At 65.7% G+C, this 40,918-nt stretch carries 43 protein-coding genes (1 of these 43 cut by a window edge); 9 read left to right on the forward strand and 34 right to left on the reverse strand.

Going from position 1 to position 40,918, the window contains the following annotated elements; translation table 11 throughout:
• Together AC27VE_RS05105 and AC27VE_RS05110 are read right to left on the reverse strand one after the other, a co-directional pair.
• Positions 1-191, reverse strand: the 5' end (the start) of a protein-coding gene (locus AC27VE_RS05105) for a glutathione peroxidase (RefSeq protein ID WP_488703202.1). It extends 538 nt beyond the left edge of the window; only the first 191 of its 729 coding nucleotides appear in the window; its start codon is at positions 189-191; its stop codon lies beyond the left edge, outside the window.
• A 171-nt stretch (positions 192-362) separates the two neighbouring features.
• Positions 363-563, reverse strand: a complete 201-nt coding sequence (locus AC27VE_RS05110; protein ID WP_006222281.1) for a heavy-metal-associated domain-containing protein — start codon at positions 561-563, stop codon at positions 363-365.
• Between the two features lie 203 nt (positions 564-766).
• Between AC27VE_RS05110 and cueR the strand changes: the two genes are divergently transcribed.
• Complete coding sequence (cueR, locus tag AC27VE_RS05115; RefSeq protein ID WP_006222282.1) at positions 767-1,159, forward strand: Cu(I)-responsive transcriptional regulator; 393 nt, start codon at positions 767-769, stop codon at positions 1,157-1,159.
• A 53-nt stretch (positions 1,160-1,212) separates the two neighbouring features.
• Here cueR and rlmD read toward each other — a convergent pair whose 3' ends face one another.
• The 5 genes from rlmD to AC27VE_RS05140 form a co-directional block, all read right to left on the reverse strand.
• Positions 1,213-2,730 carry a 23S rRNA (uracil(1939)-C(5))-methyltransferase RlmD gene (rlmD, locus tag AC27VE_RS05120; RefSeq protein WP_488703203.1) on the reverse strand — a complete coding sequence of 506 codons (1,518 nt, stop codon included), beginning with the start codon at positions 2,728-2,730 and terminating at the stop codon, positions 1,213-1,215.
• A gap of 106 nt (positions 2,731-2,836) precedes the next feature.
• A complete protein-coding gene (locus AC27VE_RS05125; protein WP_488703204.1) occupies positions 2,837-4,018 on the reverse strand; it encodes an MFS transporter in 1,182 nt (393 codons plus the stop codon).
• A 95-nt stretch (positions 4,019-4,113) separates the two neighbouring features.
• Complete coding sequence (locus AC27VE_RS05130) at positions 4,114-5,022, reverse strand: LysR substrate-binding domain-containing protein (protein WP_006222285.1); 909 nt, start codon at positions 5,020-5,022, stop codon at positions 4,114-4,116.
• A gap of 25 nt (positions 5,023-5,047) precedes the next feature.
• Positions 5,048-5,395, reverse strand: coding sequence for an Imm51 family immunity protein (locus tag AC27VE_RS05135; RefSeq protein WP_035212214.1), 348 nt, complete (start codon positions 5,393-5,395; stop codon positions 5,048-5,050).
• Between the two features lie 105 nt (positions 5,396-5,500).
• Complete coding sequence (locus tag AC27VE_RS05140; RefSeq protein WP_488703205.1) at positions 5,501-7,054, reverse strand: MFS transporter; 1,554 nt, start codon at positions 7,052-7,054, stop codon at positions 5,501-5,503.
• A 97-nt stretch (positions 7,055-7,151) separates the two neighbouring features.
• Here AC27VE_RS05140 and AC27VE_RS05145 point away from each other — a divergent pair, with 97 nt between their 5' ends.
• A complete protein-coding gene (locus tag AC27VE_RS05145; protein ID WP_088587277.1) occupies positions 7,152-8,027 on the forward strand; it encodes a LysR family transcriptional regulator in 876 nt (291 codons plus the stop codon).
• A gap of 106 nt (positions 8,028-8,133) precedes the next feature.
• Positions 8,134-8,784, forward strand: coding sequence for an imm11 family protein (locus AC27VE_RS05150; RefSeq protein WP_488703206.1), 651 nt, complete (start codon positions 8,134-8,136; stop codon positions 8,782-8,784).
• Positions 8,785-8,878: 94 nt separating this feature from the next.
• Here the strand turns inward: AC27VE_RS05150 and AC27VE_RS05155 are convergent, their stop codons facing one another.
• From AC27VE_RS05155 to surE, 6 genes are all read right to left on the reverse strand, one after another.
• Positions 8,879-9,631 carry a TorF family putative porin gene (locus tag AC27VE_RS05155; protein ID WP_006222290.1) on the reverse strand — a complete coding sequence of 251 codons (753 nt, stop codon included), beginning with the start codon at positions 9,629-9,631 and terminating at the stop codon, positions 8,879-8,881.
• 346 nt (positions 9,632-9,977) lie between these two features.
• Entirely contained in the window at positions 9,978-10,607 is a 630-nt protein-coding gene (locus tag AC27VE_RS05160; RefSeq protein ID WP_006222291.1) for a hypothetical protein, read from the reverse strand.
• Between the two features lie 166 nt (positions 10,608-10,773).
• Positions 10,774-11,553 (reverse strand): 3'-5' exonuclease, encoded by a 780-nt coding sequence (locus tag AC27VE_RS05165; protein ID WP_315131908.1) that lies wholly within the window; start codon positions 11,551-11,553, stop codon positions 10,774-10,776.
• On the reverse strand, positions 11,550-12,410 hold the full coding sequence (locus AC27VE_RS05170; RefSeq protein ID WP_488703207.1) for a peptidoglycan DD-metalloendopeptidase family protein: 861 nt from the start codon (positions 12,408-12,410) through the stop codon (positions 11,550-11,552). The genes AC27VE_RS05165 and AC27VE_RS05170 overlap by 4 nt, the downstream gene beginning before the upstream one ends.
• A 17-nt stretch (positions 12,411-12,427) precedes the next feature.
• On the reverse strand, positions 12,428-13,252 hold the full coding sequence (locus AC27VE_RS05175; protein ID WP_315131902.1) for a protein-L-isoaspartate(D-aspartate) O-methyltransferase: 825 nt from the start codon (positions 13,250-13,252) through the stop codon (positions 12,428-12,430).
• Positions 13,237-13,995 carry a 5'/3'-nucleotidase SurE gene (surE, locus tag AC27VE_RS05180; RefSeq protein WP_006222295.1) on the reverse strand — a complete coding sequence of 253 codons (759 nt, stop codon included), beginning with the start codon at positions 13,993-13,995 and terminating at the stop codon, positions 13,237-13,239. Before surE ends, AC27VE_RS05175 begins: the two co-directional genes overlap by 16 nt.
• Positions 13,996-14,185: 190 nt before the next feature.
• On the opposite strand from surE, the gene plsY reads away from it, so the two are divergent.
• The gene (gene plsY / locus AC27VE_RS05185; RefSeq protein ID WP_088587274.1) at positions 14,186-14,824 is read left to right on the forward strand and encodes a glycerol-3-phosphate 1-O-acyltransferase PlsY; all 639 of its coding nucleotides are present in this window, start codon (positions 14,186-14,188) and stop codon (positions 14,822-14,824) included.
• A gap of 59 nt (positions 14,825-14,883) precedes the next feature.
• Here plsY and tsaD read toward each other — a convergent pair whose 3' ends face one another.
• On the reverse strand, positions 14,884-15,915 hold the full coding sequence (gene tsaD, locus AC27VE_RS05190) for a tRNA (adenosine(37)-N6)-threonylcarbamoyltransferase complex transferase subunit TsaD (RefSeq protein ID WP_488703208.1): 1,032 nt from the start codon (positions 15,913-15,915) through the stop codon (positions 14,884-14,886).
• 111 nt (positions 15,916-16,026) lie between these two features.
• On the opposite strand from tsaD, the gene AC27VE_RS05195 reads away from it, so the two are divergent.
• From AC27VE_RS05195 to AC27VE_RS05205, 3 genes are all read left to right on the forward strand, one after another.
• Positions 16,027-17,319 carry an NCS2 family permease gene (locus tag AC27VE_RS05195; protein WP_006222298.1) on the forward strand — a complete coding sequence of 431 codons (1,293 nt, stop codon included), beginning with the start codon at positions 16,027-16,029 and terminating at the stop codon, positions 17,317-17,319.
• A gap of 309 nt (positions 17,320-17,628) precedes the next feature.
• Positions 17,629-18,627 carry an LLM class flavin-dependent oxidoreductase gene (locus tag AC27VE_RS05200; RefSeq protein WP_006222299.1) on the forward strand — a complete coding sequence of 333 codons (999 nt, stop codon included), beginning with the start codon at positions 17,629-17,631 and terminating at the stop codon, positions 18,625-18,627.
• Positions 18,628-18,827: 200 nt separating this feature from the next.
• On the forward strand, positions 18,828-19,202 hold the full coding sequence (locus AC27VE_RS05205) for a thioredoxin family protein (RefSeq protein WP_006222300.1): 375 nt from the start codon (positions 18,828-18,830) through the stop codon (positions 19,200-19,202).
• A 60-nt stretch (positions 19,203-19,262) separates the two neighbouring features.
• Here the strand turns inward: AC27VE_RS05205 and AC27VE_RS05210 are convergent, their stop codons facing one another.
• The 17 genes from AC27VE_RS05210 to AC27VE_RS05290 form a co-directional block, all read right to left on the reverse strand.
• Positions 19,263-19,850, reverse strand: a complete 588-nt coding sequence (locus AC27VE_RS05210; RefSeq protein ID WP_488703209.1) for an IMPACT family protein — start codon at positions 19,848-19,850, stop codon at positions 19,263-19,265.
• Positions 19,851-19,883: 33 nt separating this feature from the next.
• Positions 19,884-20,690, reverse strand: a complete 807-nt coding sequence (locus tag AC27VE_RS05215) for a transporter substrate-binding domain-containing protein (RefSeq protein ID WP_488703210.1) — start codon at positions 20,688-20,690, stop codon at positions 19,884-19,886.
• Between the two features lie 15 nt (positions 20,691-20,705).
• Positions 20,706-21,479 carry an ABC transporter permease gene (locus AC27VE_RS05220; protein WP_006222303.1) on the reverse strand — a complete coding sequence of 258 codons (774 nt, stop codon included), beginning with the start codon at positions 21,477-21,479 and terminating at the stop codon, positions 20,706-20,708.
• Positions 21,476-22,474, reverse strand: a complete 999-nt coding sequence (locus AC27VE_RS05225; RefSeq protein WP_006222304.1) for an ABC transporter substrate-binding protein — start codon at positions 22,472-22,474, stop codon at positions 21,476-21,478. The genes AC27VE_RS05220 and AC27VE_RS05225 overlap by 4 nt, the downstream gene beginning before the upstream one ends.
• Positions 22,475-22,541: 67 nt before the next feature.
• Complete coding sequence (locus AC27VE_RS05230; protein WP_088587271.1) at positions 22,542-23,312, reverse strand: ABC transporter ATP-binding protein; 771 nt, start codon at positions 23,310-23,312, stop codon at positions 22,542-22,544.
• A 124-nt stretch (positions 23,313-23,436) separates the two neighbouring features.
• A complete protein-coding gene (locus AC27VE_RS05235; protein WP_088587270.1) occupies positions 23,437-24,654 on the reverse strand; it encodes an MFS transporter in 1,218 nt (405 codons plus the stop codon).
• A gap of 186 nt (positions 24,655-24,840) precedes the next feature.
• Positions 24,841-26,445: an ABC-F family ATPase gene (locus tag AC27VE_RS05240; RefSeq protein WP_427959839.1), complete on the reverse strand. Its 1,605-nt coding sequence runs from the start codon at positions 26,443-26,445 to the stop codon at positions 24,841-24,843.
• A 205-nt stretch (positions 26,446-26,650) separates the two neighbouring features.
• Positions 26,651-27,772, reverse strand: coding sequence for an LD-carboxypeptidase (locus AC27VE_RS05245; protein ID WP_488703211.1), 1,122 nt, complete (start codon positions 27,770-27,772; stop codon positions 26,651-26,653).
• Positions 27,769-28,269, reverse strand: coding sequence for a tRNA adenosine(34) deaminase TadA (tadA, locus tag AC27VE_RS05250; RefSeq protein ID WP_088587586.1), 501 nt, complete (start codon positions 28,267-28,269; stop codon positions 27,769-27,771). Before tadA ends, AC27VE_RS05245 begins: the two co-directional genes overlap by 4 nt.
• Before the next feature lie 10 nt (positions 28,270-28,279).
• Complete coding sequence (locus AC27VE_RS05255) at positions 28,280-29,128, reverse strand: HAD family hydrolase (protein ID WP_006222310.1); 849 nt, start codon at positions 29,126-29,128, stop codon at positions 28,280-28,282.
• Between the two features lie 104 nt (positions 29,129-29,232).
• Positions 29,233-29,745 (reverse strand): hypothetical protein, encoded by a 513-nt coding sequence (locus AC27VE_RS05260; RefSeq protein ID WP_234704727.1) that lies wholly within the window; start codon positions 29,743-29,745, stop codon positions 29,233-29,235.
• 262 nt (positions 29,746-30,007) lie between these two features.
• The gene (mnhG, locus tag AC27VE_RS05265) at positions 30,008-30,349 is read right to left on the reverse strand and encodes a monovalent cation/H(+) antiporter subunit G (RefSeq protein WP_006222312.1); all 342 of its coding nucleotides are present in this window, start codon (positions 30,347-30,349) and stop codon (positions 30,008-30,010) included.
• Positions 30,346-30,627: a K+/H+ antiporter subunit F gene (locus AC27VE_RS05270; protein ID WP_006222313.1), complete on the reverse strand. Its 282-nt coding sequence runs from the start codon at positions 30,625-30,627 to the stop codon at positions 30,346-30,348. The genes mnhG and AC27VE_RS05270 overlap by 4 nt, the downstream gene beginning before the upstream one ends.
• A 2-nt stretch (positions 30,628-30,629) precedes the next feature.
• A complete protein-coding gene (locus AC27VE_RS05275; protein ID WP_006222314.1) occupies positions 30,630-31,112 on the reverse strand; it encodes a Na+/H+ antiporter subunit E in 483 nt (160 codons plus the stop codon).
• Positions 31,112-32,743: a monovalent cation/H+ antiporter subunit D gene (locus AC27VE_RS05280; RefSeq protein ID WP_088587267.1), complete on the reverse strand. Its 1,632-nt coding sequence runs from the start codon at positions 32,741-32,743 to the stop codon at positions 31,112-31,114. Before AC27VE_RS05280 ends, AC27VE_RS05275 begins: the two co-directional genes overlap by 1 nt.
• Positions 32,740-33,084, reverse strand: a complete 345-nt coding sequence (locus AC27VE_RS05285; protein ID WP_006227452.1) for a Na+/H+ antiporter subunit C — start codon at positions 33,082-33,084, stop codon at positions 32,740-32,742. Before AC27VE_RS05285 ends, AC27VE_RS05280 begins: the two co-directional genes overlap by 4 nt.
• The gene (locus AC27VE_RS05290) at positions 33,084-35,999 is read right to left on the reverse strand and encodes a monovalent cation/H+ antiporter subunit A (RefSeq protein ID WP_488703212.1); all 2,916 of its coding nucleotides are present in this window, start codon (positions 35,997-35,999) and stop codon (positions 33,084-33,086) included. The genes AC27VE_RS05285 and AC27VE_RS05290 overlap by 1 nt, the downstream gene beginning before the upstream one ends.
• A gap of 559 nt (positions 36,000-36,558) precedes the next feature.
• Here AC27VE_RS05290 and AC27VE_RS05295 point away from each other — a divergent pair.
• Together AC27VE_RS05295 and AC27VE_RS05300 are read left to right on the forward strand one after the other, a co-directional pair.
• Positions 36,559-37,545 (forward strand): Bug family tripartite tricarboxylate transporter substrate binding protein, encoded by a 987-nt coding sequence (locus tag AC27VE_RS05295; protein ID WP_006227450.1) that lies wholly within the window; start codon positions 36,559-36,561, stop codon positions 37,543-37,545.
• Positions 37,546-37,945: 400 nt separating this feature from the next.
• Positions 37,946-38,887, forward strand: coding sequence for a hypothetical protein (locus AC27VE_RS05300; protein WP_488703213.1), 942 nt, complete (start codon positions 37,946-37,948; stop codon positions 38,885-38,887).
• Here AC27VE_RS05300 and AC27VE_RS05305 read toward each other — a convergent pair.
• The 3 genes from AC27VE_RS05305 to AC27VE_RS05315 all read right to left on the reverse strand — a co-directional run.
• On the reverse strand, positions 38,841-39,746 hold the full coding sequence (locus AC27VE_RS05305) for a DMT family transporter (protein ID WP_488703214.1): 906 nt from the start codon (positions 39,744-39,746) through the stop codon (positions 38,841-38,843). The genes AC27VE_RS05300 and AC27VE_RS05305 overlap by 47 nt on opposite strands.
• 161 nt (positions 39,747-39,907) lie before the next feature.
• Positions 39,908-40,141 (reverse strand): hypothetical protein, encoded by a 234-nt coding sequence (locus AC27VE_RS05310; protein WP_006227447.1) that lies wholly within the window; start codon positions 40,139-40,141, stop codon positions 39,908-39,910.
• Between the two features lie 41 nt (positions 40,142-40,182).
• The coding region (locus AC27VE_RS05315; protein WP_488703215.1) for an ATP-binding protein at positions 40,183-40,918 on the reverse strand (736 nt) is incomplete at its 5' end.

Genomic DNA, 40,918 nt, shown 5'->3' on the forward strand with positions numbered 1-40,918 from the left:
GCGGGGGCCAGTTCGTTGTAGCGCGGCAGGTGGGTCGACGAGCAGGTCGGCGTGAAAGCGCCGGGAAGCGAGAAGACGACAACCGTCTTGTTCTTGAACAGATCGTCGGTCGTGACCTTCTTCCACGTGTTGTCCTCACGGACGGGGAACGTTACGTTCGGAACACGTTGGCCTTCGCGGTTTTGCAGCATTCAATCTCTCCTTGGGTAGCGGGGTTTGTTTAACCACCATGGAAAGAATGATAAATCCTGGCTATCAATTAATCAAATTTAATAAACTAACTTGATCGATAGTTTTTAGCAATTAAGAAATAACTGCCGAAAAGCCAGGCCTATCATACCCTGGCTGTCCGGCGGGCGGCATTACAGGCGCGTCGGTTCGTAGCCCGCGTCGCGGATGGCGGCTTCGAGCTTGTCGGCCTGGTCCGTGCCCGTGATGGTGACGCGGTGCGTCGGCAGATCCACCGCCACGGTCGCGCCCGGCGCCGCCTGGCTCACCGCACCGGTGATGGTCTTCACACAATGGCCGCAGGTCATGTCGGGCACTTGGAATTCGATGCTCATGGTTTTTCTCCGGAAATTTCAAGGCGGTGGGCAACCCTTTGCACACCATGGACCACAGCTTAAACATTCCCACAATGGCAAGGTCAAGCGTAGAATGGGCCTTGACCTTCCCATTATGGGAAGGTCAACACTGGACATTCCACTTCGGAACCAGCCTGGCCCGCCCTACGCGCGCCGGGCAAGCCTGACCCAAGGAGCCTGACATGAATATCGGAGAAGCTGCAAAGAGCTCGGGCATTTCCGCCAAGATGATCCGCTATTACGAGAGCATCGGCCTGATCGGCCCGGCAGTGCGCACGGACTCCGGCTACCGCGTCTATGGCGACCACGACCTGCACACGCTGCGCTTCGTGCGTCGCGCCCGTGACCTGGGATTTTCAGTGGAGCAGATGAACGAGTTGCTGGCCCTGTGGAAAGACCGCAGCCGCGCCAGCGCCGACGTCAAACGCATTGCGCTGGGGCATGTCGAGGAACTGGAGCGCAAGGCCGAGGCGCTGCGCGACATGGCCGCCACCTTGAAGCACCTGGCGCACAACTGCCATGGGGACGACCGGCCCGACTGCCCGATTCTGGAAAACCTGGGGCGCTCACACTAAGGCCGGCCGCGCAAGAACGACGGGCCGGGACTGTCCCGACCCGTTGCGCAGCATCAGCCCTGAGGCTGGCTGGCGTCTTCGGAAGCCTGTTCGGCCTCGGCGGCAACGCGGGCGTGGTACGCATCCGTCGCCGCCTGCTTGGCAGCCGCCTTCTCTGCGGCGGCGGCAGCCTTGGCCTCTTCCGCTGCCACCGCATCCGCCGCCGCCTGGATGGCGCGCTGGCGCGCGCGTTCCTTCACTTCCAGCACGCCTGCGGCGTCCAGCGATTCAAACACCGCAATCGATTCCACATGGCCCGTGTGCGGGAACATGTTGATGACGCCGGCGCTCTTCAACACGTAGCCGCCTTCATGCACCAGGATGGCGGCGTCGCGCGCCAGCGTGGCCGGATTACAGGACACGTAGACGATGCGGCGCGGACGCTCTTCGGCAGACAGTTCCGACAAGGCTTGCGACACCGCATGCGCACCTTCGCGCGGCGGATCGATCAGCATGCGGTCGAAGTAGCCCAGGCTGCGCAGCCAGTGCGCATCCACCTCGAACAGGTTCAGCGTGGCGAAGCTGGTGCGGTCGCCCAAGCCGTGGCGCGACGCGGCGTCGAACGCGCGGTCGGTCAGCGTCTTGCTGCCTTCCACGCCCACCGCTTCGCGGCCTTGCGTGGCCAACGGCAAGGTGAAGTTGCCCAGGCCGCAGAACAGGTCGGCCACGCGGTCGGTGGGCTGCACGTCCAGCAGTTTCAGCGCGCGCGACACCATCGCGCGGTTGATGGCGTGGTTGACCTGCGTGAAATCGGTCGGCCGGTACGGCATGCGCAGGCCGAATTCCGGCATCGTGTAGGCCAGCGTGTCACCATGCTCGCGTTCCATGGGGTGCACGGTCTCGGGGCCCTTGGACTGCAGCCACCATTGCACGTTGTGCTCGGCGGCGAAAGCACGCAGGATGGCGATGTCGCCATCGGTCAGCGGCAGCAGATGGCGCAGCACCAGCGCCGTCACGCCTTCGCCCAGCGACACTTCGATCTGGGGCATGCGGTCCGGCGCGGACATCGATGCGATCATCGCGCGCAGCGGCATCAGCAGGTCGCTGACGTGGCGCGGCAGCACGTGGCATTCGCGCATGTCGGCCACGTAGCTGCTCTTGCGTTCATGAAAACCGACCAGCACGCCGCCCTTTTTCGGCACGACGCGCACCGACAGGCGCGCGCGGTAGCGGTAGCCCCAGGTCGGGCCTTGCAGCGGCGGCAGGATCAGCGCGGGGCGCAGCTTGCCTACGTGCCAAAAGGTGTCTTCCAGCGACCGCTGCTTGATGGCCACTTGCGTGCTGGGCTCCAGGTGCTGCATGGCACAGCCGCCACAGACCCCGAAGTGCGGGCAGCGCGGCACGACCCGCTGCGACGAGGGGCGCATCACCTGATCCACGCGGGCGATTTCGTAAGACGGCTTGCGGCGCAGCGTCACGGTGGTGACCCGTTCACCCGGCAGGGCCCCTTCCACGAACACCACTTTCCCGTCGCGACGGGCGATCCCCCTGGCTTCCAGGTCCAGGGACTCGATACTCAAAACGTCTGACATCTCACGCAGTCCAGAATTACACGCAACCCAATATTGTAGAAGGACTCTGGCCATTCGCGAAAACGGTCTTTCACGGGGCCGGACCGCCCCGCCGGACGGACGTGTTTCAGGCGGGCTGGCGCCCTGGTGACCGCGCCGACTGCAGCCACAACGCCCCCATGGCCGCGACCGCCGCCGCTGCGCCGGCCAACGGCAGCGCCGGCAAGCCAGCCCAAGCGATCGTCAGGCTGCCCAGCCCGCCCCCTACCGCCGTTCCCAGATTGAACGACGCGATGTTCAGCCCCGCCGCCACGGCCGTGGACTCAGGCACATGGCGTTGGGCCAGCTTCAGCAGCCGCAGCGTCAGCACGGTCACGATGCAGAAGAACACCAGCCCCAGCGCGCCGGCCAAAGCCACGACCGCCCAACCGGACTGCCGGAACCCGTACAGGCCGAGCAACGTCGCGGTCAGCCCGGCCAGCGCCAGCAACGCCGCGCGGTCCGCATCCATCTTGTCGACCAGATAGCCGCCCAGCAGGTTGCCGGCAATGGAGAACACGCCGAACAGCAGCATGGCCGCGCTCAACCGCTGCACGTCCGCCCCCGTCACCTGCAGCAGATACGGCGAAACAAAGGTGAAAAAGCAGAACGTTGCCACGCTGACCAACGCGCCCACGCCGGCGGTCATCAGCATCCTGGGGTGCGTGATGGCCCGCAAGCCCGCGCCCACACTGGGCCGGTTCGCCGCGGGTGCAGGAGACACGCCCTTGCCGGGCATGCACCACAGCAGTCCGCCCAAGCCGATCAGCGCCAGCACGCCGATCGCCGCGAAAACGGCCCGCCACGACCAGATGCTGCCCAGAAAGGTGCCCAGCGGCACCCCGAGCGCCAGCGCCAGCGTCAGGCCGATCCACACCACGGCGACAGCGCGCCCGGCGCGCGCCTCATCCACGAGCCGGGTCGCGGCGTCCGACGCCACCGCCATGAAGACCCCATGGGCCAGTCCCACCACGAAGCGCACGCCCAGCAGGATCGGCAAGGTGCCCGACAGGCTCATCAAGCCACTGCCCACGGCCAGGACGGCCATGGACCACGCCAGGGTGCGGCGGTCGCGCCAATGGGCCACCAGCGCAGGGATCAACGGCGCGCCGATCGCGGCGCCGAAGGCGTAGGCGGCAATGGAGGTCCCGACCGCCTCGATCTTGGCGTGCAGGCCATCGGCCATCGCCGACACCAGGCCGGCCACCACGAATTCAGACAGGCCGAATGCAAAGGTGCAGACGGAAAAAACATAGACAGCAACAGGCATGGCACGCTCAAACTCGACAAAGACGTGCCGAGCTTAGAGGGCTGCCTACGCGCCGTAAAATATATTATTTATTGCTGAACAAGACGCTGTACGTCTTAATGGCCACGCCCGAGTGATTGCAGCAACGCGTCGACCAAGCGGTCGCGCACCGGGGATGCCCGTTCGAAATTCCACCCGATCAAGAGATCCAGATGCCGCAAAGGCGCCGGCGCGTCGGCTGCGATCGGCCGGAAGACGACATCCACGCCCGCGGTCTGGGCCAACGATGCGGGCAGCAGCGCCACGCCAAAGCCCGCAGCCACCAGCGCCACCACCGTTTGCAACTGCCGCGCTTCCTGCGCCACCCGGGGCACGAAGCCGGCCGACTGGCACAACTGGATCAACTGGTCGTGAAAACCTTGCCCCAAGCGCCGCGGCGATGCGACGAAGGGCTCGTCTTTCAGGGCGGACAGCGCCACCACGGCATTGCCCGCCAAGGGGTGCGCCGCCGGCAAGGCCACATGAATCGGTTCGCGCAGCAAGGTCTCGAACCGCAGACTCGGCGTCGTAGCGCCCGGCGTGCGCATGAATCCGATGTCCGCGCGGCCCGCTTCCAGGGCCTGCACCTGCTCATGCGTCGTGGCCTCCTGGAGCGTGAACGCGACAGCCGGATGCGTGCTGCGGAAATCGCGCAGCGCGCGCAGCAGCGAGGCATACGGCGCGATGTTGATGAAGGTGAGCGTCAGGTGCCCATCCATCCCCTGGGCCACGCGGCGCGTATGCGCCACGCCTTCTTCCAGCGCATCCAGGATGCGCCGGGCAGACTCCAGGAATGCGGCGCCCGCCGGCGTCAATGCCACACTGCGGTTGGTGCGTTCAAACAGCGTCGCGCCGATCTCGCCTTCCAGCCGGCGGATCGCCTGGCTGAGCGGCGGCTGCGCCATATGCAGGCGCTCTGCCGCTCGATTGAAGTGCAGCGTTTCCGCGACGGCGACAAACTGCCGCAACAAGCGGGTTTCGATCATTGAGACGCCCACCGTCGGTCAGGGGTCAGTCCAACTCGGCCCGGGAGAACAGGTCCTGGATCTGCCTCCAGTCTTCACATGCGGCCTTGAAGCCGACGATGAAGGCCTTCAGCGCTTCGCTGTCGGAAGAATAGGCGCAGAACGTGTCCGCTTCGGGATCAAAATCAATCTGTTCAGAGAGCTCGGGCATTTTTTCATTCAGAAAGACCAGCGCCAATGACGCCCAGTCGTAGCCCGAACCCACAAAACCCTCTTGCCTGCGGCGGCGGAAGACCTCTTCCTTGTACTCCCCAACGGTGAGGATGACTGAAAAGCTGCCTTCGTATTCCATCCAGGAAAAAGGCTTGATTGATTCTTCGAAATCGATGGTCACTGCGCTCAAAGCTCCTTGAATAGCCTGCCGCCCCGGTGGCGGCATGGGTCAACACCGCGCAAATATACCTTTGCGCGATGCCGATGGCGCGACCATTAAAGGCAATTATCGAGTTTCCCGCAACGTGAGCGCGGAATCGGGCAACAAGCGGGCCTTCCATGGCGAGAACGCCAGCAGGCTGATTACGGCAAAAACGAACGCGCTGCCGGCGCCATATGCCATCACCCATCCGAAGCCGGACAAGAGCGCGGCCTGCAACGCGCCAGCCCCTTGGCTCAGGTGCGAGAACAGCGCCTCGTGCTCCAGCACGGCCAGGTCGCCGGCGGCAATCTTCTCTGCAAAGAGGCGCAGCCCCGGCCCGTCGGACACCGCCAACGCTTGCGTCAAGTACGCCATGACACCCTCGACCAGGACCAAGCCCATCAAGGCAATGCTGAAGGCCAGGGACGTCATCCGTGCGCTCATGTCGGCGCCCGACGCCATCCCGGCCCGCTCGCGCGAGACCGCGGCCGTGATCGTGTTGGCCACCGGCGTGTTCGTCAGCCCCAGGCCCATGCCGGCGACGACGCAGCCCGGCAGGATCCACCAGCCGGGTTGCGCAGAATGGCTGCCGAACGCCATCAGAAGGAAACCTGAACCGATGAGGCTCAAGCCAGCGGGAATCACGAATCCCGGGTGATACCGCAAGGACAGTTTTTCCCCGACCGGCGGCATGAAGAGCGTGGGCAAGGTGTAGGCCAGCAGCGCCAAGCCGGTCTGCACGCTGTCGTAGCCCAGCCCGCCGTGGAAATAGATCGGCAGGTAGATGATGAATGGCCAGAAGCTGAGGTTCATCCCTACCGAACCCGCGAGCGCGCCGGAGAAGTTGCGGTTGCGGAACACGGCGAAATCGATCATGGGATGGCGGCTGCGTTTCTCGGCGGCGATGAATCCGATGAAGCTGGCGACCGACAGGCCGATGATGCCCAATGCCACCGGGCTTCCGAAGCCCAGCACCGGACCTTGCGTGACGAACAACACCAGGCAGAACACCGCGACGGAAAGCGTCAGGATGCCCGCGATATCCAGGGGCCGCACTTGCGGATCGCGCGATTCCTCTACCGCGGCGTAGGCCAGGACCAAGGTGATCACCGCCAAACCGCCATGCACCAGGAAAACCCATTCCCAGCTCGCCAGCGCTAGGATGGCGCCGCCCACGATCGGCCCGAAGCCCAGGCCCACGCCGAAGACGATGCCCCACCATGAGAACGCGGCGCCCCGTTCCCGGCCGTCGCGGAACTGGCTGGACAGGATCGCCACCTGGCAGATCAGCATCATCGCGGCGCTCAGCCCCTGAAGAAAGCGCGCCACAATCAGGACCTGGATATCTTCCGTCAGCCCGCACACCAGCGAGGTCACGCCGAAGGCAATGATGCCGACCATGAATAGCCGCTTGCGCCCGTAGCGATCGGCCAGCGTGCCCGTGGCCATCAGGATGGTCGTCATCGCGATGGTGTAGGCGGCCATCACCCACTGGAGCTGCCTGAAGCTGGCTCCCATGGCGTGTTCGATCGTCGACAGGACTGGCGGCACGCTGGATATTTCCAGGCCCAGCATCAGTGCAGAAAGGCAGATGGAGGCCAGGGCGAGCTTGCCCCGGCGCGAAGAGACGGCGGTCATGAGTGAGCATCCAGACTAAGGTGCACGCATGGTAGGCGTCCGCCATCCATTCCACAATGCTATGCTTGGATATATCAGCAACAACAATTTCGGATAGATGATGACCAAGCCTACGCTGGATGTGGACGCCGTCCAGGCCTTCGTGAGCATCGCGGAATTTCGAAGCTTCACGAAAGCGGCGGACGCCCTGGGCACGACCCAAGGCGCGATCAGCGTCAGGCTCAAACGCCTGGAAGACCGCTTGGGCCAGAAGCTGATCGAACGGACGCCGCGGCACGTGCGGCTTTCCGCGCAGGGCGCAACCTTCGTGAACGGGGCGCGTGAATTCCTGGCCGCGCACGACCGCGCGCTGGCGTTGCTGGACGCCGAACGGCGGCATTTCCGGCTGGGCATCGCCTCCCACATCGCGGGCCCGGAAACCCCGACCTTGCTGGCCCGGCTGCACGAACGCGATCCGGCGCTGAGCATCGAGGTCCGGCTGGACAATTCACACACGCTCCTGGACGCGTTCGACAATGGCGACCTGGAAGCCGTGATCGTCGGCCAAGAGGATGACCGCCGCGACGGCGAAGACCTCGGGCCCGAACATTTCGGCTGGTTCGCCGCCCCGAGCTTTGAATGGCGCACCGGCGAACCGCTCAGGCTGGCTGCCTTGATGCCCTGCTGCCAGGTCCGCAACACCGCAATCCAGGCCCTGGATCGGAACGAGATCGCGTGGAACGAGGTCTTCGTAGGCGGCGGCTACGCCGTCATGGCAGCGGTCTCGGCCGGCTTGGCGATCGGCGCCCTGGCTTGCCGCCTGGCGCCGGCCGACACCATCGAAGTCGGCGCACGCTTTTCGTTGCCCGCCCTGCCCGCCTCCCGCATCACGCTGCACTCGACGCTGACGGACTCGCGGTCGCGCGACGCGTTGCGCACGATCGCAGCTGCCTACCGCGAACACGGCAGCGTCAGGCCTAGCGGCATTCGGTGAGCACCCCAACTGTCTCAGTTCGGGCCATCCTTGCCCCTCGCCAGCCCGCGGCTACGATAAGCTCACCCATGGGAACCTTTTCACCCCCTCTCCATTTTAGAAACCTATGAACGAGCAGACCGCCATTCCCGTTTCAGTTGATACCGAGTCCTGCAAAGGCAGGTTCTTTCTCATTGATCCAAGCCTCGGAGGTAATGGTCAGGTTTCGGGGCTGGAGTTTGCGAACGAAGACGCACTGATCCACCCCAGCATGAATATTGTCGAGCGACCGACTGGCGAACCCGATCAGTATCCCGAGCGGCCACATCTGATGCTCGTGCCGGAGAAAGGGGGGCTACCGCGCGACTTTGAAGTGCTGGCAGGCATCTGGGTTGTCTCCGAGGCACTCAGACAGGTATTCCTGCGTGTAGACCCCGAAGCATTCGCATTCGTCCCATGCGACTTCACCCTTGCCGACGGCTCTCCCGGTCCGCAGTACTACCTCTGCAATGTGCTGCGCACACTGAATGCACTGGACGAAGCCCGATCGCGGGTGAAGATCAAGCTTGAGTACGACCCCCAGACTGGCCAGGACGTAAAGCTGTACAGCGTGGTGGGTGGAGCGAGTCTGGTCTTCAAAGCAGACGCCGTGGCAAATGCCCACATCTTTCGCCAAGAGCGCTTGGGTGCTTCTCCTATCTGCGACCGGGTGATGTCTGATGCCCTGGTTGCGGCGAAGTTGAACGGTGTCCGGCTGCGAGACGTAGCGGAGCTCTAAAAAAAGGGGAATTGATGGGGACTGCCCATCAGGCAGTCTCCATCAATCCCCCAAAAGGCCGACGCGTTTTCAAGGCGCCGCCACGGATTGCAATTCAGAACGCGCGCGATACCGAGAAGACCGCGCCCAGACGGCCCGACGGGTGGCCGTATTTGGTGGGCAGCCAGTTGTCCTTGGTGGCCCCGACCGCGGCCAGGCCCAGCACCCAGCCCTTCAAATCCTTCGTCACACCGACCTTGTAGTCGACGTAGTGGCCAATCGAATCGCCGTCCATGTTCGATTGGTTCTTCAGCTTCTGATAGCCCAAGTGGCCAAGCAGGCCCCAGCCATCGCCCAGATCGAACGTAGCCGTGCCGTCCAGGTACCAGGTGCCTTTGCTGTCCGGCGTGCTGAAGAAGTCGCTGGGCGTGTACGAATACTTCAGCGAGTAGTTGCCGTAGGACGCGCCCACGTACAAGTCGGTATTGTTGTAGTTGCCGCCCTTGGGCGAACTGGAGCCCGGGTAGTAGTAGTGCAGCACGCCGGCGTCAAGCGTGAAGCCGCCGCCCACGTCGCCCTTCCAGCCACCGTAGAAATCCATTTCCAGGTTGCCGTCGGTGAACACGAAGTTCGAGACGTTGGAGTTCCAGTTGCCCAGGTAGAAGCCGGAGCTGTGGGTCAGGTCGATACCCAGTTGCACTGCGGGGCGGAAGTCGGTCTGCGAGTAACCGCGGAACCGGTAGTCGCTGGCAATGGTGGCGTTGCCGCTAAGAGAAAAACCGCCCCCCAGATCGGTGGGTTCAGCCTGGGCCGTCGAGGCGAAACAAGCGGCAAGCGCAAAGGGCAAGGCTAGCAACGTCTTCTTCATGGTGCGGAGTCCTGATCGGATTTAACGAGGAGGAGGACGGCCTTGCGGCGCATCCCTCTGACCGGCTTTGCAGCGGTGAGTTACCGGCTCACTTTCCAATAAGCAATGTCCGTGCCAGGTTTCAAGCGGGTGACAATCGGCTGTCGGACCGTTGAATCCCGCTTGCCATGCACCAGAAGCGTGCAGGTGCTCCGCCTCCATTTGCGGCCCGTGCGTCAAAACGGGGAATCTGCGCCAAAGTGGAGCGCCGTAACCTCGCCCACAGCAAAAAAACCCCGGTCCGCGCAATGCGCGTCCGGGGTTTTGCGTCAGGCCGCGGCGCCTTCCGGCGCCACGTACGGCAGGCTTAGCTGGCCGACTGCGGGGGCGGCGGCGGGGGAACGTCGCCGGCAGCCGGCGGAGCAGGCGGCGCACCGCGGCCCTTGCCGCCATGGCGCCCTTCCATCTTGGCGTGGCGCTCCTGCATCTTGGCTTCGCGGTCCTTCACCAGCTTTGTCACTTGGCCGCGCTGCGTGTCATTCAGGCTGTCCCAGACGGCGAGCCACTGGTCACGCACCTGTTGGCCCTGCGCACGGAACTGGTCACGCGTCTGGTCCGATTGCGCCATCAGGGCGCGCGGATCCAGCTTGCCGCTGTCCAGCTGCGACTTCAAGAGGTCGTGGCGCTTCCCGCCGGAAGCGCGCATGGCTTCGTGCAGGCTGCGCTGGCCGTCCTGCGCGGTCTTGAACAGCGCTTGCTGCTTGTCATCCAGCTTCAGTTGATCGACCTGCGCCTTGGAGACGGGGCCGATGCCGGGGATGAACAGGCCGTCGCGCATGCCCTTGTGGAATTCGCCACGTGGGCCGTGGTGCATGGCGGCCGGGCCACCATCAGCGGGAGGAGGCGGCGCAGCCATGACGGAACCGGCCACCAGACCGCCCGTCGCGGCGACAAATGCAAGAGCGGCCAAATTGGAGCGAATAGCGAATCGGGACATGTTGTGTCTCCTGAAAGTGAAGAAAGCGAGACCATTGTGCGATCCGCCCGGTTTCAACCGGGTTTCGTCCCCGCCATCCATGTTTCAGTCGATTGCGCATCCACCAGACGTGAAGACGGGGCCTTGCCGGCCCCGTGCTTCGTCCCCGCGAGCCCTGCGCAACGCGTCAGGGCGCGTCCCAGGCCGCCATGTATTCCTTCCAGTGCGGCGCGTCGCTGGCGGACAGCGTGTCGCGCACCAACGCGATTTCCGCGTCGTAGGCGGTGCGGTCCAGTTCGCCGCGCAAGAAGCGGAAGCGGCAGTACACCAGCCACGTGTTGACGACGTCGGTCTCGCAATAGGCGCGGACTTCGTCGGCACGGCCCGTGCTCCAGGCCTCCCAGACCTTGCTGCCGTCCATCCCGAGCTTGCCGGGAAAGCCGCACAGCTTGGCCAGGTCATCCAGCGGCGCGTTGGCGCGGCCGTTGTACTTGGCCAGCACGTCCATCAAGTCCAGATGGCGCGTGTGGTAGCGGGCGATGTAGTTGTTGAACTTGAAGTCGCGGTCTTCTTCGCCCATGTCCCAGTAGCGCGGCGCGGGCACGCCCAGGATCAGGCTGCGGTAATGCAGGACCGGCAGGTCGAAACCCGATCCGTTCCAGCTCACCAGCTTGGGCGTGTAGCGCTCGATGGTCTTGAAGAAGCCCGCCAGCAAGGCGGCTTCGGGATCATCGGGCTGGCCCAGCGTCTTGACGCGAAACCCCTGGTCGTCGCGGAACACGCAGCCCACCACCGCCACCTTGTGCAGGTGCAGCGGCAGGAAATCGTGGCCGACGGCTTCGCGGCGGGCGGTCAGCGCGCGTTCGACCACTTCCTGGTCAGGTACCTCGGCGCCCCAGCCGTTGAGCTTGCGCAGCCCATCGGCGTCGGGGATCGTTTCAAGGTCAAATACCAGGGTTGGCGTCATTTGGCGGGCAGGTACTGCATCGGGTCGACCGGCGTGCCTTGGCGACGGATTTCGAAATGCAGGCGCGGCGACGTGGTGTCGCTTTGGCCAAGTTCGGCGATCTTGGCGCCGCGCTTGACGTTCTGGCCCGTCTTCACCAGCAAGGCGCGGTTATGCGCGTAAGCGGTGATGAAACCGTTCTGGTGTTCGACGATGATCAGGTTGCCCAGGCCACGCACGCCGTTGCCGCTGTACTTGACCAGGCCATCCGCCGCGGCGGTGATCGGGTCGCCCAGCGCGCCGGAAATGTCGATGCCCTTGCTGCTGGCGTTGAAGGTCTGCACGATCGCGCCGTTGGCGGGCCATGCCCAGTTGATGACGCTGGCATCCGCTGCGCGCGGCGAGGGCTTGACCTCGACCGGGGCAGGCGCCGGCGTAGCCGACGAATCAGGCGGAGGCAGAGATGCGACCGGCGCTTCGGGTTGATCCAGCGGCCGCGGTTGCGGCTTGGTGCTGGCGATGGGCGCGGATTGCGCGCCGCCGCCCGACCCGCCGGACATCTTCAGGACCTGGCCGACCGAGATCTGGTTGGGGTCGCTGAGGTTGTTCCAGCGCTTGACGCTTTCGATGTCCACATTGTTGGCACGGGCGATCTTGTAGAGCGTGTCGCCCGGCTTGACCACATAGCTGCCGCCCGGCTGAGCCGCCGGTGCGGGTTGCCCGCCGGTCATGTCGACCACCGGTGCACGAGTTCCTTTCGATGCGCAGCCGGCCAAAATGGCCAGGCTGAGCGCCCCCGCGATAAAGAGCGGGCGGCGCAGGCGCGTCATGGACGCGCCCATAGTCATATCGGTCAGTTGCAACTGCCCGTTGAGCATACGTTTCTCCTGTTTGCTCAAGATTGTATTCCGGCGCGTAGCGGCACAAAGCGCACGGCCTCTAATTCAGTTCGTTTCCAGCTGGCCGCGCCAGTGCGTTCGATCAGCACCAGGCGCTGGTTCGAGCCCCCTTCGGGGGCGATGAGGCGTCCACCCGGCGCAAGCTGCGTGAGCAGCGCTTGCGGAATGGCCAGGCCAGCGGCAGCCACAACGATAGCATCGAACGGGGCCACGCCGGGCAGGCCCAAGGTGCCGTCGCCATAGATCAGTCGAATCCGAGTGGTCAGCCGCAAGGCGCGCAGATGCTCGCGCGCGAGCTCGTAGAGTCCGCGGATGCGTTCAATCGAATGGACCTCGCGCACGAACTGCGCAAGCACCGCCGCCTGATAGCCGCAACCCGCGCCCACTTCGAGCACACGGGTTGGCGTGCGGTCTTCACACACGGCGGCGATCATGCGCGCCACGACCCAGGGCTGCGAGATGGTCTGCGAATGGCCGATGGGCAAGGCGGCGTCTTCATACGCGCGGCTGGCCAGCGCTTCATCGACGAACAGATGGCGCGGCACGGCGGACATGGCGTTCAGCACGCGCTCGTCGGTGACGCCCTGGCTGCGCAGACGCTGCACCATCGCCTGGCGCAGGCGGTCGGAGTTCAGGCCCAGGTTGCCGCCGGCAGCCGCCACGGGCGCCTGGGGCTGGCGCGGCAAGGTCGCCGCGGAAATGCGGGTATTGCTATTGGCGGGCGTGACGCCGGGGCTGAGCCGGCCGGAGTCATAGCGGACCGGGCTGGGCCGGCCCGGCACCGCCTGGGACACATCGGGTTGGCTTATGCGTTTGCGCATAGCGGCTCTGCCCAAGTGCGGATTTCATCCAGTTGGCTGTGCTGGGTCAGGTCCAGGCGCAGGGGCGTGACCGACACCGTGCCCTGCTCCACCGCGTGGAAATCCGTGCCCGGGGTGGCATCGGCGGCCAGGCCGACCGGGCCGATCCAGTAGACCGTGTCGCCGTAGGGCGTCGTGGTGCGCACCACAGGCTGCGACGGGTGCCGCTTGCCCAGGCGTGTGACCGCGAAACCGTGCATGTCCTCGAAACGCCGGTTGGGGATGTTGACGTTGAGCAGAACCGGCGCCGCCAGGGGCTTTGCCAGGTGCCGTTCGACGACCAGCCGGGCGGCGCGCGCCGCGGAATCGATGTGCTCCCAGCCTTTTTCGGCCAGCGAGAACGCGATGGCGGGAATGCCGAACAGATAGCCTTCGCTGGCGGCGGCGACCGTGCCGGAATACAGCGTGTCGTCGCCCATGTTGGCGCCGTTGTTGATGCCGGACACGACCAAGTCCGGACGCGTGTCCATCAGCCCCGTCAGCGCCACGTGGACGCAATCCGACGGCGTGCCGTTCACGGCGATGAAGCCGTTGGACGCGGTGCGCACCGACAGGGGCCGGTTCAGCGTCAGGGAGTTGGAGGCGCCGCTGTGGTTGGTCTCGGGCGCGACGACGGTTAAATCGCCCAAGCCTTGCAGCGCCGCTACCAGCGCTTCGAGCCCAGGGGCCGAGTAACCATCATCGTTCGAAACCAGAATTCGCATTGTGCATCCGAAAGAAAATAAAACGCGGGTGGACGTGTCGGATTGTACCGTCCGCAGCCCTACCCTGTATGTCCGTCTTGCCACCGCCTGTCGGCCGAGGCGCCGGCGCCACGCTCGATAACCCGTAGCCAGGGGTGGCGCCCGGCGCGGTAGAATCCGCGCCATTACGACAACAACGGACTCCCTTTCCATGGCGATTACCGAACCCTCCCTGGTGTTCACCGCTGCGCTCATCGTGCTGGCCTACCTGATCGGCTCCGTGCCGTTCGCAGTGGTCGTCAGCAAGCTGATGGGGCTGCAAGACCCCCGTAGCTACGGGTCCAAGAACCCCGGCGCCACCAATGTGCTGCGTACCGGCAACAAGACGGCCGCCGCGCTGACCTTGCTGGGCGACGCCGCAAAGGGATGGTTCGCGATCTGGCTGGCCGAAAGGCTGGCCCCGGGCATGGCCCCCACCGGCCTGGCCCTCGTGGCCCTGGCCGCTTTCGTCGGGCACCTGTACCCCATTTTCCTGGGGTTCAAGGGCGGCAAGGGCGTGGCGACCGCGCTGGGCGTGCTGGTGGCCATCCAACCGTGGCTGGCCGTGGCGACCGCAGCCACCTGGCTGATCATCGCGGTGTTCTTCCGCTACTCGTCCCTGGCCTCGCTGGTGGCGGCGTTCTTCGCCCCGGTGTATTACGTCTTCGGTTCGGGGCTGGCCTGGTACGCGCAACCGGCGATGGGTGTGGCGCTGGCCGTGATCGGCGTGCTGCTGTTCTATCGCCACCGCGCGAACATCACCCGCCTGATCCAGGGCACCGAAAGCAAGATCGGCGGCAAGAAGAAGTAAGCCTTGCCCCCAACGGAAATGGGCGGCCTGGCCGCCCATTGTCATGTCTGCAAACCCGTTCAAGCGATATCGGCCAAGTCCCAGCGCGGCTTGACAGTAAAGCTGTGCGCATCCGGATCCAGCGTCACGAGCCCCGCTTTCACCCGCTCGGCCGCCGCGAAAGCGATCATCGCGCCATTGTCGGTACACAGCTCCAGCGGCGGGAAATAGGCTTGTGCGCGCAGCGGCTTCAACGCCGCGGCCAGCTTGGCGCGCAGCAGCTGGTTCGCCCCCACGCCGCCCGCCACCACCAGCCGGCGCAGGCCGGTCTGCTTCAAGGCCTTGATGGATTTGGCCGCCAGCACGTCGACGATCGCGCCCTGCGTGGCCGCCGCCAGGTCGGCGCGGGTCTGGTCGTCCAGACCGCCGTCCTTTTCCGCGGCCTTGACCCGGGTCAGCACGGCGGTCTTCAAGCCACTGAAGCTGAAATCCAGGTCGCCGCTGTGCAGCATCGGGCGCGGCAGTTCAAAGCGCGACGCATCGCCCTGCCCGGCCAGCTTGGCCAGGGCCGGGCCGCCGGGATAGCCAAGCCCCATCAGCTTGGCCGATTTGTCGAAGGCTTCGCCGGCGGCATCGTCCAGCGTTTCGCCCAGCAATTCGTAGCGCCCCACGCCATCCACGCGCATCAGCTGCGTATGGCCGCCGGACACGAGCAGCGCCACGAAGGGGAAATCGGGCCGCGGATCGGCCAGCATGGGCGACAGCAGGTGGCCTTCCAGGTGATGGATGCCGATGGCCGGCAAGTGCCGAGACCAGGCGAACGACTGCGCCACGCTGGCGCCGACGAGCAAGGCGCCCGCCAGGCCCGGGCCGGCCGTATAGGCCACGGCGCCGATGTCGGACATCTGCAGGCCAGCCTCTTCCAGCACTTGGCGGGTGAGCGGCACGACGCGGCGGATGTGGTCGCGCGAGGCGAGTTCCGGCACCACGCCACCGTATTCCTGGTGCATGGCGATCTGGGTATGCAGCGCGTGCGCGAGCAGTCCCCGTTCCGTACAGACGGCTGCGACACCGGTTTCGTCGCAGGAGCTTTCAAAGCCGAGAATAATCATGGCGGCAGAGTTTACAACTGATGCGAAAATACGCCTGTTTTTGAAATCGCGGGGGCCATCCGGCACCCGCCCACAACAACCTACAAGCCTGCAAACACACTGGGGACTCGAATGCTGGAGAAGCTATTCAAGCTGCGTGAACACGGGACCACCGCGCGCACCGAGATCGTGGCCGGTCTGACGACCTTCCTGACGATGTCATACATCATCTTCGTCAATCCGGACATCCTGTCGTCCACCGGCATGGACCGCGACGCCGTTTTCGTGGCCACCTGCCTGGCCGCCGCGCTGGGTTCGCTGGTGATGGCCCTGATCGCCAACTGGCCGATCGGCATGGCCCCCGGCATGGGCCTGAACGCGTTCTTCGCCTTCACCGTCGTCAAGACGATGGGCTACACCTGGGAGCAGGCGCTGGGCGCCGTGTTCATCTCGGGTGTGATCTTCCTGATCCTGACGATCTCGGGCATTCGGGTCTGGCTGGTGAAGGGCATCCCGCATTCGCTGCGCAGCGCCATCGCCGCAGGCATCGGGCTGTTCCTTGCCATTATCGCGCTATCGAGCGCCGGCATCGTCGTCGCCCATCCGGCCACCAAGGTCTCTTTGGGCAACCTGACGACGCACGGTCCGCTGTTCGCGATCCTGGGCTTTTTCATCATCGCGTCGCTGGACGCGCTGCGCGTGCGCGGCGCGATCCTGATCGGCATCATCGTCGTCACCGTGCTGTCGATGGCGCTGGGCTACAACGAGTTCAAGGGCATCTTCTCGGCCCCGCCCAGCCTGGCCCCCACCTTCCTGAAGCTGGACATCCTGGGCGCGCTGCATAGCGGCTTCGTGCACGTGATCCTGGTGTTCGTGCTGGTCGAAGTGTTCGACGCCACCGGCACGCTGGTGGGCGTGGCCAAACGCGCCGGCCTGGTGCCGGAAGGCCGCCCCAACCGCCTGGGCCGCGCGCTGTTCGCCGACAGCACCGCTATCGTCGCCGGCTCGGCGCTGGGCACCAGCAGCACCACCGCCTTCGTGGAAAGCGCGTCGGGCGTGCAGGCCGGCGGCCGCACGGGCATGACCGCGCTGGTCGTGGCCCTGCTGTTCCTGGCCGCGCTGTTCATTTCGCCCCTGGCCGGCGCCGTGCCCGCCTACGCCACCGCGCCCGCCCTGCTCTACGTGGCCGGCCTGATGATGCGCGAACTGATCGACATCGACTGGAACGAAGTCACGGAAGCCACACCCGCCGCCCTGACCGCGCTGGTGATGCCCTTCACGTACTCCATCGCCAACGGCATCGCCTTCGGTTTCATCAGCTACGTGGTGCTGAAGACGGCTACCGGCAAGGTCCGCGACGTGCACCCGGCCACGTGGCTGGTGGCAGTGCTGTTCGTGATCCGCTACGCGTTCTTCCCCGAATAAGCCTTTCCGGGGCCACCCGCCCAAAAAGCCGCCCGGCGCCCTGCCGCGGCGGCTTTTTTGTGGGTAACGCCTGCGCAGCGTTGGGGGGGCAGCAAGCACGCAACGCCTGCGCAGCGTGGGGGTCTCCTCCACCAATCGTCGCGATAGCCCCTGGCAATACAACCCGCCCGGCCATAAGGTTGCTGCGGCCCCAGGTTGAATTCGCCGATACACTCCCCATGTATCACGGTATATGGAGTTCACCTTGCGCCTTGCCCGCTTTGCCACCGCGTTGCCCCCCTGTTCCGCCCGTCTTCCGGAGATGTCCGCATGAGCACCCTTGCGCGCATCCCCTTTTCGGTCCTGGACCTGGCCCCTATTGTGCATGGCCGTGACGCGGCCGACGCCTTCCGCAACACCGTGGCCGTGGCTCAGCATGTGGAGCGCCTGGGCTACAAGCGTTTCTGGCTGGCTGAACACCACAACATCAACGGCGTGGCGTCCAGCGCGACGGCGGTACTGATCGGCCACGTGGCCGGCCACACCAGCACGCTGCGGGTCGGTTCGGGCGGCATCATGCTGCCCAACCATGCCCCGCTGATCATTGCGGAACAGTTCGGCACCCTGGAAACGCTCTATCCGGGCCGTATCGACCTGGGCCTGGGCCGCGCGCCCGGCAGCGATGGCGCAACGCAGCATGCCCTGCGCCGCGGTCCGCGCAGCGGCCTGGAATTTCCGGCGCTGGTCGAGGAATTGCGCGGCTTCCTGGCCGCCTCGCGTCCCAATCAACCGGTGCGAGCCATCCCCGGCGAAGGCCTGGACATTCCGATCTGGCTGCTGGGCTCCAGCGATTTCAGCGCCCGCCTGGCTGCCGAACTGGGCCTGCCGTTCTCGTTCGCGGGCCATTTTTCGCCTGAAGGCATGGCGGCGATGCGCCTGTACCGGCATCTGTTCAAGCCCTCGGCCACGTTGTCGCGCCCCTACGCCATGATCGGCGTGCCGGTGATTGCGGCTGAATCCGACGAAGCGGCGCAGCGCCAGTCCACCACCCAGCAGCTGAAATTCCTGTCGCTGGTGCGCGGCAACCGCCTGCAACTGCAGCCGCCCGTGGACAGCATGGACGGTTTGTGGAACGAATGGGAGCGTGAAGCGGTCAATCAAAGACTGGGTGCTGCCATCGTGGGCGGGCCCGAGACCGTCAAGCGCAGGCTCGAGGCGCTGGTGGCCGAAACCGAGGCCGACGAAGTCATGATCGTGTCTGACTTCTTCGACATCGCGGACCGCCTGCGCTCCTTCGAAATCGTCGCGTCGTTGAAGAACGGCGCCTGAGTCCTCATAAAAACCGCGGCCTGAGCGCCGCTGACCGCGCTCTCCATAGCGCCAACCATTGCGACGCCGCCACCGGCGGCTCTACTATTGCCTTTAGAGCGCGTGGCACCTGAAGCGTCGCCGAATCAGGTCCGGGACAGGCACATCCCGGATCTCTGACACCGCCTTTTTTGCGCCGCGCTCCGCGGCAAGGATCCAAAATGAGTATTGTTGAACTCACCAAAGACAGCTTCCAGGACGCCATCACCCCCGACGGCACCCTGATCGTCGACTTCTGGGCTCCCTGGTGTGGCCCCTGCCGTGGTTTTGCGCCCGTTTTCGAGCAAGCCGCGACCGAGCACACCGACGTCACGTTCGCCAAGGTGAACACCGACGTAGAGCAGGAATTGGCCGGCGCCCTGGGTATTCGTTCGATCCCCACGCTGATGGTCTTCCGTGAGAAGGTCCTGCTGTTTTCGCAACCCGGCGCCTTGTCGGGCGGCCAGCTGAACGAGCTGCTCGCCAAGATCAAGGAAGTGGACATGGAAAAGGTCCACCAGGAAATCGCCGCGGCGCAAGACAGCCAAAACGCGTAAACATGCAAAGGGGCCCGATCAAGGGCCCCTTTCTCTGGCTCGCGCGCCGTCAGGCCGCGGTCACGACACCAGTTCCCAGGCCGAGCGCCCCCGCGTGATGTTGGCGACGGTGACCTCCAGGTCACCCACTACGCTGCGGGGCACCACGAAGCACAGCGCCACGCCCTCTTCATTGAAGTCTTCTTGTTGGATGACCGCGCCGGCTTGCGCCAGGCGCGACTTCAGCAAGGCCAGTTCGGCAAAGCCGCAGGTGCAGGTGACGGTGGCCAGGTCCACGATTTCGGTCCGTTCGCCCAGGCGCAGACAATTCGCCGCGCATCCGCCGTATGCCCGCACCAGTCCGCCCGCCCCCAGCTTGATGCCGCCGTACCAGCGCACCACCAGCACGGCCACCCGGTCCATGTCCTGCCCTTCGATCGCTTGCAGGATGGGGCGGCCCGCCGTCCCGCCGGGTTCGCCATCGTCATTGAAGCGGTATTCCTGTCCGATGCGGTAGGCCCAGCAGTTGTGGGTGGCCTCGGGGTCGCTGCGCTCGGCGAAGAATCGCATCGCTTCGTCCACCGTCGAGACCGGCGCGGCGTAAGCGGCAAAGCGGCTTTTCTTGATGTCTTCCTGATACGAGCAAGGAACGGTCAACGTGTGCGTCATGCCCGGCATTGTAAGTGCTGGCGCGAAGCCGTTCTAACCGTGGCAGTCGGCCACTTCCTGGTCCAGATAGACGTCGAACGCGACGTCGCGTGCCCATTTGGCCGTCATTGCCTTCCAGGCGCCCGCGCGGTCCCAGGCCCGCATCTCGTCCGCCAGCAAGGCGCGGCCGGCCGTGTCACCTGCCGGCAGCAGCCACACGCGTTCGCGCCGGGCGCCGTCCGCGGCCAGCGTGGACGAGAATTTCTTCCACTCGGGAAACCGCACCAGGGGTTCCCAGACGGCGTCATCCACCAGCCCGATATCGCAACTGCCTTCACGCACGGCAACCAGGGCATCGGACGGCACGCGATACGTGCGCACCACCGCCCCCCAGCTTTCGGCCAGGGCGCGGGCTTGCGTCGCCGCCTCGGCCATGCAGACGCTGCGGCCGCGTACGTCGGCTGGCTTGCGCATCGTGGTATCACTGCGGATCAGCGCCTTGGGACGCGCGCCGTAGCCCGTGGTTTGCACGGCAACGGTTTGCGGCTGGGCGCCTGCACTATCCGCCAACACCAGGTCCACCTGGCCCGCCGCCAGCGCGGCGGCGGCCTGATCGGCCGGCACCTGCTGCAGCCGCACGGGCAAACCCAGTCGCTGGCCGAGCTTGTCGGCCATCTGCGCATCCAGGCCGTCAGGGGTACGGATCTTGGCGCCCGCCGCAGGCGGCGGCGCCAGATACGGCACGCCCACCACCAGTTCGCCCCGCGCCTGAGCGGCGGTGAAGCCGGTGGATTGCGCCTGCGCGATGCCGGCAAGCAGCGTGCAGGCAGTCAGGGCAACAAGGCGAATCCGGCGAATCATGCAAGGCTCCGGCACTTAAACGTATTGATAGCGCAGCAGGCGATGCTTGAGGTTTTCAAGCACGAACTGGTCGATCAGCGCGGCAAGCACGGCGATAACCAGGATGTTGGTCATGACGCCCGTCATGTCGGCGATTTCACCCGAATAGGCCAGCGACCGGCCCAGTCCCTTGCCGAAGCCGATCAGCATTTCGGCCGAGATCAGCGCGCGCCACGCATTGCCGAACGCCAGTTGCGCACCCGTGATCAGTTCAGGCATCACGGCCGGCAGATAGACGCGTTTGACCAGGCCCCAGCGCGTGGCGCCCATGACGCGCGCCGCCGACACATGCACGCGTTGCACGGATTCGGTGGCGTTCATCACGCTGAGCGCGGCTGGGAAGAACGCCGACAACGCAACCACGACGATGATGGGCGTATTGCCGAAGCCCATCACGATCAGGAACAGCGGCACCCAGGCGATCGACGGAATCGACTGCAGGATGACGATGGCGCTGCGCAGGACTTCACGAAAGAAGAACAGCACCGCGGCGACCAGGCCGAAGCCGATCCCCGCCGCCAACGCCAGGCCGTAGCCTGCGCCCAAGCGGCCCAGGGTGCCCAGCAGGCTTTGATGGAACGATTGCTTGCCCAGGTCTTCGAACAGGCGCTGCACGACGGCAGGCACGCCGGGCATCAGGAAATCCGGCAGCGCGAACGCTGCCAGCTGCCACAGGGCAAGTATGAACAGGACGCCCAAAACGCCCGCAAGATGCTTGCGGGCGCCGGTCACTCGGGTAGACGAGCTCAAAGTTTGCGCGCCTCTTGCCAGGACAGGTCAACGATGCTGGACACGTCATACGGCTTGCCGTCGCGCGTCTTCAGCGAACCCTGGGCCTGCAGGATGTCGGCGATTTCCTGCATGCGCGCCGTATCTTTCTCGGTCAGCTTGGGCGTGAACACCTGCGTGCTGATCGCCTCGGTAATGACGGTTTCACGCGGCAGTTCGCCACGATGCAAGGTCTTGAGCGTGGGCTCGGCGATGAAGTAGGAAGCGATCAGCTTGGACGCCTGCGCGGGTTCTTTCTGCAGCAGCGTGATGGCCTGGTTCTGCGCGTCCAGCGCCTTCCAGACATCGTCCTTGCGCTTGGCCAGCGTTTCGCCCGAGGTGATCACCACCATGCACGGGAACGGCCAGGCTTGGCCCACTTCGTAGATCTGCTTGACCGGGGCCACCAGTTGCGCGATGCGATCATAGGGTTCGAACAGGAAGGCCGCGTCCACGCGCTTGCCGACCAGCGACTGCACGGCCACGGCGGGGCTCACGCCCATGACGTTGACGTCGTCGGCGCCCAGGTTGCCTTGCTTGAGCACGACGCCCTTCAACACGACGTCCGCGGTGCTGCCTTCGGCTTGGGACGCCAGCGTCTTGCCCTTCAAGCCCGCGATGTCCTTGATGCCGGAATCATCGCGCACGATCAGCGAGTGATAGCCCTGCTGCGCGCCGCCCACGACTTTCAAGTCCGCGCCCTTGGAGGCCCAGGCCACAGCGTTGGTAAAGCCCAGCACGCCAATATCCAATTGGCCGCCCACGATCGCCTTGATCAGGTCGGTGCCCGACTTGAATTCGATCAGTTCGGAGTCCAGGCCCGCCTTCTTGTAGTAGCCGCCCTCTTGCGCCACGATCGCCTGCGCGTCGTCCATCACGCGCAGATAACCCACGCGGAATTTCTCGGCGGCCATTGCGGGGGCCGCCGCCAGCAGCGCCGCAGCCAGCGGCAGGGTCAGCCATTGCTTCAATTTCATGAGAGGAGCTCCAGGGAATTCAAGATCGGCAGCGCCACGGCGCCACCGGAACGGAAATGGATGTAGGTCAGGCGGCCAGCGCCAGATCGGAGTGGGCTTGCGAGCCGTCCACCCCGATGCCCAGCAGGCGCAGGATCTCGCGCTTTTCGGCGGCCAGGTCCGACAGGTCGTGGGTCTTCTCGCGATGCGCCAGATTGAATTCGCGCAGCACGCGCGCCGGGCGCGGGCTGAAGACGACGATGCGGTCGGCCAGGAACAGGGCCTCGTCCACATCGTGCGTGACCAGCAGTACGGTCGGCTTTTCTTGCGCGATCAGCTGGCGCAGCACGTCCTGCAGGCTCAGGCGGGTCAGCGCGTCCAGCGCACCGAAGGGCTCGTCCATCAGCATCGTCTTGGGCTGCGCGATAAAGGCGCGCGCCAATGCGGCGCGTTGGCGCATGCCGCCCGACACCTGATGGGGGTAATAGTGTTCAAAGCCGCCCAGGCTGACCCGGGCTAGCCAATGGCGCGCGGCCTCGCGGGCGCGCTTCTTGGGCGTGTTCTGGAATTCCAGGGCCAGCGCCACGTTGTCTTCAAGCGTCAGCCACGGATACAGCGCGTGTTCCTGGAACACCAGCGTGCGGCTGGGGTGCGGGCCGCTGATCGCCTGGCCATCGGCCAGCACGCTGCCTTGCGTGGGTTTTTCCAGGCCCGCCGCCAAATGCAGCAGCGTGGATTTGCCGCAGCCCGACGGGCCGACCAGGGCGACCAGTTCACCGGTCTTGATTTCGCTGGTAAAGCCGTCCACGACGGGCAGGTCGCCGAAGTGCTTGTGGACGTGGTCGAAGGTCAGGTTCATGGAACGAATCGTGGGCGCGCGTGGGAACGAGGCCTAAATCTAACAATTCGTTATATGAATTCAAACGATCAATATTGAATGTCTTAACTTCTTTTGGTTATTAACCGCCGCCCTAGGGTCTCTGCTACGCCATTGCCCGCTGGCGGACCGCATGGCGCTGCAAGCCGAAGGCAATCAGAAAGCCCACCAGCACGGCGACGGCGGCCGACAGGAAGATGGACGGGTAGCCGTAGCCGCTGGAAATGTAGCCCGCGACAGGCCCGGTCACGCCCAGGGCCAGGTCCAGGAATGCCGAGTACGCGCCCAGCGCCGCGCCGCGGCTGCCGGCCGGCACGCGTGCCACCGCCTCCACGCCGATGGCGGGGAATACCAGCGCAAACCCGCAACCGGTCAGCGCCGCCCCCAGCAAGGCGGCCGTGGGATTGGGCGCCAACCACAGCAGCAGCAGCCCTGCGGCTTCGACCAGGAACGAGACCTGCGCCACGCGGAAGCCGCCGAAGCGCGTGATGGTGCCCGCAAACAGCAGGCGCACGCCAATGAACGCGCAGCCGAAGGCGCTGAGCGCATGCGCCGCCCCCTCCCAGGAGAAGCTGGCGTAGTACAGCGCCACGAAGGCCGCCAGCGTGCCGAAACCCACCGACCCCAGCCCCAGCGCCATGCCGTGCGGGAAGACGCGCATGACCACGCTCTTGAACGCCATGCGGTGGCCGCCCACGATCGCCACGGCGGCGCGCGATACCGCCATGCCCAGGCCGGCCAGACCCAGTAGTAGCACCATGCCGCCCAACGCACCCATGCTCCATTCGGTTTCCAACTTGACGCCCAGCGGCGCGCCCAGCGCCAGGCCGCCGTAGGTACAGATCCCGTTCCAGGAGATGACGCGGGCGGTGTGCAGCGGGCCGACCCGCGCGATCGCCCAGGTGGCCGAACCCGTGCCGACCCAGCTTTCACCGAAACCCAGCGCCAGCCGGCTGATGATGATGGCCGTCAGGCTGAGCCACCCGCTGCGTTCGAAGGCATAGGCCAGCAGCAGGAAAACGCCGCTGGCCGCGCACGCCACCATGCCGATCACGACCGTCTGCTTCGGCCCCACGGTGTCGGCCATGCGGCCTGCGTGTGAGCGGCTGAGCAGCGTCGCCACGTACTGCACGCTGATGGCCAGGCCGGCCAGCACCGAGCCATAACCCAGGTTTCCGTGCACATAGCCCGGCAGCACGGCCAACGGCAAGCCGATGGCCAGATAACAGATGAAGGTGAAGAACGCGATGGAAACGATGCGCGCGGTCAACGCATACGTCCCGATGGGCGCGCCATCGGGCGTGGTGTGGGGTGTGGGAGACATGAATCGGAAAGGCGGGCGAGGTGCGTTTTGCACCAGGGTTTACCCGGATGATAGCGCACGCCATATTGCAGCGGGCTGAACGTCCGCGGGCCCACACATAACAAGGCCCGCCCCGATCGGAGCGAAGCGGAAGCTAGCCCATTGCCCCGCCGCCGGTGCGGTGGGGCAATGGGCGTCAAGCCGGAATCAGGCCTCGATGCCGCGCGATTCCAGATAGTCTTCGTAGCCGCCGCGGTAGTCGATGATCTCGCCCGAGGGCAGGATTTCGATCACGCGGGTGGCCAGGCCCGACACGAATTCGCGGTCATGGGACACGAAGACCAGCGTGCCTTCGTACTTTTCCAGTGCGAATTGCAGCGATTCGATCGATTCCATGTCCAAGTGGTTGGTCGGCTCGTCCAGCAGCATGACGTTGTGCCGGCCCAGCATCAGGCGGCCGAAGGTCATGCGGTTCTTTTCGCCGCCCGACAGCACCTTGGGCGCCTTGGGCAGATCGTCCGCCGAGAACAGCAGGCGACCCAGCACCGAACGGATCGATTGGTCGTCATCGCCCGGCTGACGATGGTCGCCCATCCAGTCCAGCAGGTTGATGTCGGTTTGCAGGAACTGGTCCGACACGTCCTGAGCCATGTAGCCCAAATCGGCGTTATCGGACCACTTCACCGAACCCGAGTCCGGTTGCAATTCGGTGGCCAAGAGGCGCAGCAAGGTCGTCTTACCCACGCCGTTGGCGCCGATGATGGCGATCTTTTCACCGGCATCGACCATGGCCGAGAACTTGGTGATCACCGGCGCATCGTAGGCCTTGGTCAGGTTCTCGATGGTGACGGCCAGGCGGTGCATGACCTTGTTCTGTTCGAACCGGATGTACGGGTTCTGGCGCGACGACGGCTTGACCACGACCTGGTCGGCCTTGATGCGGTCGATCTGCTTCAGGCGCGAGGTGGCCTGGCGCGACTTGGACTTGTTGGCGGCGAAGCGGCGGACGAAGTCCTGCAGTTCAGCAACGCGTTCCTTGGCCTTGGCGTTGTTGGACACCAGGCGCTCGCGGGCCTGGGTCGAGGCCAGCATGTAGTCGTCGTAGTTACCGGCGTAGATGCGGATCTCGCCGTAGTCCACGTCAGCCATGTGCGTGCACACCTGGTTCAGGAAGTGGCGATCGTGGCTGATGATGATCATCGTGCTCTGGTAGCTGTTGAGCACGTTTTCCAACCAGCGGATGGTGTTGATATCCAGGTTGTTGGTGGGTTCGTCCAGCAGCAGGACGTCGGGGTTCGAGAACAGCGCCTGCGCCAGCAGCACGCGCAGTTTCCAGCCCGGGGCGACTTCGCGCATGGGCAGGTTGTGCTGGTCCACGGCGATTTCCAGGCCCAGCAGCAGTTCGCCGGCGCGCGCTTCGGCGGTGTAGCCGTCGTACTCGGCGAACTTGGCTTCCAGGTCCGCGGCGCGCATGTAATCGTCTTCGGTCGCTTCCGGGTTCGCGTAGATCGCGTCGCGCTCGGACATGGCGTCCCACATTTCGGTGTGGCCCATCATGACGACGTCCAGCACGCGCAGGTCTTCGAACGCGAACTGGTCCTGGCGCAGCTTGCCCAAGCGCACGCCCGGCTCAAGCGACACGTTGCCGGCGGACGATTCGAGGTCGCCGCCGATGATTTTCATGAACGTAGACTTACCGGACCCATTGGCCCCGATCAGCCCGTACCGGTTGCCTTCCCCGAACTTGACGCTGACGTTCTCGAAAAGGGGCTTGGGACCGAACTGGATGGTGAGATTGGCTGTGGATATCACGGTGTATTTGAGTCTGAGGGCGTCCGAAGACGCATGCGAGGAAACCCGATAGTGTAGCAAATGGGGCTGCGGCCCCGATTTTCAATCTTCGGCCGGGAACATCAGGACCGGCGCTACCCTGCCCTGATCGGGTTCGTCTCCGAATGAAAACGCCCCCGAGTCCGGCCAGGGCCGGACGTCGAGGGCGTGCCGCCGATGGCGATGATCAGTGGTGGTGTTCGTCCAGCACCAGGTGCGCCAGGCCCTTTTCGGTGGCGATGCCCACCTTCTGGCCGATCGGCAAGGTGGCCTTGGTGGCCACATGTCCATAAGGCAGACCGGTGATGACCGGCACCTTGACCGTCTTGCGCAGCCAGGCCACGACTTCGTGCAGGTCATAGCCCTTGTCGTGGGGCGCCAGCTTGTAGTCCGAGAAACGGCCCAGCACGATCGCCTTCTGCTTGGCCAGCACGCCGGCCTGCCACAGCTGGATCAGCATGCGTTCGACGCGGTACGGATGTTCGGCCACGTCTTCCAGGAACAGGATGCCGCCGCGGATCTTCGGAAAGTACGGCGTGCCCAGCAGCGAGGTCAGCATGGCCAGGTTGCCGCCCCACAGGATGCCGCGGGCATCGACGGGGTCTGCGTCCTGCGTTTCGAAACTGAGGATCTCCAGTTCGCCGCGCATGACTTCGCCAAACAGCGCTTCGGTCAGGTCATCGACCTTCTTGCCGCCGAAGTCCGCCACTGCGGTGGCGCCGGTGTAGCTGACGGCGCCCGTCTGCGCCAGGAGGCCCAGGTTGAAGGCAGTGAAGTCGCTCATGCCCACGAAGCGCTTGCCGCTGTCGGCCATCGCTTTCCAGTCGATCTGGTGCAGCAGCCGGCCCATGCCGTAGCCGCCGCGCGTCACCATGACGATGGGCAGCTTCTGCTTGGCGGCGCGCGCCAGGCTAGCCAGACGCTGCGCGTCGGTGCCCGCAAAGCGCTGGTGTTCGGCATAGGCCGTGCGGTCCAGGGCGGTCTTGAAGCCCTGCTGCTGCAGGCGTTCGCGCGCCAGTTCCACCGTGGCGGGATCGCGCACGGCCGCCGACGGCGAGATCAGGTAGATGCCGCGGGCGTCCGGCAGCGTGTGGCTGTGCCCGTGGTCATGGCTGTGGTCGTGGCCGCAGTTATCGTCGCAAGCGGGGCCGTGATCATGGCCGTGATCATGATCGTGGACGGCCGTCTTGGCCGCCGTTCTGGCCGCGGGCTTGGCGGCCGTTCTTGCGGCGGGCTTGGCGGTGCGCTTGGCTGCGGCGTTGCCGGCGGCGGCCTTGGTGCCCGCCTTGGCGGCTTTGGGGGTGCTCATGCTATGGATTCCTTGGCGCGGCGTTCGCGGAAGAACCGGCGCAGCAGGTCGCCGCAAGGTTCCGCCAGCACGCCGCCGGTGACTGAAGTGTGATGATTGAGTTTCGGGACCGACCCGACGTCCAGCACGCTGCCGCAGGCGCCGGTCTTGGGGTCGTAGGCGCCGAACACGACGCGCGCCAGCCGCGCGTGCAGCATGGCGCCGATGCACATGACGCAAGGCTCCAGCGTGACATACACGGTAATGCCCGGCAGCCGGTAGTTCTCCAACTGGCGGGCGGCGCTGCGCAAGGCCACGATTTCGGCGTGGGCGGTGGGATCGTGGTCGATGATGGTGCGGTTGTAGCCGCGCCCCAGGATTTCGCCCTTGGCGGACACGACCAGCGCCCCGACGGGCACCTCGCCAATGTCATAAGCGGCCTGGGCTTCTTCGAGCGCCAGGCGGATGTAGCGGGCGTCTTCTTCGGTCCACGGCGTCACGGGCGTCGCGGCCGTCAGCGAACCGGCCTCAACCACGGTACACCCGGGACTTCAGCGCGATGCGCCCGGCCAGGCTGGTCACAGCCTCTTCCAGCCACTGGTAGAGCTCGGCCTGTTCGTCGTAGCGGGCCTGGTTCAGGTTGGACACCCGCCCTTCTTCGATGAAGCCCCAGGCGCGGCTGCGCTTGTCTCGGTGCTTCGGGTCCCAGACGCCGAAGGCGAAACCGCCGGCGCGGCGGATCAACGAAAAGCAAGGGATGTCGGTGTAGCCGTCGCCGACGAACACCATCTGGTCGAACGGCACGCGCAAGCGGTCTTCGGGCACCTTGCGGTTGACCTCGAAGGGCTTGTTGCGAAAGTCGCGCCCGATGATGCCTTTCTGGATGTGGAACAGATAACGCGTCTTGTCGGTGAAGCTGACGATGCGGCGCGGGAACGTGATGCCGCCGTCGTCGCCGTAGACGAATTCGGACGCCCAGATTTCAGTGAATTCATGCGCGATGGGTGTGGAGCGGACCACGTCGCCGATGCCGCTGGAGATCAGGTAGAACTCCAGCTGCACCTGCGGCTGTTCGGCGCGCACCGCCGCGCGCAGGCGTTGGAACAAGGTCGGCACGCCGTCGTGCAGCTCCAGGCGCGAGCCCCATTCCTGTAGGCGCTGCTGCGTAATGCGCCCATGCGTGCCCGCCTGGGACAGCTGGATCATTTTGTACAGATAGGCGGGGACGGGATCCCAGTCCTGCTTGGACAGCAGCGGATCGACCTCGTCTTTCCAGAACGAGGCCGTGTCTACGCCGATGCTTTCCAGGAAACCGGACGTGCTGTCCGAGGCCAGCGTGTCGTCGAAATCGAAAATCAGGGCGATGACGTCGGACATGGATGCGTGAATAAAGGACGGAATAAGGGCGGGAAAAGCGCAACAGCCGCCATTTTGCCTGAATGCGGCGGCGGCTGTGCGTCGTACCCGGCCCTACGCGGCCATTATTGGCGCATCGGGGCGCTCATGGTGCCGGTGCCGGTGCCCGGGGCGGGCGCCATGCCGGGAGCAGGTGCCATGCCAGGCGCCGGCGCCGTGGTGGCCGGCGGGACCGTGCCAGCCGGAACCTGGATCACCGTCTCACGCAACACCCCACCCCCCTGGACGCTGCCGCGCACATTGGTGGGCGAGCTCATCTGCGTCAGGCAGTCCTGGCGCGATTCCGCGGGCAGCCGGTTGCAACGGTCGACCATGTTCTGCTGGTGCTGGTCGGTGGAGCCTTCCTTCAGATTCTGGCGATTGGCTTCATCGCGCGCGGCGCCGGCTTCGCGCATGCACGTCGCGCGGTCCTGGTTGGTATTACCGCTCTTGCATTTCGCCACGTCCTGCTCGTACTGGGACTGGATGGCGGCGCGGCCGATCGCATCTGCCGCGTGGACCGCGCCCGCGGCCAACATCAAGCCCGCCGCGCAAAGGGTTGCTGCGAGGCGTTTGGTATGCATGGGTCGTACGTTCATGGCCAGCTCCTTGATGAGAATTGAACCGTAAGCGGTCAAGACCACCTGCCCGTCCTGCCGCTTGCTTGCACCTACTATCCCACGATGCGGCGTCGGGGACATGTCCAGCAACTTGCATTCGTAAGGTTACGTATCAAGCACCTTTTTTGCCTTGGGGCGGCCCGGCGGCAAAAAAACAGGGCCGCTTGGCCCTGTTGTTGATGCCTGCGGCGGTGCAGCATGGCATGTCGCGTTCACATGCGGTGGCGCTTGTTACCGGCCGTCAGCGGGCATCCAGGTCCGCGTCGGCCTTGGTCAGCCGGTTGCGGTAGGTGGCCGCGCGCATCAGCAGCATGGCCGTGACGGGCGACGACACGACCAGCAACAGCGTGATGATCACTTCGTGGAACACGGGGCGCGCCGACAAGGCCGAGAACACCAGGATGGACGCCGCCAGCACGCAGCCGCAACCCAGGGTGTTGCCCAGCGTGGGCGCATGGATGCGCGCGTAGAACGTGCGAAAACGCAGCAGGCCTGCCGAGCCGGTCAGCGCCAGCAGGCCGCCCAGCACCAGCAGGATGCAGGCCGGGATGCCGGCCCACAGGGGGATGGCGGTTTCGATCATGGCTCGATCACCTCGCCGCGCAGCAGGAAGCGCGCCATCGCAGTGGATCCCACGAAGCCGAACAGTGCGATCAGCAACGCGATATCGAAGTACAGCGACGCCCCCGATCGGATGCCGAAGACCAGCATGGTGAGCATGCCGTTGATGTACAGCGTGTCCAGCGCCAGGACGCGGTCCTGCGCCGTGGGGCCGCGCAGCAGGCGGATGGCGGCAAACACCATGCCCAGCGCAAAGCACACCAGGGCAAAGGACGCCGCCCAATACAGTGCGGTGTTCATAGTCATTCAAACATCTCCATCAACGGGCGCTCGTAGCGCTCCTGCACCAGCTTGACCCAGTCGTCTTCGTTCTGGAGGTCGAGCACGTGCAGCTTCAAGCTGTGGTCGGGCGTCAGGTCCACCCAGACCGTGCCTGGGGTGTAGGTGACGATGCAGGCCAGCATGGCCAGACCGTGCGGATCGCGCATGGTCAGCGGGATCATGATGAAGCCGGGTGAAAAATCGTTCCGGCGCGGATTCAGGATCAGCTTGCCCACGGCGATGTTGGACTTGATGATGTCCGCCGTGACGTGCAGGAACAGCGGCACGGCCTTCCACAGGCGGCGCGGCCGCGCATGCAAAGGACGCAGGCGCGACGCCGCCCACGTGAACCACAGCGCCAGCGCCGCACCCAGGGCGATCTGGCCCGCGGACAGGCTTTCGTTCAGCACCAGCCACAGGACGAACAGGAAAACGGGCAGGAAAAGGAAGTAAAGGCGGCGCATCAGCTTCCTCCCTTGACGCCGCGCACGGTCTGCGCGGACATGACGGCGTCGATATAGGACTTGGGTTGATCCAGCGAGCGCGCGGCCTCGTCCAGATAGGCCGACACCGGCCCCGCCCCTGCCGCCAGGCCGACGCACAGCAACAGCAGCACGGCCACCGGCCCTGCTTCGATCACGCGCAGGCGCGGCGTGCTGCGGTCGTCGCTGGCCCAGAACACGCGGATGCCGGTGCGGCCCAGGCCGACCAGGCCCGCCAGGCCCGACACCAGCACGGCGGCCACCAGGATCCATGCGTCAAACGGCGGCGCGGATTCGGTGGCGGCCGACACCGCCGCCGACAGCAGCGAAAACTTGGCCACGAAGCCTGACAAGGGCGGCAAGCCCGTCACCAGCAGCGCGCAGCAGATGAACGCCAGGCCCAGGAACGCCATCGCCGCCGGTATCGCCACGCCGACCACGTCGTCGGAACGGTTCACCGACGCAGGGTCGTCCAGGTCGAAGGCGTCCAGCGTCACCGCCAGCACGTTGGCGCCGAAGCTGCGCGTGCGCTCGATCAGTTCAGCCAGCATGAAGAACGCGCCCGTGGTCAGCACCGAGCTGATCAGGTAGAACAGCGCGGGGCCGGTCAGGGTGACGCCGGGCATGCCCAGCGCCGTCAGCAGCGTGCCGGCCGACACGATGACGCAATAGCCCACCATCTTCTCCAGCTGCTGGGTCGCCAGCAGGCCCAGCGCGCCGAACAGCAGCGTGGCCAGGCCCGCCGCGAACATCCAGTCCAGGCTGAACGCCGCTGGCGCGCCCGACGGCAGCAGCAACGATCCGATGCGCAACAGCGCGTAGATGCCGACCTTGGTCATGATCGAGAACATGGCCGCGATCGGCGCACCGGCCGAGCCGTAGCCCTTCACCAGCCAGAAGTTCAGCGGCCAGGCGCCCGCCTTCACCAGGAAGGCCACCCCCAGGATGGCAGCGCCGGCTTCGAACAGCATGCGTTCGGCGCCCGTCAGGTTGCCGGCGCGCAGGGCCAGGTCCGCCATGTTCAGCGTGCCGGTCACGCCATAGATCAGCGCGATGCTGATCAGCAGCAGGAACGAAGCCACCAGGTTCACGGCGATGTATTGCAGTCCCGCGCTGACCCGCGCAACGCCCGAGCCGTGCAGCAGCAGGCCATAGGATGCCGCCAGCAGCACTTCGAAGAAAACGAACAGGTTGAAAAGGTCGCCCGTCAGGAAGGCGCCGTTCAAGCCCATCAGCAGGAACTGGAATAGCGAATGGAAATGCACGCCGGCGCGGTCCCAGCGGGCCAGCGCATAGATCAGCGTGGCCAGGCCCAGCACGGCGGTCAGCGTCAGCATGACGGCGGCCAGGCGGTCCACCACCAGCACGATGCCGAACGGCGCGGGCCAATCGCCCACCAGGTAGACGCCTACGCCATCGGGCCAGACGCCGGGCACGCCGCCGCCGGCCACGGCCAGGAGCGCAATCGCCGCGGCCAGCTGGGCCAAGGTGGCGACCACCGAGATCGCCCCCCGCGTATAGCGGCTGGTATCGGCCAACAAGAGCATCGCCGCGCCTGCAAGCAGCGGCGTGATGATGGGCAGTACAGGAAGGTGTTGAAGCCAGAAACTCAAGATTGGGACTCCCGTCCATCAACGTGGTCGGTACCCGTGAGGCCGCGCGAGGCCAGCAACACAACCAGGAACAGCGCAGTCGTGGCGAAGCCGATCACGATGGCCGTCAGCACCAGCGCCTGCGGCAGCGGGTCGGCGTACCAGGAAGGGTCATGCGCCATGGCGGGGTCCACGACCGGCGGACGGCCCGAGGTGAGCCGGCCCATGCCGAAGATGAAGAGGTTCACCGCATACGACACCAGCGACAGCCCCATGATGAACTGGAAGGTGCGCGGCCGCAGCAGCAGCCAGACCCCCGAGCCCGCCAATACGCCGATCGCGACGGCATAGATCAATTCCATCAGGCTTCCCCTGTTTGTGTGGCGGCCGCCTGGATTTCGGCGGCGGCCTTGCGTTGCGCGCGCAGCGATTGGTGGGCCAGCGCCACCAGCACCAGCACGGTGGAGCCCACGACCAGCATGTACACGCCCAGGTCGAACAGCAGCACGCTGGACAGGTGCACGTGGCCGATGAGCGGCAGCGCGACATCCCAGGCCAGCGCGGCCAGGAACGGCTTGTACGCCACCCACGCGGTCACCGCCGCGATGCCGGCGGCCAGCAGGCCGATCCCGATCCAGTTCTGCGGGTTGAGCCGGCTGCGCGACTCCACCCAGTACACGCCGCCCACCATGTATTGCAGGATGACGGCGGTGGCGAAGATCAGTCCGCCGACAAAGCCGCCGCCTGGCTGGTTGTGGCCACGCAGCAGGAAGTACACCGAAATCAGCGCAGCGGTGGGCAGCAAGAGGCGCACCAGCACCGTCGGCACCATCATCGAGCCTTCGGGCACCAGCGACTTGATGTCGGGCGCGGCCGGCACGCCGCCGTCCTGTTCCTTCTGTTGGCGCGGCAGGTCGGCGCTTTCGGCGGCCGGACGGAAGCGGCGCAGCAACGCGTAGACCGTCAGCGCCACGATGCCCAGCACCGTGATCTCGCCGAAGGTGTCGAAGCCGCGGAAGTCCACCAGGATCACGTTCACCACGTTGGTGCCGCCGCCGTCGGGCAGCGCGCGATCCACGAAATAGGAAGAGATCGTCTCGCCTTGCGGACGCACCAGCACCGCGTAGGCCAGCGCCGCCATGCCGGTGCCGGCGGCCGTGGCCATCAGCAGGTCGCGCAAACGGCGGCCCCGGGCGCGCAACGTGGCCTTGAGCGTTTCCTCGTCGTCCTTCTCGATCCGGCGGGGCAGCCAGCGCAAGCCCAGAAGCAGCAGCACCACGGTGACCACTTCAACGGACAACTGGGTCAGCGCCAGGTCGGGCGCGGAAAACCACACGAAGGTCAGGCAGGTGATCAGGCCGGCGCCGCCGGCCAGCGCCAGCGATGCCAGGCGGTGGTATTTGGCCTGATAGGCAGCACCCAGCGCGCAAGCCCCGCCCACCAGCCACAACAGCGCGAAAGCGGGGTCGACCGGCGTCATGCGGCCCGTGCCTTCCAGCCATCCGCCGCCGCGCAAGGGCAGCCAGGCCACGAACAAAGTGCCCAGCACGATCAGCAGCATCTGCACCTGCAGGCGCGACGACGCCACCCAGCGCAGCAGCCAGGCCGCCGCCACGCTGGAGCCATCAAGCAACGTTTCGAAGGTGCGGCGGCCGTCCAGGCGGTAGATGAACGGCACGCGGCCCGGGTTGGCGCGCTGGTGGGCGCGCAACGCCAGGTACAGGAGTACACCGGACGCCGTGGCGACCAGGCTCATCACCAGCGGCAGGTTCACGCCGTGCCAGACGGCCAGGCTGTATTCGGGCATGTTCTCGCCCAGGATGCTCTGCGCCGCGGTCGCCAGGAACGGGCCGACCGTCAGGGCGGGCAACACGCCCACCAGCAGGCACATGAACACCAGCAGCGCGCTGGGGAACAGCATCCAGCGCGGCGGCTCATGCGGCGCGCGCGGCAGGTCGGTGGCCGGGGGGCCGAAGAACACCTGCAGGATGAAGCGCAGCGAATAGGCCACGCTGAACGCCCCGGCGATGGTGGCCATCAGCGGCAGGCCGATCTGGGTGAAGCTGTCGCCGCTGATGAAAGTGGTCTCGGCGAAGAACATTTCCTTGGACAGGAAACCGTTGAGCAGCGGCACGCCCGCCATGGACGCCGCCGCCACCATCGCCAGGGTGGCGGTGATGGGCATGGCCTTGTACAGGCCGGACAGGCGGCTCAGGTCGCGCGTGCCGGTTTCGTGGTCCACGACCCCGGCGGCCATGAACAGCGACGCCTTGAAGGTGGCGTGGTTGATCATGTGGAAGATGGCGGCCACCAGCGCAAGCTCGCTATTGAGCCCCAGCAAGAGTGTGATCAGGCCCAGGTGGCTGATGGTGGAATACGCCAGCACGCCCTTCATGTCCTGCTGGAAGATGGCGGCATAGGCCCCCAATACCAGCGTGATTAGCCCTGCCCCGCCGATGATCCAGAACCATTCGTCGGTGCCCGACAGCACCGGCCAGAAGCGGGCCAGCAGGAATACCCCGGCCTTCACCATGGTGGCCGAGTGCAGGTAGGCGGACACCGGCGTGGGCGCCGCCATGGCGTTGGGCAGCCAGAAATGGAACGGGAATTGCGCGCTTTTGGTCAATGCGCCAAGCGCCACCAGCACCAGCACGGCCGGATACCAGGGGTCGGCGCGCACCAGGTCGCCCGAGGCCAGCACGCGGTCCATGTCGTAGCTGCCGACGATATGGCCCAGGATCAGCACGCCCGCCAGCAGGCAGAGGCCGCCCCCGCCCGTCACCGTCAGCGCCATGCGGGCACCGCGCCGGGCGTCCAGGCGGTGATGCCAATACGCGATCAGCATGAACGACGCCAGGCTGGTCATTTCCCAGAACATCACCAGCTGGATCAGGTTGCCGGAGAGGACCACGCCCAGCATGGCGGCCATGAAGGCCTGGAAAAACGAGAAAAAGCGCGGGACCGGATCTTCCGGCGACATGTAATAGCGGGCGTACAGGACCACCAGTGCGCCCATACCCGAGACGATCAGGGCGAACAGCCACGCGTAGCCGTCCATGCGCAAGGTGAACTGCAGGCCCAGGGCGGGCGCCCACGGCATGTCGAACCGGATCACGCCGCCGTTGGCGACGTCCGGGTAAAGGCTGGCAATCAGAACCACACAGGCCAGGGCGATCAAGCCGGCCAACCACGCCTCGGCATTACGGGCGTTCGAAGGCAACAGCGCGGCGCACAGGCTGCCGGCAAACGGCAGAGCGAGGATCAGGATCAGCGACATGGCGTTCCGAGAATGTCCGGGCCCCCTCCCGCCGGCACGTGGCAGCGAGAGACGAAACAGACCGGGGATTGAAAAACGGACGGAACCCTGGCCCGGTGCGTCGCTGCACTACACGTTGCCCCGCGGGGACATCAACCAACGCCCCATTGAACGGCGCAGACAGAAACAAACGCAATAGCTTTCTTGCAAGACCGGCCAAGAATCTCATCCGAAAAATATCAGATTCTTGTAAGTTATGCAGAGATTTATGCGTGAACCCGGCTAATGACAGCACGATGACTGCGCAATGATTGCGCAATGACAGGGTTTGAGAAATCGTTCATCTTGTTGTCAGGCTTGGCTTTTTCGGCGATCTGACGCGATTTCCACACAACTATCCGTCACTGAAAAAATATTTTTGCGTAAAGACAGGGAGAATCCTGAGTTGACCGTAGGGGGATTCCTGTGTGGAATTGCGCCCACGAAGCGTCGGCTACGCCAGCATCCCGGCAAAGCGCGCTTCACCGACGCCGGCCCAAGAAGCCGGTCGGCTCGGAACAACAAAATATGGAGAAGACTCTTGACCGTGCTGTCTCATGCCAAGGCCATCCTGGCCGCCGCCATCGCAGGCGTCTGCTTTAGTTCCGGCGCCCACGCCGCAGATCCGTACCCCAATAAGCCCATCCGCCTGATCGTCCCCTTTGCCGCCGGCGGCACGACCGACATCGTCGCCCGTATCGTCGCCGAAGGCCTGGGCCGTGAACTGGGCCAGGCCGTCGTGGTGGAAAACCGCGGCGGTGGCGGCGGCTCGATCGGCGCCGACGCGTTGGTCCGTTCCGCGCCTGACGGCTACACGCTGGGCGTGGCCACCGTCAGCACCATGGCCACGAATCCGGCCACCAACCCGAAGAACCCCTACAACCCGATCAAAGACTTCACGCCGATCACCAACTTGGTGAACGTGCCGAACGTGCTTACGGTCAACCCGGCCGTGCCCGCCAAGTCGCTGGCGGAATTCATCACCCTGCTCAAGGCCAATCCCGGCAAGTACAGCTATGCCTCGTCCGGCGCGGGCGGCATCGGCCACCTGGACGGCGAATTGTTCAAGTCGCTGACCCAGACCGACATGGTCCATGTGCCCTACCGCGGTTCGGGCCCGGCCCTGAACGACGTGATCGCCGGCCAGGTGAACGCCCAGTTCGACAACCTGCCCTCGTCCATGCCCCACATCCAGGCCGGCAAGCTGCGCGCCCTGGCCGTGGCCGCCCCCAAGCGCCTGCCCGCCCTGCCGGACGTCCCCACCTTCAAGGAAGGCGGCCTGCCCGAAATGGACAACATGGCCTGGTACGGGCTGGTCGCACCCGCCGGCACGCCGCAAGCCGTGGTTGACCGCATCCACGACGCCGCCGTCAAGGCGCTGAAAGACCCGAAGATCGTCCAGCGCCTGGCCGACGGCGGGTCGCTGGTGGACGGCAATACGCCCGCCGAGTATGCCGCACAGATCAAGCGTGAACTGGAACTGCGCCAGCGCATCGCCAAGGAACGCAACATCGTCTCGACGAACTGATCCCGCCTGACGGAAAGGCTGCTGCTTCATTCGAAGCCAGCCTTTCCCACTTGACTCCGGACGCGCGGGTGTTAGCATCTGCCCCCGTGCGATCCGATTTTTCTCCCATCCCCCCCGCTGCCTGCGTCCTTTGCGCCCTGCGCTCGACTTTGTTGAGCTCGCAGGAAGTCGCCGCGCGTTCCGCTTACGCGCGCTCCAAGCCCGGCTAATCGCCCGGCTCCCTCCGCTTTCCCCCTTCCTATTCCGGCCTGTCGCCGGTGGCCCTGCACATCCGTGCGCGTTGCCGCCTGCCACGCGCCGGCGGACGCCCTGCCGCGTGGCCGGGCGCCCGCGCCTGAATCTTCGCCGCCCGCCCCCACCGCTGGCGGCCGGCCACGCACAGATCTCCCCTTTCAGCGCCATGCAACTTACCAAGAAATTCGTCAAAGCCAAGAATCCCTGCGCGGGCGGCTACAAATGGTTCATCCGCGACCACAACGGACAGGGGGATTACCAGGCCGTGCTTGATGCGCTGGTGGCCGACGGCCGCGTCAGCGACGCCTGCTGGCTGCTGGACCAGTTCGGTCCCACCGACGCCGTGCTGAAGCTGGATGCCGTGGACGCCAACGCGATCGTCTTCGCGGGCACGCTGGAAGTGCGCATGGGCATCAACGTGGACAGCGTGGTGCGCGCCGGCCGCAGCATCATCACCGGCGGCGGCATCCGCGCGGGCGAAACCATCATGGCGGGGGAAAACATCACTGCGGCGGCCAACATCGCCAGCGGCGGCAATCTGCGCGCGGGCGGAGACATTGCGGCGGACTGGGGCATCGAAACCGCCACCAGCCTGGACTGCGGCGGCAACGTGCGCGCCAAATGGGACATCTGCGCCGGCCAGGACCTGGCCGTGACGGGCCACCTGCATGCCGGCCAGGACGTGCAGACGCAAGGCGCCATCAAGTGCGGCCAGGGCATCAAGACCGGCGGCGACGTGCGCGCAGACAAGGAAATCAATGCGGCCTGCGGCATCCAGGCCGGGGGTTCCATCCAGTGCGGCGAACACCTGGCGTCCGGGTGGGGCCTGATCGCCGGCGGCGACATCCGCGCCGAAGGCTCGATCCGCGCGGGTGAAGGCGTGCAGGCCGAAGGCGTGATCCAGGCCGGCGACGGCCATGGCGTCTATGCCGGGCTGAGCGTCCGGCTGGACGCCTGGTCCGTCTGCGCCCGCGTCTCGGCCCAGACGCGCCCTGCCCAGCTTGTCAGCGGCCATTGGGTGGGGCAGGACGCGGCGCAAGGCGGAGACTCGGCGCCGGCCGCTACGCGGTCGTCTTGGCCGACGGCCGCTTATCCGGCGCTGGCTTGACCGCCGCCGGATTGCGCAGCACCAGCATCAGGCCCAGCAGGATCGCCCCCATGCCGGCCAGGCTCAGCGCAGACAGGCGGTTGCCCAGGATCAGGTAATCCAGCGCCGCCGTGCCGGCCGGCACCAGATAGAACAGACTGGTGACGTTGACGAGGTTGCCGGCCTGGATCATGCGGTAAAAGAGCAGCGTCGCGCCCACGGATATCACGAGCCCCATCCAGATCAGCGGCACGACAAACCCGACGGTCCAGTCCACCCGGATCGGTTGGAACGGCACGAACAGCAGGCATAGCGCCAGACTGACCGTGTATTGCAACGGCATCACGTCCATGGGCGCCTGCTTCACGCGCTTTTGCAGGATGGCGCCCGCGGTCATGCTGGCCAGCGCGGCAAAGGCGAACGCCATACCCGCCACTGAAAAGCGCGCCATGCCGATGCTTTGGTACACCACCATCACGAGACCGCACAGCGCCAGGAACAGCCCCGCCAGCCGCGCCGGCGAATAGCGGCGTTCCATCACCGCCAGGGTCAGGATGGGCTGCGCGCCCAGCAACGTGGCCAACACGCCCGGCGTGATGCCATGGTCCAACGCCAGCAAATAGCAGATGGAATAGCTGCCAATCAACAGCAGCCCGGTCAGCGCCACGGTCTTGCGCGTACCGCGCTCCGGCAAGCAGCGCTTGCGCCACAGGCATATCGCCCCCAGCACCGCCAAGGCAAGGATGAAGCGCCACAACAGGAAGCCGAACGCGGAGGCGTGCGACAGCCCCCATTTGGCGAAGATCGCGCCGCCGCTCCACAGCAGCACGAACAAGGTGGTGGAGCCGTAAGCGGTCCACGTGGATCGATCGAAAGACATGAGGTTTCACCTGTCAGGGTAAGAACAGGCTCCAGCCCTGCGCCGGGTTGCCGCGACTATCGGCAAACCGGCACGGATCAGCGGCGCTTGGGGCGCGCGATACGCGTCAACCCATCATGCGCACTGACAACGGACAAGGACTGGAGTGGAGAGTTTGGCGGTCAGCCGAACACAACCGCCAAGGGCGGATGCACGCCCGAGACCACGCCGGCAGGCGGCGAGGCGGGCGGAGAGACGACCGCAGAAACGATCGCAAATACGACAGGAGAAACGACGGGAGAAATTGCGGCAGGCGCCGCAGGGATCAGACCGGCATGCGCAGACCACGCGCGCGCGCCGCGGCCGGCTGCAGAAGCAGCGGCGGCGAAATCGGCGTAGGGCGTGAAGTCAGGCATGGGCGTAGCCTATCCGTTCACCCCTTACGCCGTCAAGCCGCTCAGGAAGCGCCGATGCGGCGCTGTTCGACCCCCATGTCCCGCCACGCCTCGCCGTGGCACGTGAACATCAGGATCTGGTGGCGCGTGGCCGCATCGAACAGCGCACGCTTCATGAAGTCGCGCCGCGCATCGTCGGTGTGGACCAGGGCGTCGTCCAGCACCAGCAAGGTGGGCCGCCCGGCTTCGCGCAGCAGGTCGGCATAGGCGAACCGGGCCAGGATGCCCAGTTGCTCGCGCGTGCCGAAACTCAGCGCCTCCAGCAGGTCTTCACCCTCGCCGCGACGCAACGCAGTCGGCAAGAGCGCATCGTCCAGCCGCAGCGCGGCCTCGGGGAATAGCAAGGCCAGGTAGTGGTTCAACCGCCGCGCCAACGGCGCCTGCAGCCGCTGCGTGGCGGCCGCGCGCTTGTCGGTCAGCAGGGTCAGCAGCAGCTCCAGCGCGGCAGCGCGGCGCGCGAATTCATCGCGACGGCGCGCCAGGCGTTCACACGCGGCAGCCGATTCGGACAGGCGTTCGCCCAAGCCCTGCGCGCCCGCCTGGTCCAGCTTGCCCTGCAGTTGCAGGATCTCGCCGTGGCGCTTGTGCTGCGCATCGCGTTCGATGGCGGCGGATTTCTCGTAGCGTTGGACGTCTTGCTCGAGCAGGTCGGGACGATGCTCCGCCAGTGCCGCCTGCGCCTCGCGCACGCGGCGGTCCAGTTCATCGTGGCCGCTGCGCACTTCGGCCAGCCGGCCC

This window comes from Achromobacter sp. 18P8.1.1, from assembly GCF_057799415.1.

Coding starts and splice junctions, on each gene's coding strand:
- AC27VE_RS05110 (WP_006222281.1), bottom strand. CDS start 563: ATGAGCATCGAATTCCAAGTGCCCGACATGACCTGCGGCCATTGTGTG.
- cueR (WP_006222282.1), top strand. CDS start 767: ATGAATATCGGAGAAGCTGCAAAGAGCTCGGGCATTTCCGCCAAGATG.
- rlmD (WP_488703203.1), bottom strand. CDS start 2,730: ATGTCAGACGTTTTGAGTATCGAGTCCCTGGACCTGGAAGCCAGGGGG.
- AC27VE_RS05125 (WP_488703204.1), bottom strand. CDS start 4,018: ATGCCTGTTGCTGTCTATGTTTTTTCCGTCTGCACCTTTGCATTCGGC.
- AC27VE_RS05130 (WP_006222285.1), bottom strand. CDS start 5,022: ATGATCGAAACCCGCTTGTTGCGGCAGTTTGTCGCCGTCGCGGAAACG.
- AC27VE_RS05140 (WP_488703205.1), bottom strand. CDS start 7,054: ATGACCGCCGTCTCTTCGCGCCGGGGCAAGCTCGCCCTGGCCTCCATC.
- AC27VE_RS05145 (WP_088587277.1), top strand. CDS start 7,152: ATGATGACCAAGCCTACGCTGGATGTGGACGCCGTCCAGGCCTTCGTG.
- AC27VE_RS05150 (WP_488703206.1), top strand. CDS start 8,134: ATGAACGAGCAGACCGCCATTCCCGTTTCAGTTGATACCGAGTCCTGC.
- AC27VE_RS05155 (WP_006222290.1), bottom strand. CDS start 9,631: ATGAAGAAGACGTTGCTAGCCTTGCCCTTTGCGCTTGCCGCTTGTTTC.
- AC27VE_RS05160 (WP_006222291.1), bottom strand. CDS start 10,607: ATGTCCCGATTCGCTATTCGCTCCAATTTGGCCGCTCTTGCATTTGTC.
- AC27VE_RS05165 (WP_315131908.1), bottom strand. CDS start 11,553: ATGACGCCAACCCTGGTATTTGACCTTGAAACGATCCCCGACGCCGAT.
- AC27VE_RS05170 (WP_488703207.1), bottom strand. CDS start 12,410: ATGCTCAACGGGCAGTTGCAACTGACCGATATGACTATGGGCGCGTCC.
- AC27VE_RS05175 (WP_315131902.1), bottom strand. CDS start 13,252: ATGCGCAAACGCATAAGCCAACCCGATGTGTCCCAGGCGGTGCCGGGC.
- surE (WP_006222295.1), bottom strand. CDS start 13,995: ATGCGAATTCTGGTTTCGAACGATGATGGTTACTCGGCCCCTGGGCTC.
- plsY (WP_088587274.1), top strand. CDS start 14,186: ATGGCGATTACCGAACCCTCCCTGGTGTTCACCGCTGCGCTCATCGTG.
- tsaD (WP_488703208.1), bottom strand. CDS start 15,915: ATGATTATTCTCGGCTTTGAAAGCTCCTGCGACGAAACCGGTGTCGCA.
- AC27VE_RS05195 (WP_006222298.1), top strand. CDS start 16,027: ATGCTGGAGAAGCTATTCAAGCTGCGTGAACACGGGACCACCGCGCGC.
- AC27VE_RS05200 (WP_006222299.1), top strand. CDS start 17,629: ATGAGCACCCTTGCGCGCATCCCCTTTTCGGTCCTGGACCTGGCCCCT.
- AC27VE_RS05205 (WP_006222300.1), top strand. CDS start 18,828: ATGAGTATTGTTGAACTCACCAAAGACAGCTTCCAGGACGCCATCACC.
- AC27VE_RS05210 (WP_488703209.1), bottom strand. CDS start 19,850: ATGACGCACACGTTGACCGTTCCTTGCTCGTATCAGGAAGACATCAAG.
- AC27VE_RS05215 (WP_488703210.1), bottom strand. CDS start 20,690: ATGATTCGCCGGATTCGCCTTGTTGCCCTGACTGCCTGCACGCTGCTT.
- AC27VE_RS05225 (WP_006222304.1), bottom strand. CDS start 22,474: ATGAAATTGAAGCAATGGCTGACCCTGCCGCTGGCTGCGGCGCTGCTG.
- AC27VE_RS05230 (WP_088587271.1), bottom strand. CDS start 23,312: ATGAACCTGACCTTCGACCACGTCCACAAGCACTTCGGCGACCTGCCC.
- AC27VE_RS05235 (WP_088587270.1), bottom strand. CDS start 24,654: ATGTCTCCCACACCCCACACCACGCCCGATGGCGCGCCCATCGGGACG.
- AC27VE_RS05245 (WP_488703211.1), bottom strand. CDS start 27,772: ATGAGCACCCCCAAAGCCGCCAAGGCGGGCACCAAGGCCGCCGCCGGC.
- AC27VE_RS05255 (WP_006222310.1), bottom strand. CDS start 29,128: ATGTCCGACGTCATCGCCCTGATTTTCGATTTCGACGACACGCTGGCC.
- AC27VE_RS05260 (WP_234704727.1), bottom strand. CDS start 29,745: ATGAACGTACGACCCATGCATACCAAACGCCTCGCAGCAACCCTTTGC.
- mnhG (WP_006222312.1), bottom strand. CDS start 30,349: ATGATCGAAACCGCCATCCCCCTGTGGGCCGGCATCCCGGCCTGCATC.
- AC27VE_RS05270 (WP_006222313.1), bottom strand. CDS start 30,627: ATGAACACCGCACTGTATTGGGCGGCGTCCTTTGCCCTGGTGTGCTTT.
- AC27VE_RS05275 (WP_006222314.1), bottom strand. CDS start 31,112: ATGCGCCGCCTTTACTTCCTTTTCCTGCCCGTTTTCCTGTTCGTCCTG.
- AC27VE_RS05285 (WP_006227452.1), bottom strand. CDS start 33,084: ATGGAATTGATCTATGCCGTCGCGATCGGCGTATTGGCGGGCTCGGGG.
- AC27VE_RS05290 (WP_488703212.1), bottom strand. CDS start 35,999: ATGTCGCTGATCCTGATCCTCGCTCTGCCGTTTGCCGGCAGCCTGTGC.
- AC27VE_RS05300 (WP_488703213.1), top strand. CDS start 37,946: ATGCAACTTACCAAGAAATTCGTCAAAGCCAAGAATCCCTGCGCGGGC.
- AC27VE_RS05305 (WP_488703214.1), bottom strand. CDS start 39,746: ATGTCTTTCGATCGATCCACGTGGACCGCTTACGGCTCCACCACCTTG.
- AC27VE_RS05310 (WP_006227447.1), bottom strand. CDS start 40,141: ATGCCTGACTTCACGCCCTACGCCGATTTCGCCGCCGCTGCTTCTGCA.